44 protein-coding genes, 4 pseudogenes and 1 riboswitch (2 of these 49 running past the window's edge) are annotated in these 57,671 nt (G+C 70.8%); of the genes and pseudogenes, 28 read left to right on the plus strand and 20 right to left on the minus strand.

Annotated features, from left to right (window positions below):
* The 5 genes from H4W31_RS32545 to H4W31_RS32565 all read right to left on the minus strand — a co-directional run.
* Window positions 1-976: the 5' portion of a sulfite oxidase gene (locus H4W31_RS32545; RefSeq protein WP_192770118.1), read on the minus strand. The gene continues 320 nt to the left of window position 1, outside the view; 976 of the gene's 1,296 nt are visible here — the first part of the coding sequence; it begins with the start codon at window positions 974-976; its stop codon lies off the left edge, out of view.
* 232 nt (window positions 977-1,208) lie between these two features.
* Window positions 1,209-1,982: an ABC transporter ATP-binding protein gene (locus tag H4W31_RS32550; RefSeq protein WP_318783533.1), complete on the minus strand. Its 774-nt coding sequence runs from the start codon at window positions 1,980-1,982 to the stop codon at window positions 1,209-1,211.
* A complete protein-coding gene (locus H4W31_RS32555) occupies window positions 1,979-2,869 on the minus strand; it encodes an ABC transporter permease (RefSeq protein ID WP_192770120.1) in 891 nt (296 codons plus the stop codon). The genes H4W31_RS32550 and H4W31_RS32555 overlap by 4 nt, the downstream gene beginning before the upstream one ends.
* A gap of 1 nt (window position 2,870) precedes the next feature.
* Window positions 2,871-3,878 carry an ABC transporter substrate-binding protein gene (locus H4W31_RS32560; protein ID WP_192770121.1) on the minus strand — a complete coding sequence of 336 codons (1,008 nt, stop codon included), beginning with the start codon at window positions 3,876-3,878 and terminating at the stop codon, window positions 2,871-2,873.
* A complete protein-coding gene (locus H4W31_RS32565; RefSeq protein ID WP_192770122.1) occupies window positions 3,875-5,029 on the minus strand; it encodes an agmatinase family protein in 1,155 nt (384 codons plus the stop codon). The genes H4W31_RS32560 and H4W31_RS32565 overlap by 4 nt, the downstream gene beginning before the upstream one ends.
* A 48-nt stretch (window positions 5,030-5,077) precedes the next feature.
* Window positions 5,078-5,195: riboswitch (guanidine-I (ykkC/yxkD leader) on the minus strand.
* Window positions 5,196-5,496: 301 nt separating this feature from the next.
* Here H4W31_RS32565 and H4W31_RS32570 point away from each other — a divergent pair.
* The 10 genes from H4W31_RS32570 (at window position 5,497) to H4W31_RS32615 (ending at window position 16,015) form a co-directional block, all read left to right on the plus strand.
* Complete coding sequence (locus H4W31_RS32570; RefSeq protein WP_192770123.1) at window positions 5,497-6,996, plus strand: FGGY-family carbohydrate kinase; 1,500 nt, start codon at window positions 5,497-5,499, stop codon at window positions 6,994-6,996.
* The gene (locus H4W31_RS32575; RefSeq protein WP_192770124.1) at window positions 6,993-7,679 is read left to right on the plus strand and encodes a histidine phosphatase family protein; all 687 of its coding nucleotides are present in this window, start codon (window positions 6,993-6,995) and stop codon (window positions 7,677-7,679) included. The genes H4W31_RS32570 and H4W31_RS32575 overlap by 4 nt, the downstream gene beginning before the upstream one ends.
* A 76-nt stretch (window positions 7,680-7,755) precedes the next feature.
* A complete protein-coding gene (locus H4W31_RS32580) occupies window positions 7,756-8,544 on the plus strand; it encodes a DeoR/GlpR family DNA-binding transcription regulator (protein WP_192770125.1) in 789 nt (262 codons plus the stop codon).
* Complete coding sequence (locus H4W31_RS32585) at window positions 8,519-9,997, plus strand: FGGY-family carbohydrate kinase (protein WP_192772565.1); 1,479 nt, start codon at window positions 8,519-8,521, stop codon at window positions 9,995-9,997. Before H4W31_RS32580 ends, H4W31_RS32585 begins: the two co-directional genes overlap by 26 nt.
* A complete protein-coding gene (locus H4W31_RS32590) occupies window positions 9,994-10,998 on the plus strand; it encodes a 2-hydroxyacid dehydrogenase (RefSeq protein WP_192770126.1) in 1,005 nt (334 codons plus the stop codon). Before H4W31_RS32585 ends, H4W31_RS32590 begins: the two co-directional genes overlap by 4 nt.
* A complete protein-coding gene (locus H4W31_RS32595; RefSeq protein WP_318783534.1) occupies window positions 10,995-11,879 on the plus strand; it encodes an inositol monophosphatase family protein in 885 nt (294 codons plus the stop codon). The genes H4W31_RS32590 and H4W31_RS32595 overlap by 4 nt, the downstream gene beginning before the upstream one ends.
* 274 nt (window positions 11,880-12,153) lie before the next feature.
* A complete protein-coding gene (locus H4W31_RS32600) occupies window positions 12,154-12,858 on the plus strand; it encodes a glycerophosphodiester phosphodiesterase (protein ID WP_192770127.1) in 705 nt (234 codons plus the stop codon).
* A complete protein-coding gene (locus H4W31_RS32605) occupies window positions 12,851-13,813 on the plus strand; it encodes a carbohydrate ABC transporter permease (RefSeq protein WP_318783535.1) in 963 nt (320 codons plus the stop codon). The genes H4W31_RS32600 and H4W31_RS32605 overlap by 8 nt, the downstream gene beginning before the upstream one ends.
* Entirely contained in the window at window positions 13,810-14,634 is an 825-nt protein-coding gene (locus tag H4W31_RS32610; RefSeq protein ID WP_318783536.1) for a carbohydrate ABC transporter permease, read from the plus strand. Before H4W31_RS32605 ends, H4W31_RS32610 begins: the two co-directional genes overlap by 4 nt.
* Window positions 14,635-14,671: 37 nt before the next feature.
* Window positions 14,672-16,015 carry an ABC transporter substrate-binding protein gene (locus H4W31_RS32615; protein ID WP_192770128.1) on the plus strand — a complete coding sequence of 448 codons (1,344 nt, stop codon included), beginning with the start codon at window positions 14,672-14,674 and terminating at the stop codon, window positions 16,013-16,015.
* Between the two features lie 93 nt (window positions 16,016-16,108).
* On the opposite strand, the gene H4W31_RS32620 is transcribed toward H4W31_RS32615, so the two are convergent.
* Window positions 16,109-19,324 (minus strand): family 78 glycoside hydrolase catalytic domain, encoded by a 3,216-nt coding sequence (locus H4W31_RS32620; RefSeq protein ID WP_192770129.1) that lies wholly within the window; start codon window positions 19,322-19,324, stop codon window positions 16,109-16,111.
* Between the two features lie 270 nt (window positions 19,325-19,594).
* Between H4W31_RS32620 and H4W31_RS32625 the strand changes: the two genes are divergently transcribed.
* The 5 genes from H4W31_RS32625 to H4W31_RS32650 all read left to right on the plus strand — a co-directional run bounded on the left by H4W31_RS32625 (window position 19,595) and on the right by H4W31_RS32650 (window position 28,449).
* On the plus strand, window positions 19,595-20,908 hold the full coding sequence (locus tag H4W31_RS32625; protein ID WP_192770130.1) for an extracellular solute-binding protein: 1,314 nt from the start codon (window positions 19,595-19,597) through the stop codon (window positions 20,906-20,908).
* Between the two features lie 70 nt (window positions 20,909-20,978).
* Window positions 20,979-21,926 (plus strand): carbohydrate ABC transporter permease, encoded by a 948-nt coding sequence (locus tag H4W31_RS32630; protein ID WP_192770131.1) that lies wholly within the window; start codon window positions 20,979-20,981, stop codon window positions 21,924-21,926.
* Complete coding sequence (locus tag H4W31_RS32635; RefSeq protein ID WP_192770132.1) at window positions 21,923-22,750, plus strand: carbohydrate ABC transporter permease; 828 nt, start codon at window positions 21,923-21,925, stop codon at window positions 22,748-22,750. Before H4W31_RS32630 ends, H4W31_RS32635 begins: the two co-directional genes overlap by 4 nt.
* A gap of 190 nt (window positions 22,751-22,940) precedes the next feature.
* Window positions 22,941-26,969 carry a hypothetical protein gene (locus H4W31_RS32645; protein WP_192770134.1) on the plus strand — a complete coding sequence of 1,343 codons (4,029 nt, stop codon included), beginning with the start codon at window positions 22,941-22,943 and terminating at the stop codon, window positions 26,967-26,969.
* A gap of 31 nt (window positions 26,970-27,000) precedes the next feature.
* Window positions 27,001-28,449: an L-fucose/L-arabinose isomerase family protein gene (locus tag H4W31_RS32650; protein ID WP_192770135.1), complete on the plus strand. Its 1,449-nt coding sequence runs from the start codon at window positions 27,001-27,003 to the stop codon at window positions 28,447-28,449.
* A 68-nt stretch (window positions 28,450-28,517) separates the two neighbouring features.
* On the opposite strand, the gene H4W31_RS32655 is transcribed toward H4W31_RS32650, so the two are convergent.
* Complete coding sequence (locus tag H4W31_RS32655) at window positions 28,518-29,654, minus strand: choice-of-anchor Q domain-containing protein (RefSeq protein WP_192770136.1); 1,137 nt, start codon at window positions 29,652-29,654, stop codon at window positions 28,518-28,520.
* 759 nt (window positions 29,655-30,413) lie between these two features.
* Window positions 30,414-31,220 carry an SAM-dependent methyltransferase gene (locus H4W31_RS32660; protein WP_192770137.1) on the minus strand — a complete coding sequence of 269 codons (807 nt, stop codon included), beginning with the start codon at window positions 31,218-31,220 and terminating at the stop codon, window positions 30,414-30,416.
* Between the two features lie 352 nt (window positions 31,221-31,572).
* Here H4W31_RS32660 and H4W31_RS44925 point away from each other — a divergent pair.
* Window positions 31,573-31,758: pseudogene (locus H4W31_RS44925) on the plus strand (transposase); the annotation flags it as partial.
* A gap of 32 nt (window positions 31,759-31,790) precedes the next feature.
* On the opposite strand, the gene H4W31_RS32665 reads toward H4W31_RS44925, so the two are convergent.
* The 3 genes from H4W31_RS32665 to H4W31_RS32675 all read right to left on the minus strand — a co-directional run bounded on the left by H4W31_RS32665 (window position 31,791) and on the right by H4W31_RS32675 (window position 33,426).
* Window positions 31,791-32,177, minus strand: a complete 387-nt coding sequence (locus tag H4W31_RS32665) for a hypothetical protein (RefSeq protein ID WP_192770138.1) — start codon at window positions 32,175-32,177, stop codon at window positions 31,791-31,793.
* Window positions 32,174-32,734: a PadR family transcriptional regulator gene (locus H4W31_RS32670; RefSeq protein WP_192770139.1), complete on the minus strand. Its 561-nt coding sequence runs from the start codon at window positions 32,732-32,734 to the stop codon at window positions 32,174-32,176. The genes H4W31_RS32665 and H4W31_RS32670 overlap by 4 nt, the downstream gene beginning before the upstream one ends.
* A 461-nt stretch (window positions 32,735-33,195) precedes the next feature.
* A complete protein-coding gene (locus tag H4W31_RS32675) occupies window positions 33,196-33,426 on the minus strand; it encodes a hypothetical protein (RefSeq protein WP_192770140.1) in 231 nt (76 codons plus the stop codon).
* A gap of 75 nt (window positions 33,427-33,501) precedes the next feature.
* On the opposite strand from H4W31_RS32675, the gene H4W31_RS32680 reads away from it, so the two are divergent.
* The 3 genes from H4W31_RS32680 to H4W31_RS32690 all read left to right on the plus strand — a co-directional run bounded on the left by H4W31_RS32680 (window position 33,502) and on the right by H4W31_RS32690 (window position 34,657).
* The gene (locus tag H4W31_RS32680) at window positions 33,502-33,696 is read left to right on the plus strand and encodes a hypothetical protein (protein ID WP_192770141.1); all 195 of its coding nucleotides are present in this window, start codon (window positions 33,502-33,504) and stop codon (window positions 33,694-33,696) included.
* A 72-nt stretch (window positions 33,697-33,768) separates the two neighbouring features.
* The gene (locus tag H4W31_RS32685; protein WP_192770142.1) at window positions 33,769-33,984 is read left to right on the plus strand and encodes a hypothetical protein; all 216 of its coding nucleotides are present in this window, start codon (window positions 33,769-33,771) and stop codon (window positions 33,982-33,984) included.
* Between the two features lie 88 nt (window positions 33,985-34,072).
* Window positions 34,073-34,657 carry a hypothetical protein gene (locus H4W31_RS32690; protein WP_192770143.1) on the plus strand — a complete coding sequence of 195 codons (585 nt, stop codon included), beginning with the start codon at window positions 34,073-34,075 and terminating at the stop codon, window positions 34,655-34,657.
* A 252-nt stretch (window positions 34,658-34,909) separates the two neighbouring features.
* Here the strand turns inward: H4W31_RS32690 and H4W31_RS32695 are convergent, their stop codons facing one another.
* Window positions 34,910-35,884 (minus strand): serine aminopeptidase domain-containing protein, encoded by a 975-nt coding sequence (locus tag H4W31_RS32695; RefSeq protein WP_192770144.1) that lies wholly within the window; start codon window positions 35,882-35,884, stop codon window positions 34,910-34,912.
* Window positions 35,885-36,017: 133 nt separating this feature from the next.
* Between H4W31_RS32695 and H4W31_RS43325 the strand changes: the two are divergent.
* A pseudogene (locus tag H4W31_RS43325) lies at window positions 36,018-36,218 on the plus strand (DUF932 domain-containing protein); the annotation flags it as partial.
* A 302-nt stretch (window positions 36,219-36,520) separates the two neighbouring features.
* Entirely contained in the window at window positions 36,521-37,387 is an 867-nt protein-coding gene (locus tag H4W31_RS32705; protein ID WP_192770145.1) for an alpha/beta fold hydrolase, read from the plus strand.
* A gap of 489 nt (window positions 37,388-37,876) precedes the next feature.
* On the opposite strand, the gene H4W31_RS44930 is transcribed toward H4W31_RS32705, so the two are convergent.
* The 6 genes and pseudogenes from H4W31_RS44930 to H4W31_RS43335 form a co-directional block, all read right to left on the minus strand.
* Window positions 37,877-38,359: an alpha/beta fold hydrolase gene (locus H4W31_RS44930; RefSeq protein WP_404825641.1), complete on the minus strand. Its 483-nt coding sequence runs from the start codon at window positions 38,357-38,359 to the stop codon at window positions 37,877-37,879.
* 200 nt (window positions 38,360-38,559) lie between these two features.
* Window positions 38,560-38,706: a hypothetical protein gene (locus H4W31_RS32715; RefSeq protein WP_192770147.1), complete on the minus strand. Its 147-nt coding sequence runs from the start codon at window positions 38,704-38,706 to the stop codon at window positions 38,560-38,562.
* Between the two features lie 121 nt (window positions 38,707-38,827).
* Window positions 38,828-40,087, minus strand: coding sequence for an erythromycin esterase family protein (locus H4W31_RS32720; protein WP_225945788.1), 1,260 nt, complete (start codon window positions 40,085-40,087; stop codon window positions 38,828-38,830).
* A gap of 280 nt (window positions 40,088-40,367) precedes the next feature.
* Window positions 40,368-41,060 (minus strand): CatB-related O-acetyltransferase, encoded by a 693-nt coding sequence (locus H4W31_RS32725; RefSeq protein ID WP_192772569.1) that lies wholly within the window; start codon window positions 41,058-41,060, stop codon window positions 40,368-40,370.
* A 45-nt stretch (window positions 41,061-41,105) separates the two neighbouring features.
* Window positions 41,106-41,336, minus strand: a pseudogene (locus H4W31_RS43330) (tylosin resistance protein TlrC); the annotation flags it as partial.
* 28 nt (window positions 41,337-41,364) lie between these two features.
* A pseudogene (locus tag H4W31_RS43335) lies at window positions 41,365-41,565 on the minus strand (ATP-binding cassette domain-containing protein); the annotation flags it as partial.
* 155 nt (window positions 41,566-41,720) lie between these two features.
* On the opposite strand from H4W31_RS43335, the gene H4W31_RS32735 reads away from it, so the two are divergent.
* From H4W31_RS32735 to H4W31_RS32750, 4 genes are all read left to right on the plus strand, one after another.
* Window positions 41,721-42,368, plus strand: coding sequence for a TetR/AcrR family transcriptional regulator (locus tag H4W31_RS32735; RefSeq protein ID WP_192770149.1), 648 nt, complete (start codon window positions 41,721-41,723; stop codon window positions 42,366-42,368).
* A 184-nt stretch (window positions 42,369-42,552) separates the two neighbouring features.
* Window positions 42,553-46,704, plus strand: coding sequence for a hypothetical protein (locus H4W31_RS32740; RefSeq protein ID WP_192770150.1), 4,152 nt, complete (start codon window positions 42,553-42,555; stop codon window positions 46,702-46,704).
* A 354-nt stretch (window positions 46,705-47,058) separates the two neighbouring features.
* On the plus strand, window positions 47,059-47,358 hold the full coding sequence (locus H4W31_RS32745) for a trypco2 family protein (protein WP_192770151.1): 300 nt from the start codon (window positions 47,059-47,061) through the stop codon (window positions 47,356-47,358).
* Complete coding sequence (locus tag H4W31_RS32750; protein WP_192770152.1) at window positions 47,355-51,368, plus strand: trypsin-like peptidase domain-containing protein; 4,014 nt, start codon at window positions 47,355-47,357, stop codon at window positions 51,366-51,368. The genes H4W31_RS32745 and H4W31_RS32750 overlap by 4 nt, the downstream gene beginning before the upstream one ends.
* A gap of 120 nt (window positions 51,369-51,488) precedes the next feature.
* On the opposite strand, the gene H4W31_RS32755 is transcribed toward H4W31_RS32750, so the two are convergent.
* The gene (locus H4W31_RS32755) at window positions 51,489-54,785 is read right to left on the minus strand and encodes a BTAD domain-containing putative transcriptional regulator (RefSeq protein WP_192770153.1); all 3,297 of its coding nucleotides are present in this window, start codon (window positions 54,783-54,785) and stop codon (window positions 51,489-51,491) included.
* A gap of 200 nt (window positions 54,786-54,985) precedes the next feature.
* Between H4W31_RS32755 and H4W31_RS32760 the strand changes: the two genes are divergently transcribed.
* Entirely contained in the window at window positions 54,986-55,753 is a 768-nt protein-coding gene (locus H4W31_RS32760; RefSeq protein ID WP_192770154.1) for an SDR family oxidoreductase, read from the plus strand.
* Between the two features lie 104 nt (window positions 55,754-55,857).
* Complete coding sequence (locus H4W31_RS32765; RefSeq protein ID WP_225945789.1) at window positions 55,858-56,304, plus strand: nitroreductase family deazaflavin-dependent oxidoreductase; 447 nt, start codon at window positions 55,858-55,860, stop codon at window positions 56,302-56,304.
* 726 nt (window positions 56,305-57,030) lie between these two features.
* On the opposite strand, the gene H4W31_RS32770 is transcribed toward H4W31_RS32765, so the two are convergent.
* Window positions 57,031-57,450: a VOC family protein gene (locus H4W31_RS32770; protein ID WP_192770155.1), complete on the minus strand. Its 420-nt coding sequence runs from the start codon at window positions 57,448-57,450 to the stop codon at window positions 57,031-57,033.
* A gap of 96 nt (window positions 57,451-57,546) precedes the next feature.
* Here H4W31_RS32770 and H4W31_RS32775 point away from each other — a divergent pair, with 96 nt between their 5' ends.
* On the plus strand, window positions 57,547-57,671 hold the start of the coding sequence (locus H4W31_RS32775) for a helix-turn-helix transcriptional regulator (RefSeq protein ID WP_192770156.1). It continues 832 nt past the right edge of the window; 125 of the gene's 957 nt are visible here — the first part of the coding sequence; the start codon lies at window positions 57,547-57,549; its stop codon lies beyond the right edge, outside the window.

Consider the following 57,671-nt stretch of genomic DNA (forward strand, 5'->3'; position numbering starts at 1 on the left):
GTTCGAAGGCGCTCTTGACCACCTGCGGACCCAGCAGCGTGCCCTCCTGCGGGTAGTCCGGCCCGATCAGGCGGTAGAACTGGGTATTCCACGGCGAGAACAGCGGACCGTCGGACACCTCGATCTGGCCGACCCACTTGATCGACGAGATCCCGATCCAGGACGGCACCACCAGCCGGACCGGGAACCCGTGATCCGGCGGCAACGGCTCACCATTCATCTCGTACGCCAGCAGCACGTCGCGCAGCGCCTTGGCCAGCGGCAGCGGGCGGCGCACCGGACCGAGGTTCACTCCCCCGCTGACGAAGTCCGCGTCCAGCCCCTGCGGCATGACGTCGACCGCCGCCGGAGTCAACCCGGCAGCACGCAGCACGGTGGACAGTGGCACCCCGCGCCACCGGGCCACCCCGATCGCACCCAGCTTCCATGGGGTACCGGACACCTGCTGGCCCTGCTGGTTCGTGAAGAAGCTGCGGCCGTTTCCCGCGCACTCCACAAAGGCGGTCAGGGTGCGGGCCGGAAGGGCCCGCAACTGTCGGTAGCTGAACTCGACCGGGTCGGCGGCGGTGGGCGCGCCGGCCAGTCCCGTGCCGAACAACCGCAGCCGCCAGCTCTCCGGGTCGAGCACCGGCGTCTGCGTGTGGTTGCGAACGAAGAACCGGTCGATCGGCACCAGGTACCCCTGACCGAACAGCGCCTCCCACCGCGTTTCGGCGTTGGTGCCGTGCACCTGGAAAAGCTCGGCCGGCAGCGGCTTCAGGATCGGCCCGACTGCTGCCGGTGTCCGGGCCGCCGGCTCGGCGGACGCCATCGGTACGGACGCGAACTGCGACGCCACCAGCGGCAATCCGACACCCCCCGCCAGGCGCATCACGTCACGCCGGGAGAGACCGTGACCCCGAGCTTCTCCGCGCAGCCACTGCCCGAGCCGCAGCCGGTCGTAGGCACCCTCGTTCGTCAACTCGTTCTGGTCCATGTCAGCTTCCCCCTCGGCGGACGGGCGGCTCACCGCAGCCAACCCAAAGGCAGCCTACTTTTCCCATAGCTCTTGTAGGCTATAGGACCACAGGCTCCCCGCGCGAGACCGGAGATCATGCCGTCGGCGGATCCAACCGCGTGCGCAGGCCGAACCCGGGATCAAGCCGGCCTGGGCCGCAGCGGCGTTCACCAGGCCTGGAGGTGAGCTGACCGGCGATCCGTGCTCCCGGCTATCCGGCGTGGTGGTGGAACGTCCGGACCAGGTCCTCGACCCGGGCCCGCAGCTCCAGGAACTCCGGCGTCCGCTTGATCGCCAGTTCGCGCTCCTCGGGCAGCTCCAGCGTGATGTCGGCGGCTATCCGCCCGGGATCGCTGGCCAGCACCACCACCCGCTGACCGAGGAAGACGGCCTCTTCCACGTCGTGGGTGACCATCAGCACGGTCGTGCCGGTGTCCCGCCACACCCGTCGGATGAAAAGTTGCATGTCCTCCTTGGTCTGCACGTCCAGCGCGCCGAACGGCTCGTCGAGGAGCAGGACGTCCGGCTCGCAGGCCAGTGCCCGGGCGATCGCCACCCGTTGGCGCTGCCCGCCGGAGAGTTGTCTCGGCAGGGCCGAGCGGAGTGCGGTCAGCCCGGTCTCCTCCAGATACCAGGCGACCCGGCGGGACCGCTCCGCCCGGTCGATCCGGAGCAGTTCCAGGCCGAACGCGACGTTGCGCTCGACCGTCCGCCAGGGATAGACGGCCCCGCTCTGCAACACCAGGCCACGGTCCGGGCCGGGCCCGAGCACCGGGTTGCCGTCGAGCAGAATCTCCCCGGCCGACGGCCGGTCGAGCCCGGCGACCAGGGACAGCAGCGTGGACTTGCCGGAACCGCTCGCCCCGACCACGCAGACGAACGAGGTACGGGCGATCCGCAGGTCGATGTCGGTCAGTGCGGGTACGGCCCGACCACGTCGCTGGAACTCCCTGCCGACTCCGACGAGTTCGAGCAGCCCGGTCACGGCACCCACCTTCCGATCCGGTCCCGGGTGATCCGCAGCGCCACGTCGGCGGTCACCCCGATCAGGCCGATCACCACCAGGATCGCGAAGATCTTGTCGGTCTGGGTGAAGCGCTGGGCGAGCAGGATCCGCTTGCCCAGTCCCTCCTGGCTGTTGACCAGCTCGGCGACCACGACCAGCCCCCAGGCGGCGGCGAAGTTCACCCGTACCGCGTCGACGATGCCGGGCAGGGCGTACGGCAGGATCACCTTGCCGAGGACCTCACTCCGCCGGGCGCCCAGCGTGTACGACACGTTGACCAGGTCCAGCGGCACCTGTCGGACCGCGTCGGCGACCATCAGCATGTTGAAGAAGACCGTGCCGATGAAGATGAGCGCGATCTTCGGAGACTCCCCGATGCCCAGCCAGATCAGCAGCAACGGCGTGAATGCGGCGGCTGGCAGGTACCGCAGCAGTCCACTGACCGGTTCCAGCGCCGAACGGGCGGCGGTGAAACTGCCCATCGCCACGCCGAGCGGCACCGCCACCGCGACCCCGAGCCCGTACCCGTAGAGGATCCGCCGGACGGTGGCCCAGGCGTCGGTGACGAGTTCCCCACTGCGGGCCATCTCGACTCCGGCCGCCCAGACCGCGCCCGGGGCCGGCAGGAACCGCGGGTCGACGGCCCCGGTGGCGCCGAGCACCAGCCAGGCCAGCAGCGGTACGGCCACCGACGCCAGTACCAGGATGGTGCGGGTCCGGCCGGGCAACGGGGTACGCAGCGCCAGTACCGTTCCCGGCCGCCCGGACGGACGGCGGCGGGGCAGCGACCCGAAGAGTTGCCGGGCGGTCGGCGGACGTTCCGGCGCCGCTCCCCCGGACGGACGCGGCTCGGCGAGGCGTTCCATCTCAGGTCGCCGCTTGTACGAACTTCGGCTCCAGCAGCCCGTCTAGGGACGGCTTGGCCGGGGCCAGTTCGGTCTTCACCAGGAACTCGGCGATCTGGTCGGCCTGGTGGTCCAGGTGGGTGGGGTCGGCACCGGGGGTGAACGCGGCGAGGTTCTGTTCCCGGGTGAAGATGGTGGTGCCGGCGTTGTACGTCTGGTAGTCGGCCTCGCTGACCCCGCCCCGGCGCGCCATGATCGTCACCGCCTCGCCCGGGTTCGCCGTGATCCACTTCAGGGTGTCGAACCAGGTCTGCACGACCTTCTGCACCTCGTCCGGATGGTCGGAGACGAATTCGGTGTCGAAGGCGAGGTGATCGGGAATGGCACCGGGGAAGTCCTTCGACGTCGCGATGGCCCGGCTTCCGGAGCGTCCCAGCGCGGTGGTGGTGAACGGCGCGAACACCCCGACCGCGTCGACCTGGCCGGCCACGAACGCCGCTGCGGCGGCATCGGTGAGCAGCGGGGTCAGGGTGATGTCCCGTTCGGTCAGGCCCGCCTTCTCGAGGGCGAGCAGCAGCAGGTAGTGGTCGACCGTGCCCTGCTCGACCGCGACCTTCCTGCCCCGCAGGTCGGCGACGCTGTTGATGCCGGGCGCCGCGATGATCTGGTCGTTGCCGGTCGAGTTGTCGTTGACCAGGACGATCGTCTGTTTGGCCCCACCGCTGACCGAGGAGAGGGTGTCGTTCAGGGTCTGGCTGTTGGCGTCGAGGTTGCCGGTGCTCAGCGCCTGGAGGCTGTCGGTGTAGCTGTCGAAGTACGTCACCTCCACGGTGACGCCGTTCTCCTTGAACAGTCCCTTCTCCTGCGCGACCTGCCAGGGGAACCAGCCCGGCCAGGCACTGAAGCCGAGCCGTACCGTGGCGGGCTGGCCCGGACGGGCCCCGCCGTCCCCGCCGCAGGCCGCCGTGGCGGCCAGTACGACGACGCACGCCGCGACCGCCAGGAGTTCCGTCAGGTGCCGTCTTCTCATGGCTTTCTCCCAGGCAGATGACCGGCGCGGACGAGGCACCCGAGGGTGTCGCAGATGACCCGGGTGGCGATCAGCGAGGTGATCTCCGCGTTGTCGTACGGCGGAGAGCACTCCACCACCTCGATGCCGGCGAGCGGTCGTTCGGCGATCAGTTGGATGAACTTCAGGACCTCGCGCGGCAGGAAGCCGCCCGGTTCGGGCCAGCCCGTACCGGGGACGAACGCGGCGTCGAGGCAGTCGACGTCGAAGGAAAGCCAGACCGCCTCGGCACCGTCCCAGGCGACCTCCAGGGCCTTCGCGGCGGCGGCCTCGATTCCCATCTCGACGCAGTCGGTGACCGTCATGATCGTGGTGCCGCGCTCCCGGCCGACCTTCACCCCGGGCCGGGGCGCCTGCCAGCCGCCGATGCCGATCTGGACCAGGTTCTTCGGCGGGACGTTGGGGATGTCCGTGGCGTGGAACCACGGCGTGGTGTGCATCCGCTCGTCGAGATCCGTCTCCTGGGTGTCGACGTGCCGGTCGAAGTGGATGATGCCGAGGTTTCCCGACAGGTGCTCGGCCACCCCGCGCACGGTGGGGTAGCCGATCGAGTGGTCGCCGCCGAGCACGACCGGAAAGGCGCCCGAGGCGTAGACGTGGCCGACCGCCTTGGAGATCTGGTCGAAGGTCTTTTCGATGTTGGCCGGGATGGTGAAGATGTCACCGAGGTCGGCGATCGTGATCGATTCCCGCAGGTCGACGCCGAGTTCGAAGCTGTACGGCCCGTACAGCGCGGAGATCTTCCGGATACCCTGGGGGCCGAACCGGGTCCCCGGCCGGTACGTCGTACCGCCGTCGAAGGGGGCGCCGAGCACCGCGACGTCGTACTCGCCGCAGGTGGTGACGTCCTCGACGTAGGGCGCCTTGAGGAAGGTGTTGATTCCGGCGAAGTGCGGTAGCTCGCCGCGGGAGAACGTCGGGATCCGGCGATCCACGATGGAGTCCGCGCCGGGCAGTCCGAGTCGCAGTCCGCGTTCGACCTCCGCCTCCCATCTGGTGGTGGGAAGTTCCGCCTCCCGCTCCACCGCGTAGCGAGCCTCGGGGCCGTAATTGTCGTGCAGCGGCGGGGTCTGCCCGTCCGACTGACCGTGATGATGGTGCGCGAAGCCCATGGGCACCTCCGGAAAGGTCGCCCGGCCGGGAACAGCCGGGTGTTGGCTGTCTCCCGGGCTTTTGTCCCGCCGTGGAACGGTGCCGACAGCGCCGCCGGCCCCGCCTGCGCCTCTCGGACCAGGCCCGCCCCCCTGCGGGGGCGGCGGAACCCTAGGCGCGCCTCAGTGGATGAGTCGTATCGAAACGTAGGGCGCCCGCGTTTCCCGCGTTTTGCCCGCCCGTTGCCGGCAGGTATCGGCCGCGTCTGCGGTCGCTCTCGCGCGCGATGTTATTTAACACTCTGCCCGTTAAGTTATCAACCACCCTACCGAACCCGTGACAACCACTCCGGCCCCACTGACGACCAGAGTCCCCGCTCAACGCGGTCTCCATCGGGGCCCGGCGGGGTGGCTCTCGCGGCAACCGTGATGTTAAGTTAACGTCTACGCCTGTTCATTTGCTCTCGCCGTGGAGGCGGTAATCCTCGATGCGAAAACACCAGCCGGCCGCCGGGCGACTCTGGGCGGGCGTCGACGTCGGCACCCAGAGCCTGCGGGTCCTGCTCGTCGACGGCGCCGGCACCGTCGCCGGGCACGGATCGCAGGCCCTGACCAGCCAGCGGACCGGCGACCGGCACGAACAGGACCCGACCGACTGGTGGTCCGCGCTCGGCGCGGCGTTCCGGCGGGCCCTGCGCGACGTCGAACCGACCCGGGTCGGCGCACTGGCGATCTGCGGCACCTCCGGCACCTTCCTGCTGGCCGGTCCGGACGGCGAGGCCCGGACCCCGGCCCTGATGTACGACGACTCCCGGGCCCAGCGTGAGGCCGAGGACGTCGCGAAAGCCGGCGCCGACGTCTGGGCCGCGCTCGGGTACGCCACCCAACCGTCCTGGGCCCTGCCCAAGCTGCTCTGGCTGCTCCGACACGGCCCGGCCGAGCTTCGCGCGGACCTTGACGCCGGCCGGGTCGCACTGCGGCACTGCGGCGACTACCTCGCCACCCGGTTGACCGGGTCCCCGGTGGCCACCGACTGGAGCACCGCGCTCAAGACGGGGTACGACCCCGACGGCGGGGGCTGGCCGACCGGCGTACTCGACAAGCTCGGGCTCCCCTCCGGCACGCTGCCCCGGGTGGTCCGGCCGGGAACCCGGATCGGCGCACTCGACCCGACCGGGGCCGCCCATACCGGGCTCCCCGTCGGGGTGCCCGTACGGGCCGGCATGACCGACGGCTGTGCCGCCCAGATCGCCGCCGGGGCGCTGGAGGCCGGAAGCTGGAACTCCGTCCTCGGCACCACGCTGGTCCTCAAGGGCGTCACCCCGGTCCGGCTGACCGATCCGGTCGGTGCGGTCTACTCACACCGGCACCCGGACGGCGGCTGGCTGCCGGGCGGGGCGTCGAACGTGGGGGCCGGCGCGCTGGAGGCGAGGTTTCCCGGCGTCGACCGGGCCGGAATGGACCGGGCCGCCGCCGGGTACGAACCGGCCGGCGGGCTCGTCTATCCACTCCGCTCCCCCGGCGAGCGGTTCCCGTTCGTCCGGCCCGCCGCCGAGCCGTTCGAGGTGGGCACCTTCGCCGACGACGCGGACCGGTACGCCGCAGTGCTCCAGGGCGTCGCGTACGTGGAACGGCTCTGCTACGCCCACCTTCGCCGGCTCGGGGCCGACGTCACCGGCCCGCTCTCGCTGACCGGCGGGGCGACCCGCAGCCGGTACTGGTCCCAACTGCGCGCGGACGTACTCGGCCGGGAGGTGACCCTGCCGCGTACCGCCGAACCGGCGTTCGGGATGGCCGTGCTGGCGGCGGCCGGCGACGACAACCTCACCGAGGCGGCCCGCCGGATGGTACGGGTGGCCCGGGTACTGGCGCCCCGGCCCGGCACCCGGGAACGGTTCGCCGAGCCGTACGCCCGGTTCGTCGACGCGCTCGCCGTGCGGGGACACGTCGACGAGGAGTTCGCCACCTACGCCAAGGAGCTGTCGTGACCAGTACGACGCTGGTGCTCGCCCGGCACGGCCGGACCGGTTGGCACCATCCGAACCGGTACGCCGGGCGCAGCGACGTACCGCTCGACACCGTCGGCGAGCGGCAGGCCCAGCAGTTGGCCCGGTGGGCGGCACGGCAGGAGTTCACCGGCCTGGTCTGCTCCCCGTTGCGCCGGGCCCGGGACACGGCCGCCCCGACCGCGACGGCGACCGGCCTGTCCCCGCTGGTGGAGCCTCGGCTGCGGGAACTCGACTTCGGCATCGCCGAGGGCCGTACCCTGACCGACCTGCGCGCCACCGACCCCGAGCTGGTGGCCCGGTTCGAGGCCGATCCGGCGGCCGACCACTTCCCCGAGGGCGAACGGCCGGATCAGGCCGTGTCCCGGGCCCTCGAAGCGCTCACCGCGCTGGCCACCGCCGATCCCGGCGGACGGATTCTGGTGGTCGCGCACAACACGCTGATCCGGCTGGTGACGTGTGCGGTGCTGGGGGTGCCGCTGGCGGAGTACCGCCGCCGGCTGCCGCTGCTCGATCCGGTCGCGACCACCACCCTCCGGTTCCCGGTCCCGGCCGACCGTGCAGGGCTGCACGCCGAGCCGGTGGCGTTGCTGGCCTACAACGTGCCGTTGTGTCGAGGATGGGACGATCCCGACCACGACGACGCCGACCAGAGGAAAACATGAGCGAGCGCAGCGAGCGAATCAGCCAACTCAGGGCGAACGTGCCTCATGACGGCACGCAGCGAAGCGGAGTGCCGGCATGAGCGCTACTGACTCTCCTGAGCGCAGCCGGCCCGCCCAACGCCAGGTGGAGATCGCCGAACACGTGCTCCAGCACGGTTCGGTCTCCGCCACCGAGCTGGCCGAGATGTTCCACGTCAGCCTGATGACCATCCACCGCGACCTGGACGAGTTGGAGCGTCAGGGCGTGGTCCGCAAGTTCCGGGGCGGCGTCAGCGCCCAACCGTCGAGTGTCTTCGAGTCGAACGTGTCGTTCCGGCTGCGCGCCGCCCGGGAGGAGAAGCTGGCCCTGGCCCGCCAGGCGCGGGCCCTGATCGAACCGGGCATGGCGGTGATGCTCGACGACTCCACCACCACCCTGGAGGTGGCCCGGCTGCTGGAGGACGACGCCGGCCCGCTCACCGTGATCACGAACTTCCTGGAGACGATCAAGCTGCTCTCCGGGGTACGCGGCGTACGGCTGCTGGCGCTCGGCGGCGAGTACTACCCGACCCACGACTCGTTCCTCGGAGTGCCGTGCGTGGAGGCGATCGAGGCGCTGCGGGTCGACCTGCTGTTCGCCTCCACCTCGGCGGTCTCCGGCGGGTACGCCTACCACCAGGAACAGGAGATCGTCCTGGTGAAACGGGCGATGATCCGCGCGGCACAGCGCAGCGTGCTGATGGTGGACCACACCAAGCTCGGCCGGGCCGCGCTGCACCGGCTGGCACCGCTGCGTGAATTCGATCTGGTGATCACCGACGCCAAGGCCCCGGAGGAGACGTTGTCGGAGATGCGTGAACATGGTGTCCGGTACGACATCGCGTGAACCCGTGGTGCTCGGCGTCGACGTCGGAACCACGGTCACCAAGGCGGTCGCGTTCGGCCCGGACGGCGCGGCACTGGCCCGCGCGGCCCGGCCCACGGTGCTCGACCGGGCCGGCCCCGGCCGGTACGAGCAGGACGCCGACCAGGTGCTGGAGTCCGTGCTGGCGGTGCTCGGCGAACTGCGGGAGCGGGTGCCCCGGCCGGTCACCGCGCTCGGGGTCACCGGACAGGGCGACGGGCTGTGGCTGGTCGACGCCGACGGGCGCCCCGTCCGGCCGGCGATCTCCTGGTTGGACGCCCGGTCCACGCCGATCCTGGAGCAGTGGGCGGCGGACGGGCTGCTGGAGGTGGCGTACCGACGTACCGGCAACTACCCGTTCCCCGGCGCCTCCGGACCGCTGCTGGCCTGGCTCGACGCGCACGAACCGGCCGTACTGGACCGGGCCGCCACCGCCGCGTACTGCAAGGACATGGTCGTGCAGCGGCTCACCGGGCTGCGGGCCACGGACCCGTCCGACGCCTCGGCCCCGTTCCTCGACCCCCGCACCCGCCGGTACGACGAGGACCTGATCGCGGCCTGCGGCCTGGCGCACCGCCGGCACCTGCTGGCGCCGGTGCACGACGCCCCGCACGCCACGCTGGACGCGGCAGCGGCCGAGCGGACCGGCCTGCCGGTCGGCCTGCCGGTCATCGCCGCGCCCTACGACCTGCCCGCCTCGGCCTGGGGTGCGGGGGTCCGGTCGGTCGGCGCCGGACTGCTCATCGTCGGCACCACCCTCGCCTGCCAGGTACTCCGGGACGAGGTCGACACGACCGGCGAGCCGTGCGGCCTGACGCTGAACACCTGGCAACCCGACCGGTGGCTACGGGCCCTGCCCGCGATGGTCGGCACGGCCGCACTGGACTGGGTGCTCCGGCTCGTCGGTGCGGCCGTCTCCGACCTGCCGGACCTGCTGGCCCGGGGCCGGGCCGACGGGCTGACCGTGCTGCCGTTCTTCGCCGAGGCCGGTGAGCGGGCGCCGTTCGTGGCGCCCCGGGCCAGGGCCCGGATGGACGGCCTGCACCTGGGCACCGAGCCGGCGGATCTGGTCCGGGCGACCTGTGAGGCGATCGCGTACAGCGCCCGGCACTGCCTGACCGCCGCGGAGCTGACCGGCGAACTCACCGCCTGCGGCGGCGGGGTCGGGTCGGCACGCTGGGCGCAGATCTTCGCGGACGCGCTGGGCCGACCGGTGCGGGTGCTGGCCGGTGAGGAGATCGGGGCGCGCGGCGCGGCGCTGGCGGCGCTGTCGGTGGCCGGTGGCGCCGACCCGGACGCGTCCGGCTGGTACCCGCCGGGCCAGCGGTACGAGCCGGACGGGCCGGCACGGGACCGGTACGAGGCCGGTTACGCCCGCTATCTGGAGCACATCACGCAGGCCCGTCCGGCCTGGAATCGAAAGGTAGACGCTTGACAACCACCCACGTCCTGATCGCGGGCGACCATTTCGTGACGCCCGACCTGGTCACCGACGCGCTACGGGCGCGGATCGGTCCGGTGTTCACCGCCCGCACGCTGACGCTGCCCTGGCCGCACGTCCCGTTCGGCCGGATCGCCGAGGTGGACGAGGCGTCCGGGGACGAGGACGAGCTGATCGCGGCGCTGGCCGGAGTGGAGGTGGCGGTGACCCAGATGGGCCCGTTCACCGCCCGGGTGTTGGGCGCGGCGGACGCGTTGCGGCTGGTCGTGGTGTGCCGGGGCGGCCCCGTCAACGTCAACCTGGCGGCCGCGGCGCAGGCGGGGGTGCGGGTCCGGACCACGCCGGGGCGCAACGCGGTCGCCGCCGCCGAGCACGCCGTGGCGCTGATCCTGGCCACCCTGCGGCAGATCCCGGACCGGCACGCCGGTGTCCGGGACGGTGCCTGGCGCAGCGACCTGTACGCGCTGGACGAGGTCGGTTCCGAACTGGCCGGCAGCACGGTCGGGCTGGTCGGCTACGGCGCGATCGGCCGGCGGGTCGGTCGGATCCTGCGGGCCTTCGACGCGGAGGTGCTGGTCCACGACCCGTACGCCGATCCGGCCACGCTGGACGGCGCGAGCCCGGTCGGGCTGGCCGAGCTGCTGGAGCGGTCGGCGGTGTTGAGCCTGCACGCCCGGATGACCCCGGAGACCGCCGGCATGATCGGGGTGAAGGAGCTGGCCCGGCTGCCCCGTGGTGCCGTACTGGTGAACACCGCGCGCGGCGGCCTGCTCGACTACGACGCCGTGGTGGACGCGCTGGAGTCGGGGCAGTTGGGCGGGGCCGGGTTCGACGTCTTCGACACCGAGCCGCTGCCGGCGGGCTCGCGGCTGCGTACCGCGCCCCGGGTGGTGCTCACCCCGCATCTGGCCGGCGCCACCCGGCAGACCGCCGAGCGGGCCGCCGCCCAGGCCGCCGACGCCGTCGCCGAGTACCTCGCCGAGCGGGACCGGTGACCGACCCCGAGCCGGTGACCGATCGCGAGCCGGTGACCGGCCCCGAGCCGGTGACCGATCCTGGATCGACGACCGGGGCGCAGGTGCGGACCGAAGACCTCGTGGCGCTGCTGCCGGTCGCCACGGCGGCGGTGGACCTCGCCGCCGACCTGATCCGGACCGGCCGGCCCGGTGCGTTGACCGCCAAGGGCGAGCGGGACATGGCCTCGGAGGTGGACTTCGCGGTCGAGCGGGCGGTCCGGGAGTACCTGCGCCGACGTACCCCGCAGATCGGGTTCGTGGGCGAGGAGGAGGGTTCGCTGGATCCCGACGCCGAACTGGTCTGGGTGCTCGACCCGGTGGACGGGACGGTCAACTTCGTCCACGGCCTGCCACTGGTGGCGGTGTCGCTGGGGCTGCTCCGCGCCGGCCGGCCGGTGCTCGGCGTGATCGACCTGCCGCTGCTCGGCCAGCGTTACTGGGCGGTCGAGGGTGCGGGCGCGTACGCCGACGGGAAGCGGATCTCGGCGAACCGGCCGACGGGGCTGGACGAGGCGCTGGTGGCGATCGGCGACTACGCCGTGGGCAGCGGCGCGGCCGGGCGTAACCGCGAGCGGCTGGCGATGACCGCCGCGCTGGTGTCCCGGGCCCAGCGGGTCCGGATGCTCGGCACCGCCGCGGTGGACCTCGCCTGGCTGGCCTCGGGCCGGCTGGACGCGCTGGTGATGTTCTCGAACAACCCGTGGGACGTGACCGCCGGGGTGGTGCTGGCCCGAGAGGCGGGGGCCCGGACGGTGGATCGGGACGGCAGCGAACACACCCTCGCCGCGACGGCCACCATCGCCGCCGCGTCACCCGTGCTGGACGAGATCCTGGCCCTGGTACGCGGTCTCGCGGACTGAATCTTCCTCGGCACGACTCTTAACGGCCGATGGCCGGTTCTTAACATCTTCCTAGGTCACCGGTGGCCGGTGCGGGCCCTGCGCTGTCGCCCGTCGCACAGCGCACACGACCGCACCCGCTCCGCTTTTGCCTGCTCCGCAGCCTCGATTCCACACTTGCCCCGCCGGTTCCGATCGTGTTAACTACCGACGGTATGTGTTAACAACGTCCGTGATAGCAACGTTCTACGGCGTTAAGAGCGGTGGGCTACCGCCGGTCACCCGAGGAGGCTCGATGTTCCTGACGATCGCGCATCGGGGCGATCCGCTCGCCCACCGCGAGAACACCATGCCGGCGTTCCAGTCGGCGGTCGACAAGGGCGCGAACACCCTGGAGTTCGATCTGCGGCTGACCCGGGACGGCCGGATCGCGTTGCTGCACGACGCCCGGCTGGACCGGTTGTGGGACGTACCGGCGGCGATCGCCGACCTGACCCTCGCGCAGGTACGGACGGCCGGCACCGACGGTCACCAGGTGCCCACCCTGGACGAACTGCTCGTCGCCTTCCCCCGGACGACGTTCCTGGTCGACCTGAAGACCGACGACGTGGTCGAGCCCGCGGTCCGGGAACTGCGCCGGCACGGCGACGCCTTCGACCGGGCCATCTTCGTGGCGGCCCGCAGCGGCGGCCGGGAGGCACTGGTCCGGCTGCGCGCGGCCGAGCCGGACGCGCTGATCGGGCTGGACTGGACCGAACCCGCACCGCCGCCGCAGGACCTGCTGGACGCACTGCGCCCGCAGTACTTCGGTCCGCGCTGGCGGGTCGCCGACGCGTGCGGGGTACCGGCGATGCGGGAGCGCGGCTACCAGGTCTGGGTCGGCCCGCTCGTCGCCGAGGCGGACCTGGCCGCCGCGTACGCGTACGGAGTGGACGGCATCGTCAGCGACGACGTCGACGCCCTGCTGCGGCTCGCCGCCCCCGTTCCGGCCGGTGAGTGACCCGACGGTAGCCGGGCGGGGCAGGCCGGTGCCGACCGCCGGCGACACCGCCCGACGATCCGTGGCCCGGACCCGACGCGGTCGGCGCCTGCGGGAGTACGCCCTCTTCCTGGCCTTCGTCGCGCCCAACTTCCTGCTGATCGGGGTCTTCTCGTACTGGCCGGTGGTCTACAACGCCTACCTGAGCCTGACCGAGTGGGACATGATCGCCCCGGTCAAACGGTTCGTCGGGCTGGACAACTACGTCGACCTGTTCACCGGCAACGAGTTCGTCGACGTGCTCGGTACCACGGCGTACTTCATGGTCGGGGTGGTCGGCGGCAGCCTGGTCCTGGGTCTGGCGGTGGCGGTGCTGCTGAACCAGCGGCTGCGCGGCCGGGGGCTGGTCCGGACCATGGTCTTCGCGCCGCACGTGCTCTCCGGCGCCGCGATCGGACTGGCCTGGCTGTTCATCTTCGACCCGAACTACGGGCTGTCCCGGTTCCTGTTCGAACTCGTCGGCGCCACCTCGCCGGCCTGGCTCACCGACTCCGACTGGGCCCTGCCGGCGATCATGATCGTCTACCTGTGGAAGAACGTCGGCTTCTGCGCGATCGTCTACCTGGCCGGGTTGCAGAACCTGCCCCGGGACCTCTACGAGTCGGCGGCGCTGGACGGCGCCGGCGCGTGGCGGATCTTCCGCCGGATCACCCTGCCACTGCTCTCTCCGGTGACGTTCTTCCTGGTGGTGACGACGATCATCTCGTCGTTCCAGGCCTTCGACGTGATCGCGGTGATGACCGACGGCGGGCCGGGCGGAGCGACCACCATCCTCTCCTGGTACGTCTACGACAAGGGCTTCATCGCCTTCCAGGCCGGTCCGGCCGCCGCGGGTGCGGTGGTGATGTTCGCGATCCTGCTCGCGGTCACCCTGCTGCAGACCCGCTATCTCGAGCGAAAGGTGCACTACCGGTGACCACACGGATGCGCCGGTTCGGCCTCTACGCACTGCTCGCCCTGGTCGGAGTGACCATGGTGGGGCCGCTGTACTGGCTGTTCACCTCGTCGCTGAAGCAGTCCGGCGACATCTACACCTTCCCGCCCGTCTGGTGGCCCGGTGACCTGCGCTGGGGCAACTACGCGGAGGCGTGGCGGGCGGCGCCGTTCGGCCAGTTCTACCTCAACTCCCTGATCACCACCGGTTCCGGGGCGCTGCTGGAGGTGGCGAACGCGGTGCTCACCGCGTACGCCTTCGTGTTCCTGCGGTTTCCGGCCAAGCGGGTGCTGTTCGCCGCGCTGCTCGGCGCGCTGATGGTGCCCGGACACGTCACCCTGCTCGCCAACTACCTGACCGTGGCCGACCTGGGCTGGATCAACACCTACCAGGGCATCGTCATCCCGGGCGCGGCCTCGGCGTTCGGCGCGTTCCTGCTGCGCCAGCACATGCTGACCATCCCCATCGAGATCATCGAGGCGGCCCGGGCGGACGGCGCCGGGCACCTGCGCATCCTGTTCCGGGTCGTGCTGCCGCTGTCCCGCCCGATGCTGATCACGGTCGCGATCGTGTCGCTGGTCAGCAAGTGGAACGACTTCATCTGGCCGTTGATCGTCACGAACACCGAGACCATGCGGACCCTGCCGGTGGGGCTGCTGATGCTCAAGGACGCCGACGGCTACGTCAACTGGGGCTCCGTGATGGCCGCGACCGTCTTCGTCGTACTTCCGGTCCTCGCCGTCTTCTTCGTCGCCCAGCGGCAGATCGTCGCCGGCCTCACCCAGGGTGCCGTCAAGGGCTGACGTCCGACCTGCTCCTCACTCCCGGAGGGAACCAACCATGTCCACACCCCTTTCCCGGCGCCGGTTGCTCGGCCTCGCCGGTGGCGCCGCGCTCGCGTTGACGCCGCTCGGCTGTGGCGGTGGCGGCGGAAGCGGCGGCAGCCAGTTCAGCCAGCCGAAGGGCGACGTGCCCGGCCAGTACGCCAAGCGGCAGCGGGTGGTGGTCTGGTACCCGTACAGCGGAGTGCCGGCCGACGCCTTCAACCGGCTGGTCGGCAAGTTCAACGAGTCCCAGCAGGACGTCTACCTGGAGGCGCAGTTCCAGGGCACCTACGACGAGGTGTCCCAGAAGCTCGCCGCCGGCCTCCAGGCCCGGCAGATCCCGGAGTTGTGCATCTTCTCCGAGGTGACCTGGCACCGGTTCCATCTCAACCAGACGCTGGAGCCGATGACCGGCTACTTCGACAACGGCTTCTCCCCAGCCGAGTACGTCGACTCGCTGATCGCCGAGGGCACCGTCCGGAACGAGGTGTGGTGGGTGCCGTTCGGCCGCAGTACGCCGCTGTTCTACTACAACCGGGACATGTTCGCGAAGGCCGGCCTGCCGGATCGGGGCCCGAAGACCTGGGACGAGTTGCGGGAGTGGGCACCGGCGCTGCAGAAGGTGAGCGTCGGCGGCCGGGCGCCCCGGCTGCACGCGTACCCGCGGGTGGACGGGGACTGGATGTTCCAGGGCGCGGTGTGGCAGTGGGGCGGGAACTACTCCAAGGGAATGGAGGTGGCCATCGACACCGGCGGCGCGGTCGAGGCCGGTGAGTGGCAGCGGCGGCTGATCCACCAGGACAAGCTCGCCTACATGACCGAGAGCCCCCGGGTCGACTTCACCAACGGGCTGGTCGGCACGCTCCAGGACTCCACCGGCGTGATGACGACGCTGACCAAGGAGGCCAAGTTCGCGTTCGGCGCCGCCTTCCTGCCCGAGCAGAAGGCGTTCGGCTGCCCGACCGGCGGCGGTGGGCTGGCGATGCTGGCCGGCCCGCCGAAGGAGCGCAAGGAGGCCGCGTTCGAGTTCATCCGGTTCGCCGCCAGGCCGGAGAACGTGGCGCAGTGGTCGGTCGACACCGGCTACCTGCCGTCCACCAAGGCCGCGCAGCAGACCCCGGAGTTGCAGAAGCTCTTCACCGAGCGGCCCGGCTACAAGGTCGCGGTGGACCAGTTGCCGAAGACCCAGGCGCAGGACCAGGTCCGGCTGCTGGTGCCGAACGCGAACAAGGCCATCTACGGCGGCCTACAGAAGATCTACGCCGACAACCAGCCGGCCCAGCAGGTCTTCTCGGCGGTGGCGGAGGAACTGCGCAAGAACGCCGAGAGCGTCAAGGACGCGGTCGCCAAGTACAGCTGACCGTCTCCGCCCCGGCCCGCCGCCTCCGCACCTGACTCTGGCGGCGGGCCGCCGGGCGGACGCACCCGGGGACGAGACGGGGCCGTCGGCGGATCAGCCGCGGCGGAACCGGTACGTGCCGGAGCCGACCGTGAAGACCGCCGACCCGTCGTCGGCGCGGTGGCTGGCGCGTACCCCGTCGGCGTCGGACGCGGGCGTTCCGCCCTCGGTGACGTCCGCCGGGTCGGCGTCCGGCACCCACACCTCGGCCGTGGTGTTCGGCGGCACCGTCACGTCGAGAATGAACGCCCCCGCCTCGTCCCGCCAGGCCACGGCGGCCCGGCCGTGCACCGTCGCCAACTCGGCCTCGGCGGAGGACAGACCCCCGCCCGGTCGGGGTCGGATCCGGATCGTCCGGTATCCCGGCGCGGTCGGGGCGAGTCCGGCGACGGTGCGGTAGAGCCAGTCGCCGACCGCGCCGTACGCGTAGTGGTTGAACGAGGTCATGTGCGGGTTCTGGAAGCCACGGGAGTCGCTCCACGAGTCCCAGCGCTCCCAGATGGTCGTGGCGTCGCCGTGCACCACCGGATACAGCCAGGACGGGTACCCCGACTGGGTCAACAGCCGGTACGCGACGTCCACCCGACCGCCCTCGGTCAGCGCGTCGAGTAGCCACGGAGTGCCGAGGAACCCGGTGGTCAGGTGGTCGTGCCGGGCGGCCACCTCGGCGGCGAGCCGGTCCACCGCCGCCGGCCGATCGGCAGCGGGCAGCAGGTCGGCGTGCAGCGCCAGCACGTACGCGGTCTGGGTGCCGGACGAGACCCGGCCGCCGCCACCGACGTACCGGGCCTGGAACTGCGCGCGCAGCCGGTCGGCGAGGGCGTGCCAGTCCCCCGCCCTCGGGTCGGCGACGCTCTCGGCGAGCCGGGCGGCGAGTCGGGCCGTGTACGCGAAGTACGCGGTGTTGACCAGTTCCTTCGGGGTCGGGGTGACGGCGAGCCAGTCGGCGTACCCGCCGTCGGGCTGGTCCCCGCCGCCACGCCGGTCGAGGTACCGCAGCCAGCCGTCCATCGCGTCCAGGCTCTCGGTCACGGCGCGCCGGTCGGCGTACGCGGTCAGCAGCCGTTCCGGCACGATCGCCACGGCGTCGCCCCAGCCGCCGCTGCCGGCCCACCGGGTCGGGTTGTCGACCTGGGCGCCGGTCATGACGTCGGGTGCCACGTGTGCGATCGCGCCGTCCGGGCGTTGGGCGTCGCGGACGTCCTGCAGCCATTTGCGCAGGAACGAGCGGACGTCGTAGTTGAACGCGGCGGTGGCGGCGAACACCTGGGCGTCCCCGGTCCAGCCCAACCGCTCGTCGCGCTGCGGGCAGTCGGTGGGCACGGTGAGGAAGTTGCCGCGCTGGCTCCACACGATGTTCGCCTGGAGCCGGTTCAACGGCTCCGACGAACAGCCGAACCTGCCGGTGGCCGGCATGTCGGCGTACGCGACCACGGCGGTGACGTCGGCGCCGTCCAGTGCCTCCGACAGGCCGCTGACCTCGCAGTAGCGGAAGCCGTGCACGGTGAACCGGGGCTCGTACTCCTCGCCGTCGGGCTCGCCGCGCAGCACGTACTCGTCGGTGGCTCGGGCGGTCCGCAGGGCCGTCAGGTACAGCTCGCCGTCCGGGTCGAGCACCTCGGCGTGCCGCAGCATGATGCGTTGCCCTGCCCGGCCGCGCAGCCGCAGCCGCAGCCAGCCGGCGATGTTCTGGCCGAAGTCGACGACGACGGTGCCCGGCCGGAGTTCGGTGACGGTCCGCGCCGGCAACTCGTGCAGCGCGCGGATCGGCTCGGCGATCTGGGCCTGGGGCGCGCCGGCCGGTCCGGGTACCGGCACCGCCGCCGGCCAGTCCGTGTCGTCGAAGTCGGGCTCCCGCCAGCCGGCCGGCTCGCGGCGGGCATCGTAGACCTCGCCGTTCTGCAGGTCGGCGTAGCGCAGGCCGCCCTCGCCGGTCCGCCACCGCCCGTCGGTGCCGAGCACGGTGTGCGTACCGTCGTCGAGGTCCAGGTGCAGTTCGGCGCGGAGCGCGCGGACGTCGCCGTAGTGTCCGGCGCCGAGAAAGCCGACCTGGCCGGCGTACCACCCGTCGGCGAGGGTCCCGGCGAGCGCGTTGCGTCCCGGCCGGAGCAGGGCGGTGACGTCGTAACACTGGTACGGCACCCGTAGCTGGTAGTCGGTCCAGCCGGGAGCGAGCCGGTGGTCGCCGACCGGCGCCCCGTTGATCGTCAGCTCGTACAGCCCGGCGGCGGTGGCGTAGAGCCGGGCCCGCCGCACCGGCGCCGACACCTCGAAGGCACGCCGCAGGTACGGGCTCGGTCGGTAGGTTGCCGGTTCCCGGCCCCACGGCGGGTTGCCGTGCGGTCCGAGAGCCACCGCCTTGGCCCAACCGGAGTCGTCGTGGTCGGGCCGGGCCCAGTCCGGCGTCGCCTCGCCGGACCCGGTCCACCCGCCCGGACCGGCCAGCTCGCCCGGACCAGCAAGCTCGCCCGGACCAGCAAGCTCGCCCGGACCGATCTGTTCGGGCCGGATCGGGGCGGCGGCGGCCCGCCACCGGTCGTCGGCGACCAGCAGCACCGGGTGCAGGTCGGCCAGGCTCACCGTCAGCCGAGCGACCAGGCCGCCGGGCAGCGCGCCGGCCACCGCGCGCAGCGCGAGCACGTTGCGGCCGACCCGGACCGCCGGACGCGGGTCGGTGCCGTGCACCGGCACGCCGTTGAGCCAGGCGGTGATCTCGGCGGCGCCGCCGGTGGTCAGCTGGGCCCCGGTCACCGCGCGACCGGGCGGCACGGTGAACTCGGCCCGGAACAGCGCCTCCGCCGGCGCGGGCGTTCCGGCCGCCCAGATCCGTTCGATGTTCTCGAACGGCGCCCGGGTGTCCAGGTCGATCCGGACCGGTACGGCGGCCTCGGCGGCCGAGGTGATCCAGTCGGCCGTCCACTCGCCGGGCCGCATCAGTCCACTTTCCCAGGTCGCCGGTTGGCTCCAGTCGGATGGTTCGACGCGCTCGTCGATCACCCGGACCCGCCAGTGGTAACGGGTCCGGGGGCGCGGGGGCGGCCCGCCGTACGGCACGTCGACGGAGTCGGCGGAGGCAACGGTGCCGGAGTCCCAGACCACGGCGTCGGCGTCGTCGGTGACCACGACCTGGTACGCCGTCTGCGCGCGCCCCCGGGCCCCGGCGGGAAGTTGCCAGCCGAGCAGTGGTCGGGGTTCGTCGATACCGATCGGGTCGACGGCCCGCTCGACGCGCAGGGACACCGGCCGGATCGTGGACTGGCTAGTTCTCACGTCGACTCCTGTGAAGATGACAGTGAAACCTTTCAGAACCGGCAGAGGTTAACATCGCGCCCGCGCTTGTCAAGGCGCTCAGGAGCGCGCAATCGCATGCCCAGCAGGGGGTTGACAGCCCGGTTAATGGGCTCGTAACCTCCAGCTCAGGCTGATATATCTCACACTTTTGCCTGAGTACTTCTCAACACTACTGAGAGCGCCCGTCCGGGCACGACTTCTGAAACGTTCCATCGGCTCTCGGGGCCGCCCGCAGCACAGGAGGAACAGATGACAGGGCAGTTCGGCAGGGCGCAGCGGCGTACGACGGTCAGCCGTGCGGGTTTCCTGCGCCTCCTCGGCGGAGCCACCGCCGCCACCGCCGTACCCGGATTGCTGGCCGGCTGCGGCGGCGGGTCGGGCGGCAGTGACGGCAAGGACCTCAAGATGATCGGCGCCGGCAGCCAGGAGGCCGGGCTGGCGCTCGCCCTCGACCAGTACAAGCAGCAGCACCCGGACGTCTCGATCAACCTCTCGTTCGCGCCGGCCGACCAGATCCAGACCTCGGTACGGGCGCAACTGGCCGCCGGCAACGCCCCGGACCTGCACGCGGTCTACCCCGGCAACGGCAGCGCGATGTCCATGGTGCAGATCAGCAAGGCCGGCCTGCTCGCCGACCTGAGCGCCCAGTCGTGGACCCAGCGCATCCCGACCGGCTTCAAGGGCGCCTACTCCAACGACGGCAAGACCTACATCTTCTCGCCCGGCACGAGCGTGCTCGGTGCGGTCTACAACAAGAAGGCGTTCGCCACCGCCGGGGTGGAACCGCCGACCACCTGGAGCGAGCTGATCCGGGTCTGCGAGACGCTCAAGCGCAAGGGCATCGTGCCGATCGCGCTCGGCGCCCAGACCCCCTGGGTCACCCAGCTCATCAACTACGCCCTGGTGCCGTCCAAGGTCTACGCCAAGCAGCCCGACTTCGACGACCGGATGGGCGCCGGCACCACGAGCTTCGCCCAGTCCGGCTGGCGGGACGCCATGGCCGCGTACCTCGAACTGCAGGAGCGGGGCTTCTTCAACGACAACCCGAACGGCACCACGTACGAGCAGTCGGTCTCGCTGGTCGGCACCGGCAAGGCGGGCATGGCGATCCAGGTCTCCGCCGTACTCGACGCGTTCCGAAAGGCGGCGACGGCCCCGGACGACATCGCGATGTTCCCGATGCCCGGCAGCGACGTCGCGGCGGAGAACTGGATCCCGGGCGGGATCGTGGTCGGCATCGGAGTCAGCGCCAAGAGCAAGGGACTCGACACGGCGAAGTCGTTCGTCGAGTTCTGCGCCCAACCGGCGATCGTCGGGGCGTGGGCGAAGGCCGCCGCCTGCGTGCCGCTCTACGCCGACGGTGAGCCCGACGTCGACCCGGTGCTCAAGCCGTTCATGCCGTACCTGGCGGAGAACAAGGCGGTGCCGTTCATGGATCAACGGTGGCCCAACGCCCAGGTCCAGCCGACCCACTTCGCGGTGGTGCAGGAACTGCTCGGCGGCCGGAACACCATCGAGGGCGCGCTGACCAAGATGGACGAGGCGTACCGGAAGACGTCATGAGCGAGCGTAGCGAGCGAATCGGCCAGCTCAGTGCCAGTTGTGGCGGCGCCGAGCGCAGCGAGGGGCCGGCATGACCGTGCTCAAGGAGGCGGCGGCGTCGTCGGCGTCGCGGGCGGCCCCGGTCGCACCGCGCCGACGCCGCCGGTCGGGTACGGCACCACCATGGCTGTTCGCGGTACCGGCCGTCGCCGTGTACGCCCTGGTGGTGCTCTACCCCAGCCTCGCCGGGGTCGGTTCGGCGTTCACCGACTGGTCCGGGGTGGGCGAGGACCGATCGTTCATCGGCCTGGCGAACTTCCGCGAACTCCTGCACGACGAGCAGGCACTCGGGTCGCTGCGCAACACGCTGCTGCTGACCGTCGCCATCGTCTTCGTGCAGAACGGCATCGGCCTGCTGCTCGCGCTCGGCGTACACACCGCGATCAAGAGCCGGATGACGCTGCGGGCGGTGTTCTTCGCCCCGGTGGTGGTCAGTCCGGTGATGGTGGCCTTCCTGTGGAAGTACGTCTACAACCCCGCACCGGACGCCGGGCTCAACGCGCTGCTCGGCTCGATCGGGCTCGGCGGGCTGCGCCAGGACTGGCTCGGCAACCCGGACCTCGCGCTCTGGTCGACCGCGTTCACGGTGATCTGGCAGTGCGCCGGGTACTCGATGGTGATCTTCCTGGCCGGCTTGGAGGGCGTACCGAAGGAACTGCACGAGGCGGCGATGGTGGACGGCGCCGGCAGCCTCGGCCGGTTCCGGTACATCACCTGGCCGCTGCTGGCGCCCGCCGTGACGATCAACGTGATGCTCTCCACCGTCGGCGGGCTGACGCTGTTCAGCCAGATCCTCGCGATGACCGGCGGTGGACCGGGTTACGCCACCGACACCCTGTCCACGGTGCTCTACAAACAGGCGTTCGTGTACGGCCGGTTCGGCTACAGCACCGCGGTCGCGCTGGTCCTGGCGCTGTTCGTGGCCGCCGTGTCCTTCGTACAGATCGCCTACCTGCGCTCCCGGGAGACCACCTCATGAACACCCGGTACCGGCCCCGGACCTTCCTGCTGGAGATCGTGATGGTGGCCGCCGCGGTGGCCTTCCTGTTCCCGGTCTACGTGCTGGTGACGCTCGCGCTCAAGGACCCGGGCCAGGTGGCGAACAACCCGCTGGGCCTGCCCGATCCCCCCGGCGTGCAGAGCTTCTCGGCCGCCTGGCAGCAGGCGTCGCTGGGCTCGTCGCTGCTCAACAGCGCGATCATCACGGTGGTGAGCATCGTCGCCCTGGTCGCGCTGGGCTCGCTGGCGGCGTACTTCCTGGCCCGCCGGGCCACCCGGCTCAGCTACGGGCTCTACATCCTGTTCCTGCTCGGCATCATCCTGCCGATCCAGCTCGGCATGATCCCGCTCTACCAGCTCGTCTCCGATCTGGAGCTGATCGGCACGTACCAGGGAATGATCCTGTTCTACACCGGCATCCAGTTGCCGTTCACCGTCTTCCTCTACACCGGTTTCATCCGGTCGCTGCCGGCCGACTACGCCAACGCGGCGCTGATCGACGGCGCCTCGCACCTGCAGGCGTTCACCCGGGTGGTGTTCCCGCTGCTGCGGCCGATCACCGGCACGGTGCTGATCCTGAACGCGGTGCACGTCTGGAACGACTTCTTCACCCCGCTGCTCTACCTGGGCGGCTCCGGCCGGGAGACCGTCCCGGTCCGGGTGTTCGCGTTCGTCAACGAGTACACCTCGGACTACGGCCTGGTCGCCGCCGGCCTGGTGCTGGCCGCACTGCCGATCCTGGCCGTCTTCCTCGTCCTCCAGCGGTACGTCATCCGTGGCTTCTCCAGCGGCCTGAAGGGCTGACCCGATGCTTCCCGAACGGCTCCCAGCGGACCGACTTCCCGAACGGCTCCCAGCGGACCGACTTCCCGAACGGCTCCCAGCGGACCGACTTCCCGAACGGCTCCCAGCGGACCGACTTCCCGAACAGGTCGCGGGAGCCCGCCTTCCCGGGCGGATCCCGGCGGACCGGCTTCCCGATCGGCTGGCGGCGGTGCTCGCCGAGCCGCCGAAGGCCTTCTCACCGGTACCGATCTGGTGGTGGAGCGGCGAAGCACTGGACGCCGAGCGGCTGCGCTGGCAACTCGAACGGTTTGCCGAGGGCGGGGTCTACAACCTGGTCGTACTCAACCTGGCCCCGTCCGGGCCCGCGCACGGCGCCGATCCGGACGATCCGCCGTTCCTGTCGGAACGCTGGTGGGAGCTGTTCCTGGGCGCCTGCGACGACGCCAAGCGGCTCGGGATCAGCCTGTGGTTCTACGACCAGCTCGGCTTCTCCGGCGCCGACCTCCAGGCCAGGCTCGTCGCCCGGCACCCGGAGTACGCCGGCCGGCGACTGCACCGGGTCACCGTCACCGCGACCGGCGCCGGGCGGCTGGAACTACGCTGCCCGGCCGGTGGGCGACCGATCGGCGCGGCGGTCGAGGTGGTCGACGAGGCGGGCCGGCCGGCCGGGCCACCCGAGCCGGTCCCGTTGACCGGTACCGCCGCCACCTGGCAGGCACGCAGTCCCGGGTTCCGACTCTCGCTGTACTACGACACCGATCACGGCTTCGACTACCTTGCCCCGGCGGCCTGCGCGACCCTGCTCGACCAGGTACACGCCGAGTTCGCCCGCCGGCTCGGTGACCGGCTCGGGACCGTGGTGGTCGGCTCCTTCCAGGACGAACTGCCGGCCCTGCCCACCTGGTCGGCCACCTTCGCCGCAGAGTTCACCGCCCGGTACGGCTACGACCTGGGTAGCCGGCTCGGCGCGCTGTGGGACGCGGCGCTGCCGGACGCCGACCGGGTCCGCCACGACTACCACGCCCTGCGGGCCGCGCTCGCCGAGGGGGCGTTCTTCCGCCCACTGGCGCAGTGGCACGACCAGTACGGCCTGCTGGTCGGCTGCGACCAGCAGGATCCGGCGCGGGCCGGGCACCCGGTCGAGGGCGCCTCGTTGTACGCCGACTACCCCCGTACGCACCGCTGGTTCAGCGCGCCCGGCTCGGACCACCACGGCGACGCCCGGATCCACTCCTCCCTCGCCCACCACTACGACCAGCCCCGGGTCTGGATCGAGGCGTTCCACTCGACCGGCTGGGGCGGCACCCTCGAAGAGACGTTCGACTGGCTGCTGCCCTGGCTGCGTACCGGCGCCACCCTCTACAACCCGCACGCCGTGTACTACTCCACCAAGGCGGGCTGGTGGGAGTGGGCGCCACCGGCCACCGACTGGCGGCAGCCGTACTGGCGGCACCACCGCGCGTTCGCCGACACCGTGACCCGGCTGTGCGCCGCGCTGTCGCTGGGCCGGCACATCTGCGAGGTGGCCGTGCTGCACCCGACCACCACCGCGCAGGCGGACCTGCGACTCGACGGAGCCGGCGCGGTGGCCGCCCGCGCCCAGACGGTGTACCGGGAGTTGATCGGTGATGCCGCCTGGTTCGCGCCGGTCCCCGGGGTACTGGATCTGGCCAGGCTGGACGCGGACGTGATCGATGACGACTCGCTCGCCTCCGCCCAGGTGCGCGGCCGGACCCGGGGTGGCCCGGGCGGCGTCACGCCACCCCGGCTGTGCGTGGCCGGCGAGGAGTACACCGCCGTCGTGCTGCCGGCCGCGACCGTGCTGGAGGAGGCGACCGCCCGTCGGCTGGACGAGTTCGTCGTGGCCGGTGGGCTGCTCGTCGCGGTTGGCGCGCTGCCGGAACGCGGCGTCCCCGGCCCGGCGACCGACCGGACGACCGCCACGCCGACGACCGGGCCAAGCGCAGCCGGGCCGGCGAGCGACCCGGGGCCGGCGGCGACGGTGGCCGACGCGGTGGTGGCCCGATTGCGGGAACGGTTCGTCACCGGCGAGGCCCGGTTCGTCCGGTCCGCCGCCGAACTGCCCGGCGCGCTCGCCGACCTGACTCCGCGGGTGGTCGCCGACGTTCCCGTGCTGGCCCGCGACATCGACGGTGCGCTCACCGTCTTCGTCACCGCCACCGCGTGGAGTGCCACCGAGGTGGACGGCCGGCCGGAGCAGCGCGGTCCCGGACACGGTTGGGACAACGTCGGCTACGACTTCGACCCCGCCCGCTACCTGTCCGAGGTACGGGTCCAGGTTCGGCACGCGCCCGGCGCCCCGGTGCTGGCGAGCCCGTTCGGTACACCACCCCGTGCGCTGCCGTACACGGTGGACGGCGAGGTGACGGAGGTGGTCGTACCCTTCACCGACGGCCCGGCCGCGCTACTGGTGTTCCCGCCCGGGTCACCGCCGACCGCTTCCTCCGCCGGGACACCGTCGCCGGCCCTCGTCGCGCACCCGGAGACGCTGCTGCTCGACGGGGAGTGGCTCGCCGAACTGGTGCCCACGCTGGACAACAGGTGGGGCGACTTCGCCTGGCCGCCGTCCACCGCCACCGACCCGATCGTGCAGCGGTGGGAACTGGAGCACCGGGTGGACGGCGCCGATGGGTGGCAACCGGGGCTGGCCACGTTCGGGCCGCACGGCCTGGTCGGCAACAACACCCCGGTGACCTACTCGGCCAGCCGGGGCATCCGGAAGGATCCGATCCACCGGCCGGCGCTGGGGCCGAAGGGACACGTACCCGAGGAGTTCCTGGACTTCGGACTGGTGCCGGCCGGCACTCCGGTCCGGTTCCGGGCCGAGTTCACCCTGACCGACGCCGACCTGACCGGCACCGACCCGGACCGGCTCACCGTGGCTGTCGGCGCGCCGGCCGCGAAACGACTCTGGCTGGACGGCGCCCCGGTACCGATCGACGACGGTGGCGGGCACCTCGGCACCGCGCCGGTACGGCTCGCCGCCGGGCGGCACGAACTCGAACTGGAACTCGTCCCCGCGACCGACCTGGCACTGCGCGCGCACCTCGCGTTCGTCCGGGACCCGGACCGGTACCGCCGACCGGAATGGATCACGGTGGACGGATTGCCGGAGCCCGGCCGGCGGATCACCTTCGGCACCACGGTCACGCTGGACCGCCCGGCCCCCGACGCGGCCCTTCACCTCACCGCGCTCGGCAGCACCCGGCTCCTCGTCAACGGCGTGGAGGCGGGCCGGCAGGGCGGCTTCGCGCCGTACGAGCGGCCGATTCCGACCGTACGCCGCTACGAGTTGGGTCGGGTGCTGCGGCCCGGCGCCAACGAGGTGGTCGTCGAGCTGACCACGCCGTCGCCGATCCTGGTCGACGCCGTCGCCAACGGCCACGGTCTCGTCACCGACACCGACTGGTGGGCCACTGTGGATGGAACGTCGGCCAGGGTGGTCCGGCACCGCCGGGCGCACCGGGTGGTCGCCGACCTCTACGTGACCCGCCGCCCGCATCCGCTGCCCGGGGCGGCCTGGCTGGAGGACACCGACCAGGCCGACACCGTCGTGCCGGTCACGTTCGCCGTACCTCGCCCGCCGGGCAGGCGGGTGGAGTGGCTGCGGTTCGCCATTCCGCCCGGCGCGACCCGGCTCGACCTCCACATCGTCGGTGACGCCGACATGTACGTCGACGACCGGCCGGTCGACGCGTACACCGGGGTCGACGGCGCCGGTCCGGACGGTGCGGTGTCGATGAGCGCCGAACTGCCCGCCGGCGCCCGGGTGGGTCAGTTACGGATCCAGACCCGGCCGGGGTACGAGGCGGGTGCGGCGCTCACCGGGCCGGTCCGGTTCACGGTCGGACCGGGAAGGCTCGACCTCGGCGACTGGGAGCGGCACGGACTCGCCGGCTACAGCGGCGGGGTGCGTTACCGGCGCACCGTCGTCATCCCTCCGCAGGCCCGGGACGTCCGGCTCGATCTCGGCCGGCTACGCGGCTCGGCGGAGGTGACGGTGGACGGTCGCGGCGCCGGAGTGCGGTTCTGCGCGCCGTACGTCTTCGACCTCGGTCAACTGGCACCGGGCGAGCACACCGTCGACGTCGAGGTGTTCGGGACCCTCGCACCGTACCTGGACACCGTCAGTCCGACCCACTTCGTCTTCCCGGGACAGCGGGTGTCCGGCCTCTTCGGCCCGGTACGCCTGCACTGGGACATCAGCGACAGCTAAGCCCACGTCGCCGTCAGGAGGGATCGAACGAATGACCGCCATCGACCCGTACCCCGTCGCCCTGGACGACCGGATCAGCCCGCCGCGCCCCCGGGTCGGCCTGGTGGCCGGCGGCCTCGGCGCCTACTGGCCACAGTTCCCCGACCTGTTGCCCCAGCTCCGGCGCTCCAGTGACCGGGTCGCGCAGCGGATGCGGGAACTCGGGGCGGACGTCGTGGACGTCGGGTTCATCTCCGACGCCCAGGAGGGCGCGGTGGCCGCCGAGCGGCTCCGCGAGGCCGGCTGCGACATCATCGTCGGGTTCCTCACCACCTACATGACCGCGACCATGCTGGTGCCGGTCGCGCAGCGCAGCGGCGCACCGGTGCTGCTGATCAACCTCCAGCCGACGAAGTCGATGGACCACACGAGCTTCGACACCGGGCAGTGGCTCGCCTACTGCGGTGCCTGCCCGCTGCCTGAGATGGCCAACGCGTTCCGGCGGGTCGGGGTGCCCTTCCGGTCGGTCTCCGGCTATCTGGAGGACGAGCGGGCCTGGCAGCGGATCGGCCGATGGGTGCGGGCCGCCGGTGTGCGGGCGGCGCTGCGGCGCGGCCGGCACGGGCTGATGGGGCACCTCTATCCGGGCATGCTGGACGTGGCCACCGATCTCACCCTCGTCTCGGCGAACTTCGGCGGGCACGTGGAGGTGCTGGAATTCGACGACCTGCGGGTCCGGGTGCCCGAGGCGGGCACCGCCGAGGTGACGGCGAAACTCGACCAGACCCGGGAGATCTTCGAGCTGACCGGGTCGGTCGACGCCGACGACCTCGACTGGGCGGCCCGGGTCGCGGTCGGACTGGACCGGCTGGTCGACGACTTCGGGCTGGACAGCCTCGCCTACTACCACCGGGGCCTGGACGGGGAGATCCACGAGCGGCTCGGCGCCGGCATGATCCTCGGCGCATCACTGCTGACCGCGCGGGGCGTTCCGGCCGCCGGCGAGTACGAGCTGCGTACGTCGCTGGCGATGCTCGTCATGGACCGGCTCGGCGCCGGCGGCTCGTTCACCGAGTTCCAGGCGCTCGACTTCGACCGAGGGCATGTGGAGATGGGCCACGACGGGCCGGCGCACCTGGCGATCAGTGCCCGCCGCCCGCTGCTGCGCGGCCTCGGCGTCTACCACGGCAAGCGCGGCTGGGGCGTGTCGGTCGAGTTCGACGTCACCCCGGGCCCGGTCACCGCGTTCGGGCTACGGCAGGACCGGGACGGCCGGTACGCTTTCGTCGCCGCCGAGGGCACCGTGGTCGACGGACCGCACCTGACGATCGGCAACACCACGTCCCGGGTCGACTTCGGCTGTGATCCGGGCGAGTGGACCGACGCGTGGAGCGGCACCGGCATCTCCCACCACTGGGCGCTCGGTACCGGACACCGCAGCGCCGACCTGCGCGCCGTGGCCGACCTGCTGGAGCTGGACTTCGTCGAGGTACGCCCCTGACCGCTGATCTGCTGGAACAACCCGGCCGCCGGCGTGGCAGAAATGACGTTGCCGCTGCCGGTGATGGGTTAGTGCTGGGTCTCGTAGGCGCCCATGTCACACGGCCACGCCGGGCCGGACGGGCGGCGGGCCACATAACGTTGGTCGGAGCCGTTGCACAGAACGTCGGCGCCCCAGATTCGGTTGATCGCCGGGCTGCCTGGCAGCAGCTCCGTCGTGTAGGAGGGGCCGCCGTTGTCCTTGAGCGGGCCGAGCATCGGATCGACGCCGTTGATCATGCCTTCGACCGGCGGCGCCCAGCCGCCGTCGCGGCCCTGGCTGGCGGTGCAGGTCCGGTCACCCACCAGCGTGTAGCGGAGGGTAAGGCCGGCCGATGAGCCCAGGCGGCAGTTGAGTCCGGAGTTGTTGGCGATGATCGACCCGGTGATGGAGGAACTGGAGCTGTTCTGGAACGCGATGCCACCGGATGCCTGCTCCTCGGCCAAGGCGCGGTTGCCGGCGACGGTCACGTGCACGGCGTCGAGGGAGGCGTCGCTGGCCCACATCGTGATGCCGACGCCGGGAGACAGGCGCCGGCCGACGTTGTTGACGACGCTCGAGTCGTACAGCTTGAGGTGGCCGCCAGCGCCCTCGATGGCACCGCTGGAGCCAGACACCGTGTTGTTGCGCACCGCCGTGTTGCGTATCTCCATCTGCCCCACGTTCAGAATGCCGCTGCCGTACCGCGCCTCGTTCAGAGCGACGGTCGAATCGGTGACAGCCATGGTGCCAAGGTTGAAGATTCCACCGCCATCCTCGTGGGCCAGGTTGTACGCCACGACGACCCGGGTCAGGCTCATCGTCGCCCGGTTGTGGATACCGCCGCCGCGGTAGGCGCTGCCGAGGCCCACCGACAGGTCGACCAGTCGGACGTCGGTCAGGCCACCGCCCGCCCAGACCACGGTGCCCGTCTGCATAGCGCTGAGCAGCGTGCCCGGACCAATGCCCTGGATGGTCACCGTCCGGTCGGCACCGACGCTCACCCCGCCCTCAAACGTGCCCTCGCCCACGTGGATGTGCGCCTGCGACCCGGGAGAGACCAGATCCACGGCGTGCTGCACGGTCGCGCACGGTGCCACCTCCGTACACGGCTGCGTGTCACTTCCGGTGGTGGTGACGTACAGGTGAGGCTCGGCCGCGGCAGCAGGATCGCCGATGAAGAACACGGAGACTGCGGACAGGACCACGCTCGCAGACAAGGCGACACACCGGCGATTCATCAACAACCCTCCAAGGCTCGCAGACGATCTTCGCATTCCGCTGTCGAACGGATATCGACGAGTCGTCATCCCGACTGACAGCCCAAAAATCTCGAAGGTCCGTTAAACCGGGGCAGGCCCACAAGAGACCTGATCCGCGAATTCGTACGCCGTAGGGTTAATCATGATGTTCCCCGGGCTCAGCCCACTCAACACCCCGGCGATCGCAACTGTGAGTGTGAGGGTGCGGTTCTGAGGTCGTAGGAGCGTGCTCCCGCGGGCCGCGGTCTGACCCGGATCGCCAGCGGCTCGGTAGATGCCTGCACGCCAATCTGTCGACAGTGGCTCGTGCCGGCGGTGGTGGTCGGGAAGGACACACGATAGCCAGGATCGCCCTGCCGTGGGCGGTGTCGCGGTCGGTGATGTGGTCCGAGGCTTGGGGTGACCCGCACGTAGATCGATCGGATGGACCTTGACCAACTCGGATCTCACCCGCCGGACGATGCAGGACCCTCTGCGAGTCGTGGGACTCAGCACGACCTACGGACACTCGAGTGGAGCATGACAAAGGCTTCGCCCCGGCGGTGGAGCCAGCCTGCACCCCGGACCGATTGTGCCGCAGGTCATCGGCATGATTGTCGCCGTGCAGGGCACCTGTCAGCTTCGGAACGAGCATCCCAGCTGATTGCTGCACCCTCGTGGCTGACCGGCGTCGAGAGGCTCAGCTCAGCCGATGCGGCCGACGCCGCCGAACAGGTAGACCTCCGGCTCGTCGGCCTCCGGGTTGGGGCGCCAGCGCGAGCACGTAACGACGCCGGGCTCCAGCAGATCCAACCCGTCGAAGAAGCGTTCGAGCTCCACCTTCGTCCTGGCGCGGATTGGCGTACCGCCACGCTCGGTGGTCTCCCGCATCACGCGCAGCATCGGCTCGCCGTGGATCTCCGCGGTGGAGTGGGTGAGGACCAGGTAACTACCGGTGGGCATCGCCTGCACCAGCTGCGCGACGGAGCCGTACGCCACGTCGTCGTCCATGAGGTGGTTGACGACGCCGAGGAGCATGAGTCCGATCGGCTGCGAGAAGTCGAGCGTCTGCCGCGCGGACGCGAGTATCGTGCCCGGCTGCCGCAGATCGGCTTCGACGTAGTCGCAGCTGCCTCCCGGCGCGCTGCTCAGAAGCGCACGCGCATGCGCCATGACGAGCGGGTCGTTGTCGATGTAGACCACCCGGCAGCGCGGGTCGAGGGACTGCGCGACCTCGTGGGTGTTGTCCGCCGAGGGGAGCCCGGTGCCGACGTCGAGGAACTGACGGATGCCGGCATCCTCGACCAGGAACCTGACCACGCGCTTGAGGAACGCGCGCTCGGACTTCGCCCCGATGGGGATGTCCGGGATGTGTGCGATCACCTCAGCGCCGACGGCCCGGTCGACCGCGAAGTTGTCCTTGCCACCGAGCCAGTAGTTCCAGACTCGCGCCGAGTGCGGAACCGTGGTGTCCAGTCTGGAGTCTGAAGGGAACTCCTGGTCCTCGGTCATGAGGGCATTCTGTCGCACCGAAGGGGCGGTGACGCAAGTGGGGCGGCGGTCCGACCGCACGGCGGGCTCCAATTGGGTGCCCAGCTACGGCAACCGCATGAGGCCCAGCAGAGCATCGATCGACACCGAACCGTCCGGGACGCTACCGGTTCAGCCCACGGTGATGATCATTGGGATGGCGGGAGCCTCAGAGCCTGGTAAAGGCCCGACCCTGTCTGTATATCTTGCCGCCGGTGTCGCCGCATCTACCACCCCTGCCACCCTCGAAGAGAACCCTCAACCGCATGCACAACAGCCTGCGAGAACAGGTCCGCGAACGGGTCGAGGGCCGTAACCGGCAACCCACGGCCGCATTGGTCGACTCCCAGTCGCTACGGGGCGCGGACACCGTCGGCCGGCGCGGGCGTGGCACGACGCGGGAGAGAAGGTCAACGGCCGCAAGCGGCACATCGCCGTCGACACCTGCGGACTACTCCTCGCCGTCCTGGTCACCGGCGCCAACGTTCAGGACCGGGGCGGCGCCCAGCCGCTGCTGCGGGCGCTACGCGCGTGCCATCCCAGCGCGGGCGGTCAGGCGGTGGGCCCAGCGGCGATGATGAGGACGCCGACAGTGAGCAGGACGCTGACGGGCGTCTGGACGATGCGCTCCTGCCGGCTTCGTGAGATCGCGTTCATGACGATGCTCACCGCGCTGTAGGCGAACAGGACCCAGGTGGCCACGATGACCAGGCGCGTTCCCCGGCCAGGCAGGATCCCAGCGCGGCCCATCACCAATACCGCGAAGCCGGCGTAGAGCAGGATTGCCACGGCCGACGCGACGCGAAGCCGCGGTGGCAGCACAGGGTGCTGTCCGCCCCACCCGTAGTTGCCGAGGGGCAGGCCGCTGATGAGGAGAATCTGCATCAGGGCGAGCCCAGCCAAGATGCTCAGCGTCAGGACAAGTGCCACCGTGGTCATCGATCCTCGGTCCTTCCATTCTCAGCCCCTGTCGCCGGGACCAGCTCTGCCAGTAACTCCGCCAACCAGGCGACCGCTCCCTCGCTGGTGCGCACCCCGTACTCCAAGGCCGCACGGGGGTATCGCGGCGGGTGGGCTGCACCCTCGGGTACGCCAGTCGCAACATTGATCGCCCTGATCTCCTCGAGGTCGTCGACGGCCCGCTGATGCAGAGCACGCAATACCTCGCGTCGATCCTGCGGCTCGTCGAGGAGGTCCAGCAGGAGTACGCGGGCCAGCATGGACGCTTCGGAGTCCTCTGCCGCGTGTGGCTGCTTCATCCATTCGAACCAGGCGCGTCGGCCCTGCCCGGTTGCCAGGTACTGCTTCTTCTTACGCGAGGAGTCGGCAGCCTCCACCACGTCGACGTCGCCCGCGTCATGGAGCTGTCGAAGCGCGCGGTGGATGCTCCCGTAGCTCGCTGCGTAGATGTGCGACAACCCCGCCCTGAACTGGCTGTGCAGGTCGTAGAGCGACCGCGGTTGGGAGAGCATCAGTCCAAGGATCAGCAACCTCACTCATCCAATGTATCTCATGGATAGGTCGCATGGCGGTGTGGCCCCCGCTCCGTACGCCGACAGCAAGGGCGCCGTGCGCCCGACGGAGGCCGACACAGCGTCGCCTCCGTACGCCTTCGGCCGCCCCGGAACTGGTGGCGCCGTCGGCGGACATCCGACCGATCGTCCTGCTGGCTCCGGTCTCCACCAGCGTCAGCGCACTGATCCAATTGGGAGCATCCGGGTACTCCCAACTAGCAGGACGGAGGCCAGCTCGGACAGCGCTGGCTCCAGCTGGGAGTCGCGGAGTTGGCGGCCGGCCAAGACCAGGGCCGCTGCGCCGAAGAGCCGCGCACAGCGGAGGCCGCACCAGGCAAGGTGCCCGATACGGCCTCCGGTGCTCAGGCTCGGCGCCTGGTCGTACGCGCTGCTTCCAAGGACGCAGCCGGGTGCCAGGCAGGTGCCAGGCAGCCGGCGCCTGGTCATCCCCGCTTTGACACGCGCAGCGGGAACGTCGGGGCGCCGACGGTGTCGAGCGTGATGGTGTTCGCCGCCACGTACCGGTCCAGGTACGGCGACCGGTCGCCCTGGGTGGGCGAGTCGAACCGCGGGTCCTGCACCTCCAGGCCGAGCCGTGCACCGGTGACGGTGATCGTCTGACCAGAGGGAACAGGGCGCCAGCCCCGTGAGGTGATGGTTCCGACGAACCACACGCGGGGCGGGCGTACCGGACTGAGGTCGAGTGGTCGTACCAGCGGATCACCACCGGGGGCGACGTACCAGCACGCGTGTCGGAGCAGCAGACCAACGTGCACGTCACCGAGGAGGTCAAGGTGGTCATCCCGGACACCGTGGCCTCGCCGGGACTGCTCTGGGCCCGGACCACCTTCACCCGCCCCGGCGGAACCCCCTACTCGGGTCCGGATCTGTACGCGTTCGCCCTGTTCCGGGCCCCACAGGGCTCTACTTCCTGGGGCCGATGACCGACGACCGGGGTCGGCCACGACGGCCGGGCGGGCGACGGCGAGTACACCGCCGGACTGCTGATCCGGGACGTGCTGAAGGACCTGGAGAAGGCCGGCCAGCAGCCGCAGGGCATCTGGAAGGTCTTCGTCTTCGCCCAGGACGTCGACCTGCTTCCGCCGGGTACTCCGGCCAAGGTCGCCGCGCAGACCGTCGGCGGCGTCTTCGTGGCCAGTGCCGTCCAGATCACCTTCGACTCCAGCCAGCCCTGCCCTTTGGAGGCGCAGAGCAGCATCAAGGTCGTCTGACCAGCCTTGGACTTGTGGGTACGGCGGGGGCCGAGCGAGGCTCCCGCCGTACGGCGCGCCGGACCAGCCGAGCGCCCAATTTTCGATCTTGCCATCCGCCCCTACTCTGGCCGCATGTGCCGAACTGGCAGCGTGCGCCATCTATAACAACACCACCCCGTCGTTCCGGAGCGCGGTGATCATCTTCTGTCTCACTGCGGCACCGCTGTTCCTCATCGCTGGCCTGACGATCGATCCGGCGCCGAAGCCGCTCGGGGTGCTGCTGGACGGCACCGTGCTCGACCACGCGCCGCCCCGGCCGGGAGACGCCAGCGCGGCCATCGTCTCGGTGCAGACGCCGGAGGGTCGGGTCATCTGCGGCATCGAGCGGGTCCTTCTCCCCGAAGGCCGGCTGCCGGTGGTCGGCGCGACGATCACCGTTGATTACGCCGACGGCAGGTGCCGCCCGGAGCCGGAAGACAACACCGGCATCCGAGTGGGTCTGGTTCTCATTGGCGCGACCGGCGTCATCGGGGTGAGTACGTACTTCTGGCGCAGGTCCGGGCCGGGTCGACGGTTCCGGGCCGCACGGAAGGCGGCCGACCGCCGACGCAACCACCCACGCCGGACGCCCTCACGCGACCGTCCAGGACGCAACGTCAATCGTGTTTCTGGTGGAGCCGAGGGGATTTGAACCCTGGCCTCCTCTTACCAACCGTCACCCTCCCGGGCTTGTCATCGCTGGTCGTATCTTGGCGTTGAGCTGCACAGACGCCGTCCCGCGTTGGTCGCCGCCTGTCACTGGTAGTCAACTCTGAGGAGGGTTCTCGGGCGGTAAACGGGGCTCGGTCCGGCGGGTCCCGGCGGACGCCGCCACCATTGGCACGTTCTGGCGGCGCCTCGAAACACTCGCCACATACTGCCAACGAATCAACGGCTCAGGACACTAGTCGGCGCTCTTGACTGGGGCTGATGGCGCGCCGGCTTCCTTTCCTTTATTCCGGGCGGACGCGAGCAATTTTGGCAGCCGATCGGCGAAATTTTCCGGGAAGGCGTGCCCCAAACCGGCTACTTCATCCAGCACGCAGACCAGTCCGATTTCTCGCGAAGTGGCGACTGCGGCCAGCGCACCGTCGCGTACGTCGCCGTCCTCGCTGCCGAGCACCACATGGCCAGACAGCTCTCGGCGGACCGCCGCCCCGGCCAGGCTGGCGTCGACCTGCTCGGAGTCGATCGCCGGCGCCATCGCGATGAAGGCCACGGCTGGTCCGGCAAGCGCCCAGCGGATTGCCACCCGCCCGCCAGCGGAGAAGCCCGCAGACACTAGCGGCAGTGCTCGCTCGGCCGGGGTGAGGTTGGCCAGCGCCGCCTCGACGTCCCGCACCGCGACCTCATGCTCCGGCCAGGACCGGTAGGTTGGCGTGTTGCGTTGGGTTGACTCAACGGCGAGCAGTAGCCAGCCCACGTCCACCGCCGACGCCCAAGCCCCCGCAGCGTCGTCAGCGTCCTCCCCGGCGCCGTGCAGCGCGACCAGCACCCCGACAGGCTCTCCCAACGGCCGACGGACCAGTGGCGGACGGGCCTGACTGGCCGCGGCGACTGCGCGGTCGTGCGCGGTGGCAACCAGCTCAGCGAAATCGGGCAGCTCACGCAGCGGCGCTAAGTCATCGTCCTCGACCAGGATCCGCCGGTGCCACCAAGCCCCGGCGGCCAGCGCTGCTGCCATCTCGGCGTACGCCTCGGCGGGCCGGCCGTCCTTGACGAGCAGACACGCGGCCATGTGTGCCAGGTCAGCCCGCCAGTCCGGCAGGTCGGCGTAGGCCGTCCGGGCCAGCGCAGCCCCTTCCGCATGACGGCCGGCTCTGTAATGGGCGAAAATTCGGTCTTCCATCGCCCGATATCGGGCTCGGTCGTTGGCCACGGGCCTGATCTTCTCCGGTCCGTCAAACGGAATACCGATCAAGCCAGGGCGTCGCTCTCATACAGCGCGGGAGAAGCCGCAGCAAGTCGCCGGGTGGACAGCGTCCGCCCCAACTACGGCTGCGGGCGTGCCGATGAGTGGACTTCGAACGGGCAGCGACGGCCCCTCAGGAGAAGTAGACAGCGCGGCCAGCTCCAGCCTGCGCTTCAGACAGAACGAGCAGATGGCCGAGACGCTCGACCTCTTGGTCGAGCAGTCCGGCGCGCGCTTCGAGACCGTCGGCTCGATGCGCAAGGATAGGTCGGTCTTCGTGACCATGAAGCTGCCCACGGCGGCTTCTCACCGTGGACCGAACGTCGCGCCTACCGGTCGGTTGAGGGAAGCCCGTTTGGCGGTGTGTCCTCCAACAAGGTGAAACCTGAGCGATTTTCCTCTTCTGTCTGAGATTTCCGCTGACCGTGATTACGGTGAGGTTCGGGCGATCAAGCAGTTCACCGCGGCGACGAAGCCCGGCAGCCATCGGTCCACGCGCCGCTCGGCGGTGCTTCCGACCGGTTACGGCTTCGGCTGGGTCGCGTTGGCAGCCACGCACATCTGCCCACCTTCGGAAACCACTGAGCAACGAGGGAGAAATACATGCTCGGTATCTCGCTACGTCGGCCGAAGATCATCGCCGCAACGCTCGCCGCCGCAACGCTCTTCACGGTGCTCGGCTCAGCCACCCCGCACGTGTTCGCGGACGGCGGTCCGCAGCCAACCCCCAATGAGGAGCATGACACCAGGCCAACCATCGTTCTGGTGCATGGCGCCTGGGCCGACGGATCGAGCTGGAGTCAGGAGGTCCGCAACCTCCAGGCACGCGGTTTCGAGGTCCAGGTTGCGCCGCAACCCAACCGGGGGCCGACGATCGACAGCGGCTACCTGGAGGACTTCCTGTCCACCATCGAAGGTCCCGTCGTGCTCGCGGCCCACTCGTACGGCGGCTTTGTGGCAAGCGACGCCGCGACCGGCAACAGCAACGTCAAGGCACTCGTGTTCGTCGACGCGTTCGCCCCAGACGAAGGGGAGACCGTGGAAGAACTCACCGCCGGCTCCGGCTCGGTGCTTGAGCCGGCCTTGACCGACCCCACGAGCGTTTTCAAGCTCGTGCCGTTCCCTGGTGCCCCAGAAGGGGCGGTCGACTCGTACGTCCTGCCGAAGGTGTTCATCAACGGCTTCGCCAACGATCTGCCTCGGCGTCAGGCGGAGGTGCTCGCCGTATCCCAGATTGCCCTGGCCACGAACGCCCTGGCGGAGCCGGCCACGGAGCCGGCGTGGAAGACGATCCCGTCGTGGGCGGTGATCGGTACCGAGGACCGGGTTATCCCGCCGGCCCGCCAGGAGGAGATGATGAATCGGGCGGGAGCGAAGATTACCCGGATCGACGCCTCTCACCTGGGACTGATCTCGCATCCCGACGAGGTCACCGAGGTCATCCTGAAGGCGGCCCGGGCAACTGCCTGAAAGGGCTTCTGACAACGGCAGCAACCGTGGCCGCGTGGGCCGGGCTCTCTGATAACCGGATGGTACGCCGTTCACCTCGGGGTCTGGTACAGGTAGAAGTTCCGCAGCTCCGGCATGGCCGTACCCTGCTTGACTTGAAAGTCCGGCGAGTCGGCATTCCAGCGCCAGCTGGCCGCTCTCGCTTGCTGACCTAGGACAAGTTACCTCGAAGTAGAAGCAAGCTTGCGAAAAGGTCGGCCGTGGCATCGCGGTGAGCGGTGCCACGGCCAGTTGTTGTGTCAGCTGGTCGCCTTGGCAGCGGCCTCGATCTGGTTGGTGACCGCGCCCGGAACGGTGACCATGGACAGGTGGGGGCGTTGATCTCGATGGTGTGCGCCTTGGCCCTCTTGGACATGGCGATCTGCTCGGCGGCGGGGATGACGGCGTCCTGATTGCCGATCAGCGACCACGAGGGAATGGCGCGCCAGGCCGGCTCGCCGGACTCCTCGATCAGGGCGTTCGGGGCCAGGGGGCGCTGCCGGGCGGCCAGCACCGCGAACGTCCTTGGCGGGAGTGGTCTTGTCGGCGAACGCCTTGCCGAAGACCGACGGCTTCACGTAGAGGTTGACAACTCCCGGATCGGCGCCGGGGATCGCGACCTGGTCGAAGACGGTGGACGCTTCGGCCGCGAAGACCGAGCCCGGCACCGCCGAGGTCAGCGACAGCACGGCGAGGTGCGTGTCCGGGAGGTACGCGTCGACGTACACCAGGGCCTTGACCTGCTTGTCGCCCAGAGGCGTTCGTGATGACCATGCCGCCGTAGGAGTGCCCGACGAGGACGATCGGTCCGGTGATGGTGTCCAGGTATGCCCGAAGATTCGCGGCGTCGTTGTCCCCGCCCGACAGCAGATGCGGCGGCGTGACCACCCGGTAGCCGTCGTGCTGGAGCTTGGCTGCCACCTTGTCCCAGCTCGACCCCGTCCGCCCACGCACCGTGCACGGGCATGACGGTCGGCTTGGCCGCCGCAGGGCGCGAGTGCTGGGCGTGACTCGTCAAGGCCTGGGTGGTGCCGATACCGGCACCACCCAGGGTGAGGGCACCGATAGCCACGCCTACATAGATGAGGCGCCGCCGGGAGCACCCCGGCGAGTGCGGTGCGTTGTAAGGCCGTAGGCGGCCTGCTCAACGAGACTCAGGTGCGGCCAGTCCAGGTGGCAGCTCGGATGGGCGCGGAGACCGACAGCGGCCCACGCTGCCCGGTGAACAGCAGTCCCGGCTCGCTGCCGCGCTTGCTGATCCACGCCGAGATCCGCTGTCGGGCCACCGCAGGCAGCGGCACCTCGCGGACTCATCCCCCTTGCCGTGCATCCGGATGGCGCTGGTGCGGGCGGTAATGGCGATGTCATCGATGTCGAGTCGGGCGCACTCCTCGACCCGACCGCCCTGGTCACTGGCCTATCTCACCTGTCTAAAAGGTTGTCGGCGACGGTGGAGGTCGGGGTGTTGAGCATGCCGTCGAACGCGTCGAGGACGGGGGTGTGCAAGTAGGCGCTTTGTATCCGGATGCGGTCAGGGCCAAGGGCAAGACCGGCGTCACCGGGAACCTCTTGGCGTGCCCGGCGAAGGTCGGCGATGCTGAGCCCCAGGCCGGCATCGGCGAAGGCGGCTTCGACGCTTCCCGGCTCGGGCGCCTCCAACGCGGTGTTGTCGATGGCGAACCCGAAGCGCGTGTTCTCGTCGGGGCGCATATCGGCTGTGTGTCCGGTGGTGCTCGTCAGGCCGAGGGCGAAGTACTCGTCGCCGAGAACGCGGTGCAGGTGCTGTCCCATCGGGAGCCCCGTGAGGTGACCGTTGAAGGAGATCGGCAGCTTCTGGATGTGGGCGTTGTGAGCCGCCAGCACGACCCGGGTCCCAGGTTCAAGGCGCTCCAGATGCCACAGGACCGACCCGGCCATGTAGACGTCGCGGGCCGAGGTGTCGGCGGTCAGCCCGTTTCCGGCGTAGAGGCCGGCCATGGCGCGGAAGCCGTAGTCGGCGTGGCAGGCGCCTTCGAGGCGACGCAGGGCGATGTCGTAGCTGCGCTGGTCACCGCGGGAAAGGTACAGCGCTTCGACGGCGCGGAACCGGATGAGCAGGCGCATCAGGATAGCGCTGAGGGCGTCCTGTTCGGCGGTGGCCAGGCGTGTCCAGGCCGGTGCGGCCGAGGCCGCGGAGGCACCGGCGAACGATTCGGCGATCCGCATCGCCGTCTGGAGCGCCGGTAGGGTGTCGGGATCGATCTCGCGGAGGTAGTCAGCGACCGGGGCCAGGGCGGGAACCAAGGATCCACCGGCTGCCGGGATGTCGATCCCGGCGAAACGCACCGGCTCCGAGGCTGTGGCGTTGTGCCGGCGCATCCAGCGCAGTGGCTCATCGACTCCCACGGGGATCGCCTCGGCGAGCTGGGCCGACAGATCATCATCCGCCCCCTCCCCCTGGGCCCAGGCGTCAAGGGGGAAGCCTTCGCTCAAGCCGTATTCGAAGGCCAGGACGGTGAAGCCGCAGCGTTCGACGAGGAACCGCAGGATGCGTTCGCGCATGAGTGCGAACTCGTTGATGAAGTGGGAGTTTTCACCGATCGCGACGACGCGGGCTTCGCCGATGATGCCGCGCAGCGGCTCCAGGTCATCGAGCGGCGCCTGACGGTCGAGGTGGGTAAGCGGGACGGCATGGGATTGCAACCAGTCAGCAAATGTTTGTGGTGGGTAAGCAGGCATGCTGACAGCTCGATTCTCAGTGCTGGAATGTGGATGGATCGCCGATGGGGCAACGGATCACCGCAGGTTGGCAACCACCGGAGGATCGGCGAACATGACGGTGAAGCCGCTAGGCCTCACCGCGCGTAGCGCCTTCCCGAAGAGGAGGCGCGGAGTGGCTGGGAACGGGAGTTGGCGGGGCGCGAAGGTGTCCACAGGTCGGAGGCCGGCTTCCGCAGTGGCGGTCCTCCTGCGCCGGGACCGTTCAACGGCCCGTCGCTCTGCGTGTCGGCGCCTCTTGACATGCCTCCACCGGGTGACCGGACGCCGCGTCCTCCAGTTCGTCGATGCTGCCGGACATGATCGTGCGGATGTGTTCGGTGATGTGCTGGAGCGGCCAGTCCCACCAGGCCAGGGCGAGGAGGCGGTTGATGTCGGCATCGCTGTAGCGGCGGCGGATGAGACGGGCGGGGTTGCCGCCGACGATGCCGTAGTCGGGCACATCGTCAACGACGACGGAACCGGAAGCGATGACCGCTCCGTTGCCGATACGGACGCCGGGCATCACCATGGCCCGGTAGCCGAACCAGACGTCATGGCCCACCACGGTGTCACCCCGTCCGGGCAGGCCGGTGATGAGATCGAAGTGCTCCGCCCAGGAACCGCCCATGATCGGGAAGGGGAACGTCGAGGGACCGTCCATGCGGTGGTTGGCGCCGTTCATGATGAACCGCACGCCCTCGCCGAGCGCGCAGAACTTTCCGATGACCAGCTTCTCCGGCCCGTAGTGATACAGCACGTTGCGGGTCTCGAACGCGGTCGGATCATCCGGATCGTCGTAGTAGGAGAACTCGCCGACCTCGATCAGCGGGGAGGTGACCAGCGGCTTCAACAGCACCACACGCGGCTGCTCGGGCATCGGATGCACCACGGTCGGGTCGGTGGGAACAGGCGGCATCACCAATTGCTTCCTTTCTGAAGAGGTTTGCGGGGTTGGAGGACATCAGGCCCTGGCGGTGGCTGTCGCAGTCGTGTGCATGGCCAGGTGTGCGCCCCGCCAGCGACGGCGCAGCCGGCGATCATGGCCGACGATGACCATGGCGCCGTCGTACCCGGTCAGAGCGGCTTCCAGCTCCTCGACGAGGGCGGGCGACAGATGGTTGGTGGGTTCGTCGAGCAGTAGCATCTCCGGCGTAACCACCAGGACGGCCGCCAGTCGTCTGCGGCTCCAGCCGCTGGTCCTGGGCGAGATGACCGACCCCGCCGGCGGCCTGGACGACGACCTCACCCTGATCGGGCCGTTCACGCCCGGCCAGCAGGCGCAGCAAGGTGGTCTTGCCGGATCCGTTCTCACCGATGATTCCGGTGCGCCCGCCCGCAGCGAGCGAGCAGGTCACCGAGTCAAGGACGAGCCTGCCGTTGAAGGACTCACTGACGGCGAGTGCGGTGATCCGGGTAGGCATGCGGGGACTCCAAGCACCCGAGGACGAGGCGGCCGTCAATGGCCGCGCGGCCGGGCGAACGCTTCGGAAGAGCACCGATCACCCCACTAGTGCGACAACTGATACATTAAGATTCTGCCACGACGCCATCCCCTCGAGCAAACGGACTACCAGCGATGACTCCCGCAGTCCCAGAACCGGAAGACACCCGGCCACCGCCGACCCGCCGCCGACCCGGCGGCCGCACCGCCCGCATTCGTACGCAGGTACTCGACGCGGTCCGCGCGGAGTTCAGCGAACACGGTTATGACGGCCTCACCATGGACGCCGTCGCCGCCCGCGCCGGCGTGCACCGCGCAACGGTGTACCGGCGCTGGGAGGACACCGGCGGCCTGCTCGCCGACGTCCTCGACGCGGCGAGCGACGACGACTGGCAGCCACCGGACACCGGCTCGCTGGAAGGCGACCTGGCAGCACTGAACCAGGAGATCCAGGCAGCCCTAACCGCACAACCGCCGTTCGTGACAGCCCTGATCGCCGCCTCGTTCCGCTCCGAGAAAGCCGCCCACGCCCAACAACGGCTCTGGGAGGACCGGTACGCCCGCTGCGAGATCGTCGTCAGCCGGGCCGCCCGGCGCGGCGAACTCCCGCCGTACACCGACGCTCGACGACTGCTCATCGCCGCCACCGCGCCGCTGTACCACCAACTGGTGCTCCTCCGCACGCCACCCGACCCGCGTCTACCCGACGACGCGGCCAGAATCGCCGCCCTCGCCGCAGCCGCCGGAGCCTTCACCGAACCCCCGTCAGCGGGCGACGCCTGAGGGAGACTTCACTCCCTTGTGTGGGCGCATGCCCAGTTCATCCGCCTGGCCTGGAACGCAGGATTTTGGTGCGGTCGGCGGCCCCTACCTCCGTTGACGAACCGCCCCGCATCGCCTATCCGACAGTTTCTGGAGTGCTGCCGGGCCCTGTGCCACAGTGCCGGGCAACGATGCGGAGGTATCGATGAGCGTCGCCCCGACGGACGGCGATCTTCAAGGCACGGTGGCTGCCGCGATCGCGGCTCAGGAGAGGTGCGTGCGCAACGCCGGGCTGCCGGAGATCGACGCTGCCGTGGCCGCCTGGAACGCGGTGCTGCGTCACCCCTGGATCTGGACCGATCCGCGCCAGGAACGCGCGGCCCAGCACAACGCCGGCGGGGTCGCGTCGATGCGATATCAGGCAACGGCCGACTCGGCGGACCTCGAGCGTGCCGTGGAGTTGCACCTGGGCGCCGTGGCGGGTGAGCCGCCCGACGGGCCTCACCGGTCGCTGTACCTGGCCGGGCTGGGCCGCGCCCTGCGCCTGCGTTACAGCCTCTACGAGTCGTCGGCCGACCTCGACGCGGCCCTCGAGGCGTTCGGGGAGTTCCTGACCGACCGTGACCTCCGCGCGGCCGACCCGATGGATCTCATGAGCATGTCGACCCTGCTGCGGCTGCGCTACGACCGCACCGGTCACGCCGCCGATATCGACACCGCGGTCGGGTTGGCCCGGCGCGCCACCGAACTCATCGGCGAGGGAACCGGGCCGGCCTCCGAGGCGTTCACGATCCTGGGAAACGCACTGGCGTTACGGCACCGCCGTGGCCGGGAGCGGGCGGACCTGGACGCGGCGATCGACGCCTTCGAGCGGGCCACCGCCGTGGTCACCGACGACAATCACAACCGTTTCAACGCGTTGCAGAACCTGGGTGTCACCTACCGGCTGCGGTACGACCTCATCAAGGAACCGCCGGACCTCGACCGGGCAGTCGAGTTGATGCGGGAGTCACTCGCCCTGATGGAGACGGAATCACCGTTCCGAGTCGGCGCCCTGAGCAACCTCGCCGCCGCGCTGGAGACACGGGCCGTGCTGACCGGCGACCGCACCGAGTTCGACGAGTTCGCCGCCGGGCCGTTCACCGAGGGGATGCGGCAGGCCGGTAGCGGCGCAATGTACCTGGTCATCGCGGCCGGCCAGGTCCACGAGCGCTACGAGCGGGTGGGGTCGCTCGACGAGCTGAACCAGTCCATCAACGCGCTGCGCCGGTCGATCGGCACGGTGCAGGGTCAGTCGCAGAACCGGCCGGTGCTCGCCGCGTTACTGCGCTCACGGTACGAGCGGACCGGCGACCTGGCCGACCTCACCGCGGCCGCCGACATCCTGCGCGCCGCTGCCATGGCGGAGACCGACGCGTACCGGCGTGCGGCCCACTACCAGAACTTGGCCATCTGCCTGCGTCACCAGTACGGGCACAGCGGCAGCACCAAGGATCTCCACCAGATGGTCGCCACGTCGGCTATTGCCCTCGAGGAATGCCCGGCGGACTCGGAGAACCTGCCCGGATACCTGATCCTGCTCGGCCAGAACCTGCATTACCTCTTCGGGCACACCGGCGCAGGCGACGACCTGGAAGCGGCCCTCGCCTGCTGGGAGGGCGGACTCGGCCTGCTGCCGCCCGACGAGCCGGCGCGGCCGCACTACGTCAACAGCTTCGCGGTCGGCCTGGCCGACCGATGGCGGCTGAACGGTGAGCGGGCCGACCTGGACCGAGCCATCGAGCTTCTCACCGAGGTGAGCCGGGACGCGCCCGAGACGTCCCCGCACAAGCCCGGCGAGCTGCACAACCTGGCGACCTGCCGGCGTGAGCGGCACGCGCTGACCGGCGACGCCACCGACCTGCGGGAGTCGATCGCCGCGTTCCGGCGAGCGTCGCTGCTGCCCCAGCTCGGCCGGCACGACGCGCTGAGCATCTCCCTCGCCTGGGGCCGGTGGGCCGGCGAACGACAGAGCTGGGCGGAGGCCGCCGAGGCGCTCGCGCCTGGCATGCGAGCCGCCCGGGAACTGTTCGCCGCCCAGCTCAGCCGGCAGGCCAAGGAGATGTGGTTGCGGGACGCCGGGGCCGTTCCGCAGCTCGCCGCGTACTCGCTGGCCCGCACCGGCAACCCGGCGGGCGCGGTCACGGCCCTCGAGCAGGGCCGCGCCATGTTGCTCTCCGAGGCCCTCGAACTGGGCCGCGCCGACCTCGAGCAACTGGCCGCACTCGGCCGGGGTGACCTGCTCGCCGCCTTCCGCGACGCCGAGGACAGCCTGCGGGCCTACGACGAACCGGACCAGGCGGCACCGGACGGGGACCTCTACGGACAGCTCGAGAGCCTACGCAAGGCGCGCGAGCGGTTCGCGGTGGTGTCCGCGCGGATCCAGCGGGTCCGCGGCTACGAGACCTTCCTTCAGCCGGCCGAGTTCGCCGACGTGGCGGCAACCGCGACCGACTGTCCGCTCGTCTACCTGATGGCGAGCCGGCCGGGCGGGCTGGCGCTCGTGGTGAACAACGAGAACGTCGAGGCGGTGTGGCTGCCCGAGCTGACCACCGACAGCCTGTATGAGAAGCTCGGCCAGTACTTCTCCGCGTACGCCCTGCGCGCGAGCGGCCGGGCCGCGTGGCCGGCCGCACTCGACGAGCTGACCGGCTGGCTGTGGCCTGCCGTCATGGGCCCGGTGCTGGACCGCCTGGAAGGGCACGCTCGCGCGGTCATCATCCCGACCGGACTACTGCCGCTGTTGCCGCTGCACGCCGCGTGGACCACCGCCGCGCCGGGCGAAACGGTGACCGGCCGGATCTACGCGCTGGACCGGATGCTGCTGACCTACGCGCCGAACGCCCGCGGACTGGCGGCGGCTGCGCCGCGCGCAGCGGCTGCTTCCCGGAGGAGAACGCGACCGAGTTCATGGCGCGCTCACAGCCGGGCGGGCGCTACTGGCAGTCGTACGACCCGCCGTCGTGCCTCGCCGGGGCCACCCGGGTACGGCGGCCGGACGGCACCACCACGGCGATCGACCGGTTGCGCCGGGGCGACCTGGTGGCCACGCCGTACGGCACCCGGCCGGTCCTGCTGGTGTCCCGCACGCCCCGCGCCGGCCGCCCGCTGGTCACGCTCGAACCGACCGGCCTGCGGTGCACGCCCGGCCACCCGTGGGTGGTGGAACCGACCGGTGCCGGGCGGCACGCCGACGGGCAGGATGGACCGGAGTACGCGGCGGTCCGCCCGGAACTGGCCCGGACCCAACTGCCGGGCCTGGCCGACACGGGAGTGGCCCCACTCGTCGCCGGCACCCGGTTGGCGGGTTGGCAGGCGGGCCGGCCGACCCCGGTCACGGTCCGCGCCCGGCCCGCCGACCCGGACGCCGAAGACTGGGTGTACGGGCTGCTCGTCGAGCCGGACGCGGACGGATTCGGCCGGTACCTGGTCGACGCCGGGGCGGCCGACGTGGTGGCGGTTCCCGAACAGGCGCCGCTCGGGCGGCTGCCGCACGCCGCGCTCGCGCTGCTGGAGGCGCTGCCCGCCGTGCTGGACGCCGTCCGGCCTGCGCTGGAAGCGGCGACGCCGGACCATTTCGCGTCCGTGCTGCGGCGTGCGCTCCAGGCCGTACCGGTGGACATCTCGGCGGCCTGGCGCCAGGCGGCACGGGTCCGACCGGTATGGACGGACGGCACGGACACCGCCCGGGTGCACGCCGCGCTGGACCGGCTGTTACCCGCGCTCGGCGACCGTCACGGGCTGGTCGACTGGCGGGCCGGCGGACTCGTCGACCTCCTGGTCGAGCGGTTCGGCGCAGAGTTGCGCGGCGTGGTCGACCACGGATGGCGGGTGCCGCCCCGGCCCGGAGCGCCGCTCACCGCCGCAACCGTGTTGGAAGTGGTACGCCACCAGCCCGGCGACAATCCCACCGAGGTACGGGTACGGTTCGGCGGCGCGACCGGTCGGGTTCCGCTGTCCGGGAGAGGCTTCCGGCGTACCCCGGACGCGTTCCCGGCGGTGCGGGGGCGTACCCCGGCTGCCGGACCGGTACGGCTGGACGCTGCGGTGCTCGCGGGCGGCCGAGTGGTGGCCAGCGGCACGACGTGGCTACCGTGGACCGTCGGCACCGGTTACCGGTGGGCGTGGTCACGCCTGGTCACACCGGACGGGGACGAGTACGGCCGGATGGCGTTCGACCTGCGTAGCCAGCGGTCGACCGACCGGGACCCGCCGGGACCACCGCCCGGCTGGGCCGGCTCCCGGCGTACCCCGTTCGCGCTCACCCTCGGCCGGTCGCTCGGCGCGTCGCTCGCCGCCGGACTGCCCGGCGCCCTGACGGCGAGCGCGCCCGCGATGCTGCCGCGCCACGTGACCGGTCACCGGCCGGGGTGGAGGTAGCCAGCCCAGGGTCATCGGTTCTGCCGCACCCACGGTCGCCGGTGCTCCCTCCTTCGGACGCAGGGAGGCGAGAACACGCGCCCGGCCAACACCAACGCCGAGGCGTGCTCTCAGCACGGCGAAGTCGGGGTGCCCGTCGCTGCCGGGGACGACGATCTTCCCGTCGAGGATGACGTCAGGCAGGCCGGCGGCGGGCTCAGGGCGGTGCGGGCCGCCGTACGCAAAGTCAGGGGTTTCCTCTTCCCCGGGATAGAATGCCGTCCATCTGGCGCCGAGCCCGCTGGGAGCAACGGTGATCGAACTCACAACGGTCGTCCAAGAGCTGCGCGCGGAGCTGGAGGCGGCCGTCGCCGTCGCCGCCGGCGAGGCGTTCCGGTTCGAACTCGGCCCCATCGAGCTGGAGCTGACGGTCGCGGTGACCAAAGAGGCGAAAGGGTCCGCGAAGGTCCGCTTCTGGGTGGTCGACCTCGGCACCGACGCCGGACTGCACCAGGTGTCCACACAACGGATCAAGCTGACCCTCCAGCCGAGGCTCAGCGGGTCGGCCGAGACGCCGTGGGTCGTCGGCGAGGCGGGCGATCGCGAGCGGTGATCGATCCGGCCCGCGTCGCGGAGATCATCGTCACGACCGCCGCAGGCGGCCGCCGAGGCTCGGGGTATCGGATCTCGGACACCGAGGTGCTGACCGCCGCCCATGTCGTCGACGGCGGCAGCCGGATCCTCGTCCGCTTCGACGCGGACACCGATCGCGAGTGGACCCGCGAGGCGGCCATCGCCCTGACATCCGGCGGCGACGACGTGGCGATCCTGCGCGTCGACGCGGGCGGCGGCATCCGCCGCAGCGAGTTCGCCGGCATACCCGCCGCCGACGCGGTACTCTCCTGCTCCACCGTCGGCTTCCCGCGCTGGAAGATCCGGGACGACCACTCGCGCCGGCTTCCCGACGGCAGCCCGTCACAGTACCGCGACACCTGCCACCTGACGGCCACGGTGGCGCTGCTGGCCAATCGCCGCGAGGCGACCCTCGAACTGGCGATCGCCACGCCGCCCGCCCCCGACCCGGATCCCGGCCGCTCGCCGTGGGAGGGCATGTCCGGCGCCGCAGTGTTCCACGAGGACCGGATCGTCGGCGTCGTCACCAAGCATCACCGGGGCGACGGGCTGGGCAGGCTGGCCGCCGGCCGGGCCGACGGTTGGATGGACCCGGTGCTGCGTGAGCTGATGGGTCCGCTGACGCAGGCCGTGCTCTCGGCCGGGGGCGCGCTCGCGCTCGCCGCCCAGCTGTCCTGGCTGCGCAGCATCGCGCCGCCCACGCTGGAGGACCGCGGCGACGAACTCGCCGAGCTGATGCGGTTCTGCGGCGGTGACGAGCCTTATGTGCTGTGGCAAGGGCCGCCCTGGTCCGGTAAGACCGCCCTGCTGTCCTGGTTCGCCCTGCATCCGCCGGCCGGGACACGCATCGTGTCCTTCTTCGTCACCTCCCGGCTCTCCGGCGAGTCGGACAGCGACGCCTTCCTGGCCTCGTCGATCGAGCAGCTCGCGGCGATCGCCGGGGAGGAGCCGCTGTTCCCCGCGCAGCGATCGGCGCGCGTCGGGCACTATCTCCGGCTGCTGGAGACGGCCGCGCGCGCGATGCCGCTCACGCTCGTCGTCGACGGCCTCGACGAGGACACCGGGCGCCGGCCGAGCATCGCATCGCTGTTGCCGCGCGATGTTCCCGCCGGGGTCCAGATCGTGGTCGCCGGTCGCGAGTCGCCCGGCCTACCCGCCGACGTCCCCGCCGGTCATCCGCTGCGCCGCTGCCGGACCGTGCGCCTGTCGCAGCCGCGGCTTGCCCAGGACCTGGAGGCCGCTGCCAAGAGCGAACTGGTCCGCCAGCTGGAGAGCGGTACCGAGAGCCAGCGGATCGTCGGGTTGGTCACCGCCTCCGGCGGCAGCCTGACGGTCGCAGACCTTGCAGACCTCGCTGGAAGTCCCCGCTGGGTGGTCGAAGAGCTGCTGGGTTCGGTGCTGGGCCGGTCGTTCACCTTCGTGTCGCAGATCGGCGAGGACCCGATCTGCGCCTTCGCGCACACCACGCTGCAGGAGATCGCGGAGCGGATGCTGGGACCGTCGGTCACGCAGCTGCGGGTCACCGTCCTCGACGCCGCCGCGGATCGGTACCGGGCGGCGGGCTGGCCGGACGACACGCCGGACTACCTGCTGCGGTCCTACGGGCGGCTGCTGCTGCGTTACGCCGATCCGCAGCGGCTCGCCGCGTTCGCCGGTGATCCGGCACGCCATGACCTCATGCTGCGCCGCACGCGATCCGACTACGCGGCGACGATCGAGGTCACCGCGGCCGTGGATCTCCTGGCGGAGGCCGGGCTCCTCGCCGGGCTCGCCGCCGTCGCCGCCGAGCGGGACCGGATCGTGCACCGGGGAACCTCGGTACCGGTGGACCTCCCCGCGGTGCTGGCCCGGCTCGGCGAGCCCGATCTCGGAGAGTCCCTGGCCCGCGCCGTCGGCGAAGAGATCATGCGGGCGTACGCGATCACCGACCTGGCCGCCGCCGTGCCCTCCAGAGCGCAGGCCCTGCTCACGACGGCAGTCGGCGTGGCCCGATCGATCGCCGGTGACCGGGACCGGTTCGAGGCGCTGCGCGCGATCGCCACCCACCCGGCGGTGCGGGACGACCCCGGGAGAAGCGCCGCCATCCTCGCCGAAGCCGCCGGCCTGGCCCGGGATTCCGGCTCCACCGAATTCGCCGGGCGCTGCGCCGTGCTGCTGGCCGAGGCGGGCCGGATCGCCGAGGCGCAGGAGGCCGCCGAATCCCTCGACGGCACTTGGGCGCGGGCCGAGGTGCTGGCGACCATCGCCGTGCACCTGACCGGCGACGACCGCGTCCGTCTCGCCGGAACCGCAGAACGCATCGCCATGTCCCTGACGGACGACGCGGAGCGGGTGTCGGCCCTGGCGGCGGTGGCGCAGGCGTGGTCCGGGGCCGACCTCGGCGAAGCCGCCCGGGTGGCCGAGGCCTGCGAGGAGATCGCGCGATCACACCCGTATCTCACCCGCGCCGACTATGCACGTCCGGGAGGGTGGCGGGTCACGGCGAAATACAAGACGAGCCTCGCGATGACCTACGCGCACCACTTCGGCAGCGCGCTGCGCTGGGCCCAAGAGCTCTTCAGCGACAGGGTCAAGGAGGCCGTCGCCGACGAGGAGCGGCTGCACGTCGACGCGATGGAGACGCTGGTGTGGACGATGATCTCGCAAGGCCTCGCGGACGAGGCGGTGCAGACGGCGGCCGAGGCGTTCGACGAGGGGCGCGCCTACATCTTCTCGGACGTGGATCCGGCGAGCATCGGCGAAACGCTGGCCATAGCGCTCGCCGAAGCGGGCGAGACCGGCCTGGCCGAGCAGGCGACACGCGTGCTTGCGGACCCGTTCCGGCGCGCGTCGGGGCTCGCCGCCACCGCGGCGGCACACCTCGGCGGCGAACGGCCGCAGGAGGCGCGACGCCTCGCCGCCGAAGCGCTGACCATCGTGCAGGAAACCGAGGTCACCGACGCTGACGTGCTGCTCAGCTTGCTGGATGCGCTTTGCGCGGCCGAGCCCGCGTGGGTCCGGGTCCAGGCCCGGGAGCTGGCTCGGCGTCCCGGCGTCGGCGCGTTCGTGGACCGGATCGCCGCTGTCCAGGTGGCAGCGGGCGCGTACGCCGACGCCGCGGAGATCGTGTGGTCAATACCGGACCGCTGGGAACGGCACCTCGCGGTCGAGGCCGTCGTGTGGCAGCTGGCGGAGGCCGGGCAGTTCAAACAGGCCGCACAGATGGCACGCAGGCTCAAGACGGAGGCGGAGGCGGAGAACCTCAGAGGCGCCTTGTTCTCTGCCGCCAACTTCCTCGACGCCTGGCGCGGGATGAAGGCAGCGATCAAGCACCGCGACGCCGCCGAAGCGGAGCACGCGACGACCGTCGCGCTGCACACCACGTGGTCCGGTATCGACTCCCCGAACCCGGGCGCGATCGCCGCCTGGATACGACTGCTGGCACAGTCCAAACTTCTCGGCCATGCCGCCTGGATCGGTCCTGCCCTCGGCACCTTCCTCACCGACCGGGCCGCCCGGCTCGCGATCGTCACGGACGTGCTGATGGACGCCGACCCCGCTACCGGGCTGCTCGTAGCGGACGAGGCGATCAGCGCCGCACGCTCGCAGGGCAGCGCACCCGACCTGGCGACGATCGCGAGGGCGCTGGCACCCCACGCGCCCGGGCGTGCGCGCAAACTCGCGGCGGAGGCGCTGACCATGGCCGGCGACGACCGCATCCGTTTTGATTGCGCGCTGGCGCTCGGCCGTGGCGGGCAGCCGCAGGAGGCCGACGACATGGCGGCGGCAATCACCCGGGCGGACCTGCGCGCACTCGCCCGCGGCGAGATCGCCGCCTGGGCCGCGAAAGACGCCCGGACCCAGGCGACCGCCACCCGGATCGCCGTGGATCTCCTCGCTGGTGAGCACTGGCCGATGGCTCTCGGGACGCTCGGCGTCCTGCATCCGGAGGCCGCGATCGCGCTCTACGCCTCGCTCCTACCTGATGCGCCTGTACCGCGCCAGAACTAGCACGCACGGTGTGAGCTGGGGCGTTGGCAGGCCGTCACGGGCACGGCCGTCGTGGCCGGACCGGGCAATCCTGTCCGCCCTCACACGACTCTCCGTGCGGTGGGCGGTCTCCCCGGCGCGTCAGGAGCGGATCGTCGGATGGGTGGCGAGGGTGAGATACTCCGGATACCGGTCGGGTTCGAGGGCGCGGCCGTCTGTGAAGTGCACGGCGAACGCCTCCTCGCCCAGGGCGGCCTGTGTCCGGCCGCTGATTCGGTCGACATCGAAGCGTTCGGAAGGTGGCAGCGGCACACCTACCGCTTCCCTGGTCTCGGCGGCGGTACCGAGCAGGCGGGCAGCTTGTTCTGGACGTCCGGCCGAGGCATGCGCACCCGCCAGTCCCTCCAGCGCCAGGGCGACGGCTCGGGGATCGCCGCTTCGCCGGGCGGCGGCGAGCCCGTCCAGGTGCAGGGTCAGGGCGGCCTTGTCGTCGCCACGTTGCTCGGCGACGAAGCCCAGTTCGCTCAGGATCAGTGCCGTTCCGATGTCCGAGCCCATCCGGCGGTCCCAGTCGAGCCAGTTGCGCAGGTGCGTCTCGGCGGCGTCGAGTCTGCCCTGGCGCCTGGCCCCGAGGGCGAGGCCGATCTCGGCCATTTCCTCGCCGACTTGGTAGCCCTGTTCGACGGCCAGCCGCCGCGCGCGGTCGTGGAGGTCCGCCGCCCGCTGGTATTCGCGGCTCAGTAGAGCGATCCGGCCGAGTTGGCAGAGATTGTCGGAGGCCTCGGTCCACAGCCCGAGTTCCTCCGCGATCCGCGTCCCGGTCTGATGCAGGTCGGCGGCCCGCGGATAGTCGCCGGTGATCTGCGCGAGCAGGCCGAGCGTAAACATGGCCTGCAACTGGCCCCAGCGGTCACCAAGTTCGCCGAACAGCGTCCGGCTCTGCTCGCCGGCGCGTTCGAGCGAGGTGAGATCGCCCCGGGTAAGCGCCTGCTTCGCCTGGGTGCTCAGCGCGGCGGCCATCCCCCATCGGTCGCCGTCGGCACGGAACGCCGCGAGCGCTCGGGTGACCCGGTTCTCGCTGTCGGCCAGACGGCCGAAGCCGATCTGGGCGAACCCGAGAAACCATTCCGCCCGGGCCCGCGCACCCGGATCGGCCGGGCCGTCCTCCGTGTCCGGCGTCGGGGCGATCGGCCCGGTCAATTCCACGCTGTCACCGAACCGCGCCGTGATGCCCGCATGCCAGATCATCGCCGTGGTCCTGCTCGCGGCGGAGGCCGGACCGTCCACCGCCAGCGCCCCGGCCATCGACCGCCGGGCCTCGCCGAGCCGGCCGCGCAGCACCCAGTACCAGGCCAACGAGTTGACCAGCCGTACCGCCAGCCCCGCGGCACCGTCCCGGGTGGCGTTCTCGAGTGCGGTACGCAGATTGGCCGTCTCAGTGTCCAGGCGGCGCAGCCACTCCTGTTGGGCCGGGCCGCGCAGGTGCGGCTCGGCGCGTTCGGCAAGTTCCGTGTAGTACCGGTAGTGCCGGGCCCGTACCCGAACCAACTCCTGCGCCCGGTCGAGGTGTTCCAGGCAGTAGGCCGCGACGGATTCGAGCAGCCGGTACCGGAGACCGTCGGGGCCATCGCTGACGACCACCAGCGAGCGGTCCACCAGACGGGCCAGCAGGCCGAAGACCTCCCCGGCGCGTACGCCGTCGCCGGCGCAGATCGTCTCGGCTGCCTGCGTCGTGCAGCCGTCGACGGGAACGGCCAGCCGGCGCAGCACGACGCGCTCGGCCTCGGTCAGTGGCTCCCAGCTCCAGTCGATCATCGCCCGGAGAGTGTGTTGCCGGGCCGGGCCGCCCCGTCGCCCCGCGGCCAGCAGGTCGAACCGGTCGTCCAGCCGGTCAGCCAGCTCTCGTACGTCGAGCACGCGTACCCGGGTGGCGGCCAACTCCAGCGCGAGGGGGATCCCGTCGAGCCGGCGGCAGATCGTCGCAACCGCGGCGGAGTTGCCCGCATCGAGCACAAAAGTCGGCGACGCCGCCACGGCACGGGTCACGAAGAGCCGTACGGCACCGAACTCCAGTAGAACGGTGGGGTCCGGTCCGACCGCCGAGTCGGGCAGCGCCAGCGGCGTCACCGGGCAGAGCTGCTCTCCGGCCAGCCCCAGGGGTTCCTGGCTGGTGGCGAGGATCCGCAGCCCCGGAGCCGCACGCAACAGTACGTCGCTCAGCTCGGCCACCGCCTCGACCACGTGCTCACAGTTGTCGAGAATCAGCAGCAGTCGCTTGGCGCGTAACGCGTCGGTGAGTCGCTCGGCCGGCGGCATCGGCCCGGTCACCGGGAGAAGACTGGCGGCGGCGTCGTCCCGGATGCCCAGCGCCGCCGCCACCACGTCGGCCACCGTGCAGGCCGCCCTCGGATGTGCGTGCTGCGCGATGGCCCCGGCCGGCGTACCGGCCGCGCTGCCCTGTCCGGCGAGTTCGACGATCCACACCCCGTCGGGGAAGGCGTCGACGACCTGGGCCGCGGTCGCCACCGCCAGCCGGGTTTTGCCGACCCCGCCAGGGCCGGTGAGAGTCACCAGCCGCACCCTGTCGAGCAGCGAACGTACCCGGGCGACCGCCTCCTCCCGGCCGATCAGGTCGGTCAGCGGGGCCGGCAGGTTGGTCCGGGCAGGAGTCACCAGAGCGGGTGGGGCCGTCAGGGCAGCGTCCTGGGTCAGGATCGACCGATGCAGCGCCACCAGCTCCCGGCTGGGATCCACCCCTAGCTCCTCCGCCAGGCGTTCCCGCAGCTCCTCGTAGCTGTCCAGCGCCTCGTTCTGCCTTCCCGCCCGGTAGAGGGCGCGCAGATACGCGGCCCGCAGCCGTTCCCTGAGCGGGTTCCGGACCACCAGGTCGGCGAGTTCACTGGCCAGCAGACTGTGCTCGCCGAGGTCCAGCCGCGCTTCCGCCTGCTCCTCCAGGGCGATGAGCCGCTCCTGCTCGAGCCGACCGATCACGGCCCGCGCGAACGGCTCGTCGGCGAAATCCGCGAACGCCGGCCCCTGCCACAGGGCGAGCGCGTCGGAGAGCAACCCCGCCCTGGCCCGCGCATCGCCGTGCAGCCGCGCCTGCACGGTCAGGGCCTGGAAGTGCCCCAGATCCACCTGCTCCGGGTCGACCCGGAGCAGATAGCCCGGTGGCTGGAACGCCACCAGGTCCCGGCCACCCGACTCAGCCTTCTCGAACGCCCGCCGCAACTGGAAGACCCTGGTTTGCAGCGCACCAGTGGGATTGGCCGGCAGCCGCTCGCCCCACAGGTCCTCGATCAGCCGGTCGGCTGACACCGGCTGCCCCAGCTGCGCCAGCAGATCGGCCAACAGCGTACGGACCTTCACTTCGGGTATCCGGACCGGCGTTCCGTCCGCCGTCCACACCCGCAACGGACCGAGCACACCGAAACGCATGCCGCCACGGTAACTCGACGCGCCGGCCGAGGTTCCGATTGGACGGTGCTGCCCCCGGGTCCGGGAAAGCCGGTCTGGAGCCGATCCTGAGCCGGTCTGGAGTGGCGGTCGGCAGGGTGGAACCCGGCAAAGCAGACCTTGCCCGGACCGGGCTCACCAACACGCCTGCCCGGATCGGGCCGACCGACAGGACTAGGAAGATGACCAGGTACGCGGGAAAGAAGGCCGTCGTCACCGGCGGTACGCACGGGATGGGGCTGGCGATAGTCAAGGCACTCCTCGACGGGGGAGCCGAGGTCGTACTCACCGGACGCAACGAGAAGACCATCGAAGAGGCGCGGACCGAACTCCGCTCGCGGCCGGCACACGTGGTGCGGTCCGACGCGGCCAGCATGGCCGACATCCAGGCGCTCGGCGCGCTCGTCGCGGACCGGCTCAGCCGGGTCGACGCCCTGTTCGTCAACCACGGGATCGCGGAACTGGACGAGCCACTGGAGCGGGTGACCGAGGCCTCCTACGACCGGCAGTTCGACATCAACGCCAAAGGGTCGTTCTTCACGGTGCAGCGCCTGGCCCCACTCATCCCGGACGGCGGCGCGATCGTGTTCACCACGGTCGCCAACGACCTGGTCTTCCCCGGCATGAGCATCTACTCCGCTTCGAAGGACGCGCTGCGGTCACTCGCCCACGTGTTGGCCGCAGAGATGCTCCCCCGGCGGATCCGGGTGAACTCGGTGGCCCCGGGCTTCATCAAGACTCCGACGATGGGCGTCGCGGGCATGACCGACGCGGACCGGGCGGCCTTCGAGGAGCAGGGGAACGAGATCACCCCGCTGCGCCGAATGGGCACGGTCGAGGAGGTGGCAACCGCCGCGCTGTTCCTGGCCTTCGACGCGACCTTCAGCACGAACGTCGAACTCGCGGTCGACGGCGGCTTCGCACAGGGCCTCACCGCGCCGATCGGCTAGGAGGTCTGCCGGTCCCGCCACGGTGGGACCGGCAGCCACCGCCGAGTGCGAACGGTATGCCAGTCAGTCGAAAAAAGCCTCCCGACCCAGGCGACAGAACCGAGATGAAGATGTGGGATGACCAGCAACCCGCGACCGACAGCCCGGACGAGTCGGTTGCCGAGCACGTACGCCGCTACCTGGAGACAGATGGCGAGGACGGCTTCACGGAAGGGGGCATGACCAACCTGGTGCTCACCACCGTGGGCAGACGGACAGGCGGACTCCGCCGCACCGGGCTCTTCTTCACCGAAGACGACGGCCGCTACATCCTGGTCGCCTCCGGTGCCGTCGCCAGCCCCAAACATCCCAACTGGTACCTCAACCTGGTGCACAACCCCGAGGTGCGGGTTCAGATCCGCGCGGATAAATTCGCCGCGCTGGCCCGGACCGCAGTGGGCGAGGAGCGCACCCGGTTGTGGCGGCTGATGACCTCGCTCGCGCCGGTGTACTACGAATACGAGGCCAGGTGCCGCCGGCTGATCCCGGTGATCGTCCTGGAGCGGATCTGACGCGTTGCGTGTCGTGTGGGTCGCGGGCAACCCTGAATCGTAGTCATCACGCTGCCTGGTCGGATTTGACTCCGGACTCCTGGTCGCGATTACCGGATCTCCGGACCCGACGGGTCGATGTGCATCTCGCTGATCACGGGGTCACGTCCGCCTCGTCGCCCGCCAGGTCCTGACCGAACCCGAACCCGGCCTGTTCACCCTCGACTCGCCACCGCCGTCCGCGTAACCCCGTGAGCACGGCTCCCCACCTACGATCAAATCCACAACGGACATGGATCCGTAACCACCCGCTGAGCATGCGGCCGCGCGAGCGGTGACCGAGCCGGGTCGGGTGGTTCCTGAGGATGAGGGACGTGTGGCTCGTGTCCCACCCACCTCTGGGCCGCTCATTCAAGCCGAGGCGGGCGGCTCGGGCATCGTCCGAGGGAAGGATGACAACCTGATGGGCGGCACCGCGCTCGACGGGGCGGACAAACCTCGACAGCGCGACAACGCCACCGAAGCCCGCGACTCCTGTCTCCTCGGCCCGTCCGGCGGCAACACCACGCCTCCGCCGACACCCCAACCGGCCCGCCACCTGGTCCCGCCACTCCCTGTCCGCGAGCGGCGGAGGGTCGTTGTCGAGGTCCTACCCGACGGGCTTTCCACACGGCACTCCCCCGTCCTCTCGGCGTCGGGTCCGCCCACGGGCGATGGACGGACCCAGTTGGCTTGCGGAGCGCGAGGTCACGCCCTCCCGGAGGACGCCAGGATTTCGAGGTAATGCGGGTTGTACATGATGCCGACCACGTTCCCGAACGGGTCGACCACGGCAGCCGTGATGAACCCCGCCTCCCGGTTGACGATCGGCTGGTACTCCTTGGCGCCCATCGACAGCAGCCTTTCGAAGGTCGCCGCGACGTCGTCGACGTGCCAGTACACGACGGCCCCGCCGGGCTCGGTCGCCGCGCCAGCCGGCGCCCAGCCGCGATCGATGAGTCCCAGTTCGTCCTGGTAGTCGCCGACGCGGAACTCGGCATAGGCGAGCTGACCGTCCGGTCCGGGGCGCTCGAAGTACGGCTGGACGCCCAGCAGATCGGCGTACCACCGCTTCGCCGCTTTCATGTCGTCGGCCCAGTAGCTGATCGTGGCGAATCCTCGCAACATTTGTGGCTCTCCTTGGGGGTTCTCCGTTGTTCCTGTCGATCACATTAGGCCCACTTGTGGAACCTGCGGTTCCTCAATGCCTGGCAGACTGAAGAAATGCTGGAAACCTCGGTGCGGCTGCTGCGGCTCCTGTCGTTGTTGCAGGTACGGCGCAGCTGGTCCGGTGCCGACCTGGCCGATCAACTCGGCGTGACCACCAGAACCGTCCGCAACGACATCGA

It is taken from the genome of Plantactinospora soyae (genome assembly GCF_014874095.1).
GTDB lineage: Bacteria > Actinomycetota > Actinomycetes > Mycobacteriales > Micromonosporaceae > Plantactinospora > Plantactinospora soyae.

Excerpts from the sequence above, each read along its gene's own strand:
- H4W31_RS32555 (WP_192770120.1), bottom strand. The coding sequence starts at position 2,869 with ATGGAACGCCTCGCCGAGCCGCGTCCGTCCGGGGGAGCGGCGCCGGAA.
- H4W31_RS32560 (WP_192770121.1), bottom strand. The coding sequence starts at position 3,878 with ATGAGAAGACGGCACCTGACGGAACTCCTGGCGGTCGCGGCGTGCGTC.
- H4W31_RS32565 (WP_192770122.1), bottom strand. The coding sequence starts at position 5,029 with ATGGGCTTCGCGCACCATCATCACGGTCAGTCGGACGGGCAGACCCCG.
- H4W31_RS32570 (WP_192770123.1), top strand. The coding sequence starts at position 5,497 with ATGCGAAAACACCAGCCGGCCGCCGGGCGACTCTGGGCGGGCGTCGAC.
- H4W31_RS32580 (WP_192770125.1), top strand. The coding sequence starts at position 7,756 with ATGAGCGCTACTGACTCTCCTGAGCGCAGCCGGCCCGCCCAACGCCAG.
- H4W31_RS32585 (WP_192772565.1), top strand. The coding sequence starts at position 8,519 with ATGGTGTCCGGTACGACATCGCGTGAACCCGTGGTGCTCGGCGTCGAC.
- H4W31_RS32600 (WP_192770127.1), top strand. The coding sequence starts at position 12,154 with ATGTTCCTGACGATCGCGCATCGGGGCGATCCGCTCGCCCACCGCGAG.
- H4W31_RS32615 (WP_192770128.1), top strand. The coding sequence starts at position 14,672 with ATGTCCACACCCCTTTCCCGGCGCCGGTTGCTCGGCCTCGCCGGTGGC.
- H4W31_RS32625 (WP_192770130.1), top strand. The coding sequence starts at position 19,595 with ATGACAGGGCAGTTCGGCAGGGCGCAGCGGCGTACGACGGTCAGCCGT.
- H4W31_RS32630 (WP_192770131.1), top strand. The coding sequence starts at position 20,979 with ATGACCGTGCTCAAGGAGGCGGCGGCGTCGTCGGCGTCGCGGGCGGCC.
- H4W31_RS32635 (WP_192770132.1), top strand. The coding sequence starts at position 21,923 with ATGAACACCCGGTACCGGCCCCGGACCTTCCTGCTGGAGATCGTGATG.
- H4W31_RS32650 (WP_192770135.1), top strand. The coding sequence starts at position 27,001 with ATGACCGCCATCGACCCGTACCCCGTCGCCCTGGACGACCGGATCAGC.
- H4W31_RS32660 (WP_192770137.1), bottom strand. The coding sequence starts at position 31,220 with ATGACCGAGGACCAGGAGTTCCCTTCAGACTCCAGACTGGACACCACG.
- H4W31_RS32665 (WP_192770138.1), bottom strand. The coding sequence starts at position 32,177 with ATGACCACGGTGGCACTTGTCCTGACGCTGAGCATCTTGGCTGGGCTC.
- H4W31_RS32705 (WP_192770145.1), top strand. The coding sequence starts at position 36,521 with ATGCTCGGTATCTCGCTACGTCGGCCGAAGATCATCGCCGCAACGCTC.
- H4W31_RS32725 (WP_192772569.1), bottom strand. The coding sequence starts at position 41,060 with ATGCCGCCTGTTCCCACCGACCCGACCGTGGTGCATCCGATGCCCGAG.
- H4W31_RS32735 (WP_192770149.1), top strand. The coding sequence starts at position 41,721 with ATGACTCCCGCAGTCCCAGAACCGGAAGACACCCGGCCACCGCCGACC.
- H4W31_RS32740 (WP_192770150.1), top strand. The coding sequence starts at position 42,553 with ATGAGCGTCGCCCCGACGGACGGCGATCTTCAAGGCACGGTGGCTGCC.
- H4W31_RS32755 (WP_192770153.1), bottom strand. The coding sequence starts at position 54,785 with ATGCGTTTCGGTGTGCTCGGTCCGTTGCGGGTGTGGACGGCGGACGGA.
- H4W31_RS32760 (WP_192770154.1), top strand. The coding sequence starts at position 54,986 with ATGACCAGGTACGCGGGAAAGAAGGCCGTCGTCACCGGCGGTACGCAC.
- H4W31_RS32765 (WP_225945789.1), top strand. The coding sequence starts at position 55,858 with ATGAAGATGTGGGATGACCAGCAACCCGCGACCGACAGCCCGGACGAG.
- H4W31_RS32770 (WP_192770155.1), bottom strand. The coding sequence starts at position 57,450 with ATGTTGCGAGGATTCGCCACGATCAGCTACTGGGCCGACGACATGAAA.